The following is a 51,076-nucleotide window of genomic DNA, read 5'->3' on the forward strand; positions in this document are numbered from 1 at the left end:
GAAGCAATGGCTTTATCGTTGATACCCATAAATCTTACTGCCAAACCAGGAGATTGTTCACCTGGTAAACCCGGCTGGTAAAGTCCAACTACACCTTGGCGACTTTCGCCTGTACGTAATAATAAGATTTTTGTTTTACCATTTTCGATTGGCAATTTATCCGAAGGAATCAAAGGAATACCTCTCCAAGTAATAAACTGTGAACCAAACAATGAAACTGTTGGCGGTGGAACACCACGACGAGTACATTCACGACCAAAAGCTGCAATCGCTAAAGGATGTAACAAAAAGAAACCTGGTTCTTTCCAAACTTTAGTCAATAGTTCGTCTAAATCATCTGGTGTTGGTGGACCTACACGAGTTTTGATTTTTTGTTTAGTAGCGATACTACTTAATAAACCGTACTCTTTGTTATTAATTAATTCGCTTTCTTGACGTTCTTTGATACTTTCAATCGTTAAACGTAATTGCTCACTAATTTGGTTGTAAGGCTTGCTATACAAATCTGAAACACGAGTATGAACATCCAAAACCGTGTTTACGGCACTAAGGTTGTATTCACGTGGGTTTTCGACATAATCAATAAAAGTGTGAGGAAGATTTCTTTCATCACGACCTGAGCAGTCAACTTCAGCAATACTTCCCTCTTTTACTTTGTTCAATCGATAAACGCCTGATTCAACAGGAATCCAATTGAGTAAATGCGTCAACCAACGTGGGGTAATTGATTCAAATTGTGGTACTGTACGGGTTGCAATGGCTAACTGTCTTGCAGCCACGTCTCCAAGTGCTGTTTGCTTGTACTTGTTCAATTCTGACATATTATAGGTAATTAAAAATTGATAATCTCAGACAATTATGCTACAGCACGATATTTGATTGAATAAGGAATGTTATGAGCAGCACTAAATACAGCTCCTAACATTTCTGAAGGTGAAAATGGTTTGCTGAAATCCTCATCAATGGCATCATATACAATTCTTCCTTGCTGACTAATTACATAAGTAGCAGGCACTGGCACATCTTCTGAAATTCCAGCAATTCTGTCCCAAACCGCATATTCTTGTGAATACACTCCAAATTGTTTTGCAATTTGATTATTAGGGTCGGCAACTACATTAAATGGAACATCGAAATAAGCCACTAACTCTTTGGTCTCTTCTAATGAAGCTTGAACAACAACTAATAAGTCACCGCCCAATGCTAAAATTTCTTGATAGGAAGCCTTTAAAATATTCAAATGCTTTAAGCCATACTCATTCCAACCACCTGATAAAAAGCTAATCGTCAATGGCTTATTTTGTTGAATTTGTTGGAATACTAATTTTTGTGTATTGGCTTGTTCTGAAAGATTTTGCCATACACCACTCGCTTTAGAGATAGACAATAAAGGTAAACGTGAACCTATTTTTAAAGGTGATAATTTGGCTGTGTTGCCTTTGAATATATTTACGGGAAAAGTAGTATCCCAAATGATTGCGTTTGATTGACCGTTAACTTGCATTGTAATAATATTTTTAATTGATATGTGCCTTAATTAGTTTGATAGAACAAAATTACAACAAAAAATCTTATATCCTATAGACTTAATAGATTATTTGATTAAAAATTTATAAATTCCTGTAAATCTACTTATTACGATAAAGTTTAATAAAGGCTTCCATCTCTTTAATAGAGAAAATGCTTTCAAAATCATCATCTACAAAGCTGTAAATAATAAGAAGATTACCGACGATGATAAAAGTAGCTGGCAATGGTACTTCATTAGAGATTCCTGTAATTCGATGCCAAATGGGATAATCTTTGGAAAAAACGCCTAATTTTTCTGCAATAGCATTTTCTTGATCATGGCAAATATTAAAAGTCAATTTATATTTACTGACCAAAGTGTCTAAATCATCAGGAGCGACATCTGTCAAAACTAAAATATCTGCTCCAATATTTTTCAAACGTTTATGTGCTTTTTGCATTAATTCTAAGTGAATTTCAGCATAATTATTCCATGATGGTGAAAAGAAACTTAATACTAAAGGTCGAAAAAGCATCAATTCACTTAAAGCAAAATTAGGAAGATGTTCAATATTTTTAGGAAGGGTAGTCCAACGTCCATTAGCCTTAATCAGCTTAAAATTGGGTACAAAATTACTTGCCTGAAGTGCTTTCGGACGATTTTGTTCTATACTATTTTGCATGTTGATGAATATATAAATTTATAATGAGGTACTAAAAATCGAATTGATAATTCCTTTGCCTACTTTCCAATCAGCAAGGTTCGAATTAGCGTTGATATGCCCTAAAGCTCCAATATTTACAAATTGGCTTCCCCAACTTTCTGCCCAATGTTTTGCCCTTTCAATGGTGGCGTACTCATCATTTGTACTTGCAATCAGCACCGTTTGATAAGGAAGTAATCCAGTCGGAATGGGCGAAAAACCTAAAATTTCTTTTGGGAAACCTGCACTTTCAGCATCAGCTGGAGCAACCAATATAATACCCGCAATGTTAGTGGAAGTATTTTTTTTTGCCCAATGAACCACCGCCAAACAACCTAAACTATGAGCTATCAATAAAGTTGGCGTACTTAATTGATGAATAGATTCGTTCAATGTTTCAACCCATTTTTCAACTTCTGGTGCATCCCAATCTTCTTGCTCTACTCTATTAAATATTTCAGGATTTTCCTGTTCCCAAATTGTTTGCCAATGCTTGGGTCCTGAACTTCCTAAACCTGGAACTGTTAAAAAATGTGTTATCATGATTTTTTAAAAACGTTAGTAAATATACGTCTGTCAGAATTAAACTCAAACCAAATAGACTATAAAACCGATAGACAAAGATTATTAATCAAGCTTGTATTTGCAAATTTTATTTAAAATTTATCCTCAAAAACAGTCTTTTCTCTTTTAGAGAAAAATCTTATGGGTTTTATTAAAATAACCATTCTGTAAATTTTCATAGAGTGTTTATTATTTTTTCAACAAGGCAAAGAGTATAAAATGAACAAATCGTGTTTTACTTACACAATTTATTACAAAAGATTTAAATAAAATTCCTCCAAGTTTATTTTTATGAAAAGAAGAGATTTAATCAAAACAATGTTGGCGACTGTTCCTGCCTTGCATCTTACCCAAGCAATTGCGCAGAATAATTTAAATGGTTTAGCAGGTGATGGGCTTGAGCCAATGGCAAAAGGTCCTTTTAATCCAGATTGGGAGTCTTTGAAGCAATATCAAACCCCTGATTGGTTCAGAGATGCAAAATTTGGCATTTGGGCACATTGGGGACCACAATGTCAACCTGAATTTGGTGACTGGTATGCCAGAGAAATGTATTATGAAGGAAGTAGAACCTATAAATTCCATGTAGAAAAGTATGGACATCCCTCTAAATTTGGTTTCAAGGACGTCATTAACGAATGGAAAGCGGATAAATTCAATCCAGACCAATTGTTGGAATTATACAAACGTGCTGGTGCAAAGTATTTCATGGCTTTGGCGAATCATCATGACAATTTTGATAATTATAATAGTAAATATCAGCCTTGGAATTCTGTAAATCTTGGTCCTAAAAAAGATTTAATAGGTGCTTGGGCAAAAGCTACCAAAAAACAAGGACTACGTTTTGGGGTTAGCGTTCATGCGGCACACGCTTGGTCTTGGGTAGAAGGAAGTCAACATTCGGATAAAACAGGCGCTTTGGCAGGCGTTCCTTACGATGGAAAAATAACTAAAAAAGATGGTAAAGGAACCTTCTGGGAAGGCTATGACCCGCAAGATTTATATGCCCAAAACCATGCTTTGAGTGAAGGAAGTGAAAACATCAATGGAATTCATAAACAATGGAATTGGGGCAATGGCGTAACACCTCCAAGTGAAAAATACTGCAATACTTTCTATAACCGCACAGTCGATTTAGTGAATAAATACGACCCAGATTTGGTGTATTTTGATGATACCGCTTTGCCTTTATGGCCTGCAAGTAATGTAGGCTTACGTTTTGCTGCGCATTATTACAATAGAAGTATCAAAAAACATGGAAAATTGGAAGCTGTCATCAATGGTAAAATTTTAGATGAAGAGCAACGTAAAACGATGGTTTGGGATATTGAAAGAGGGCAAAGTAACAACATAGAACCACTCCCTTGGCAAACGGATACTTGTATCGGTAGTTGGCATTATGACCGACGCATTTATGAGCAAAAGCGATATAAAAGTGCCAAAACGGTGATTCATACTTTAATTGATGTAGTGAGTAAAAATGGGAATTTGATGTTAAGCGTGCCGCTAAGAGGTGATGGTTCTATTGATTCGGAAGAACAAAAAGTAGTAGAAAGCATTGCAGACTGGATGGCAATTAACAGTGAGTGTATTTTTGCGACAAGACCTTGGAAAGTATTTGGCGAAGGTCCAGCGATGGAAAAGGCTGCTCCACTTTCTGCTCAAGGATTTAATGAAGGGAAAGGATTGCCATTTACAGTAAATGATATTCGCTTTACTACCAAAGGAGATGTATTGTATGCTATTCCGCTTGGAAAACCAACTGAAAATAAGTTATTGATAAAAAGTTTGGCTTCAGGTAATGCTCTTTATCCGAAAGAAATTGCTAAAGTAATTTTGGTAGGAAAAGGAAGCACCTTAAATTTCACCAGAACTTCAGAAGGTTTGTTGGTTGATTTACCAGAAAATGTCAGAGAAGAATTTGCTTTTGCTTTGAAAGTTTTGCCTGCTTAGGTGGAAGCATTTAGGTAAACCTATAAGGATTCATATAATTATCTAATAATAAGAATTTGAACACCAAATCCTTATAGGTTTATATGCTAAATTTATTTATTCCAAATGCTTCATAAAAAGCATAAATTCGGATAATTTGCACGAAATTCATGCAAATTATCCTGGATTTATCAAATTCATTTACAAATCTTTCAAGGCTTCATAAACTTTTGAAAACTTACGGTAGTTTTCTTGATACACTGCTTCATGTTTTGGATTTGGTATAAAAATTTTTTCTTCAATATCAAGACAATTCGTATTAATCCCAAAAGCATCCAAACCAATCATTACTGCTCCCCAACATGAACCTTCGATCGTCTGAGCCACGACGACTTTCATCTGAAAAATATCTGCCGCAATTTGCAACCAAACATCACTTTTCGCAAAGCCCCCACTTGCCATAATGGTAATATTCTTTCTCTCGTTTTTATCAGGCAAAAGAATTTCTGTAATACTTAATAAGCCAAACAAAATGCCTTCAAGCGTAGCTCGAATAAAATGTGCTTTAGTATGATTTATCGTAATGCCCAATAACGTTCCTTGTGCGGAAGCATCCCAAATAGGCGCTCTTTCTCCTAATAAATATGGCACAAAAATTAAACCTCCTGAACCCGCCTCAATACTTCCAGCTTGTTCAAATAAAGATTCGAATGATTCTTCTGTCTCTAAAATCGCTTCTTTCAACCATTGCAGAATTACTGCTCCATTGTTCACTGCGCCTAATACTAGGTACTGATTATCAATTAGATGATAACATTGCGTTCGCATTTTATCATCAATAAATGGCTTATCAATTGGTAGTCTTACTGCGCCACTTGTACCAATCGTTAAAGACATTCTGCCCTTTTGCATCGCACCAGTTCCCAAATTTGCTAAAGCTCCATCGCCACCACCAATCACTAAAGTACGATTTCCAGCCACTGTTTTAGCTTGATGCTTTGGGCTTACAATTTTAGAAAGTTTATTTTCGTCAATAGCTAAATGTGCTAAAATATCTTTGTTCCAAGTAAGCGTTTCAATATCCATCAACCCAGTTCCCGAAGCCATTGAAGAATCTACCACATATTCACCTGTTAAATGATGCCAAACGTATTCTTTGATACTGATGAATTTATAGGTTTTTTCAAAAACCTCAGGTTCATTTTCTCGTAGCCAAAGTATTTTGGTCATCGGACAAAATGTATGAACTGGAATTCCTGTTTTTTGATAAAATTCTTTGCCTGTGGTACTTTCTTTTAGTTTAGTAGCTTCTGCACTTGCACGGTTATCTGCCCAAAGTATTACATCAGTTAGTGGATTTCCTTGTTCATCAACTGCAATAAGGCTTTGCATTGCAGAACTAAAACTGATAAAAAAGGGACTCGTATTTTGGGTGATTTTTTCAATACATTCCAAAACAGCCTCTAAAATTTCAGCAGGTTTCTGGATACTCCAATCAGGTTCAGGATGATACATTTCATATTCTTTAGAATATTGCTGTATCATTTTCCCTTCGTTAGTAAAAACAATTGCTTTGGTGGCAGTTGTTCCGATATCAATTCCTATATAAAAATGGTTCATTATCTTTCAATCGGTGAATTCCGAAAGAATTTCATCGATATTGCTGTGTTGAAATTAACATTTTGAGAATAATCAAATCAATAAGCGCCCGAATGTATTTAATCCAGACGCTCGGCGATTTATTTCTTTTCGACAGCATGACCGCCAAATTCATTTCTCAAGGCAGCTACTACTTTTCCAGAAAAAGTATCTTCCATTTGCGAACGATAACGCATCATTACCGAAAGGGCAATCACAGGCGTTGGTACTCCTAAATCTAAAGCCGTTTCCAAAGTCCATTTTCCTTCTCCTGAAGAGTGCATAATGCCTTTGATACCGTCTAGTTTAGCATCTTTAGAGAAAGCTTTTTCTGTTAATTCCATCAGCCAACCACGCACAACTGAACCATGGTTAAACATTTTTGCCGTTTTTTGGAAATCAATATCAAATTCAGAATGTTCAAATACTTCAAAACCTTCGGCGATGGCTTGCATCATTCCGTACTCAATTCCGTTATGAACCATTTTCGTAAAATGCCCGCTTCCAGCCGCACCAGTATGTAAATATCCATTTTCTACCGAAATATCTTTGAATACTTTTTCTACATAAGCAAATACTTCATCTTCGCCACCAATCATCGTACAAGCGCCATTTAAAGCACCCGAAGTACCACCCGAAGTACCGCAATCTAAGAAATCTATCCCTTTACTTTTTAGATAAGTGTAGCGTTTTTTTGATTCTTTATAGTTTGAATTTCCACCATCAATAACGATGTCTGAAGGATTCAAAAAAGGTAAGAGTTTTTCAATTACTTGGTCAACAATTTCTCCCGCTGGTACCATCAACCAAATTACTTTTCTTCCTGTTAATTTTTGGGTTAAAGCATCAATTGTATTAGCAGGTTCAATTCCTTCCTCGGCAATTTTTTGAACGAATTCAGCATTGACATCATTGGCAATTACTTCATAGCCATTTCGTTGTAAGTTAAGTGCTAGGTTGAAACCCATTTTGCCTAAGCCTATAATTCCGATTTGCATAATGTTAAAGTTTACTGTGTTGGATAAATATTATTAAAATGGTATTTTAAAAAGCTAAAATAGAGAAATTAAGACAATTTGATGAATTATTCTCTCTTGAATCTTTCAAAGATAAAATAAAGACTCCATGAAAACATGGAGTCTATACTGTTATGATATTGGATAATAGTTTGATACGCTGATGAAACTATTTATCCCACCAAACTTTAGTATCTAAGTCATCCGCTCCTTGTCGAGCCACTGCTGCATCTAAATTGGCTTTATTCACCGAAATTTCATCTACAGGATACGACAAACGATTGATAAAATTCCCTTTAATTTCTTTTCCAGGATAAGGATTCGCCGCCAGTGCAGGGAAACCACTTCTACGAAAATTGGCAAATGCTTCAGGATTATTCATAAATGAAGCTACCCAATATTGCGTATTGATTTGTTCTAAAGCCTTTGTTGCATTAAATGGATTTGCCGTAAAATAAGCTTCAATATTAGCATCCGACACATTTGAATTAGCATCATATTCAGTAAATTGTTGAATATGTCCTTTTACGCCTGCTTTGTAATAATCAGCTGTATTTCCGCTAATCCAACCTCTTTGAGCGGCCTCAGCTAACAAAAGTTGGGTTTGTCCGAAAGTAACGAAGAAACAAGGAGCATCAAATTTTCCAATTTTAGTTCTATCTACTTGCGAATACATTTCTATTGCTCCCGGATAATTAGGCGCTTTAGCAATACTACTTTGGTCGTAACCGGCAGGAATTCCAATTTGGGCTGCTGGGTCTTTTGTAAAATTGGTTGCATCCTGTAGTTTAGTATTATATTTCAAAGCGATTATACCTAAACGTGGGTCATTGGTACTTTTTAAGAAATTAACAAAAGCTCCATGCAAATAAAAATTGGCTCTTTCGCTTCCATTCAACTGACTACCAATTTCATTTGTATAAGCTGCCGAATGACGCAAAATACAATTATCAGCATTCGCCTGCATCACACCGCCCGCAAAAGCCTTTTTCACATAATTCTGTGCTGTATTTGCATCTACTTTGGTTAAACGCATCGCTGCACGCAATAATAAAGAATAACCCAAACGCTTCCATTTCGTAACATCACCTGCATAAATAATATCACTTACTTCTTTGGTTTTGTTGACATCTAATGCGGCTGAAGCTTCGTCTAATTCTTTTAAAATATCCGTATAAATCGCTTGCTGAGCATCATATTTCGGGAACATTGTTCCTTGTAAATAACCTAAACCTGCTTCAGTATAAGGAACATCGCCATAGCTATCTGTCAAAATCATAAAAGTATAAGCTTTCCAGATACGAGCCATGTTGTATAAATTACTTCGAGAAGCATCACCTTTGGTTTTAGCAATAACATCTACCAAATGTTTATTTACTTCTCTGTAATATCTTTGCCAGTTTACACCCGTAACCGATGTATTATTTTGATTAACATTCCCTCCTGCATTTACACCCAAATATGGCGAAACGATTTGTTGAACAATAGCAGCTTCGTAAATGACAGATTGCCAAGTGAAAGAAGAGCGTAAAGTAGCATTATTTAATTCATAAACGGGATTAAGTGCCGTTGGATTTACTTTATTGGTATTTAACTCGTCGAAGCCTTTATCGCAACTGCTTAAAAAGCTAGAAGCAATAAGTATGCTGATATATAAAGTTATTTTTTTCATTTTCTTAATATTAACAATTGAGTACTTATGAATTTAATCTGATAGAAGTATAAATGATAGTATTTCAAAAGCCTAAAGCTTATCACCTACCGCTTAAAGCCAAATTAGAATTTCACATTCAAATTAAAGCCAATACTTCTGCTAGTTGGTAAACCTGTTGATTCTAAACCGACAAGGTTATCCGACGAGAAGCCAAATTGTTCTGGATCGAGGTTTGGAACCCATTTCTTAATCATCAATACATTGTTGGCTACTGCATTTAATCTAATTCCTTTGATAAACCAATTTTTAGGTAATTTCTTTGTGAAATCATAGCCAATGGTAATCTGACGTAATTTCCAGAAACCTGAATCATATACAAACTCTTCTGCAATATTGTTGGCACGAATGGTTTCATAGAATGATTGCAAAGGCGTTTTTACTGCATTAGGTTCTCCTTTACTATTTACGCCATCGCCAATTACATAGTTTTGTTCACGACCCACCAAAGTACCTTTGTGCAAACCTTCACGCCAAGCATTGTAATTTGTTCCAGAAATCATTTTTCCACCTAATTTGAAATCAATTAAGAACGATAAAAGGATGTCTTTATAACGGAAATTATTGGTAATACCACCAACCCATTTTGGTAAAGCACTTCCAAAATTCACTAAATCGTTTGTTCTTTCTGGGCGACCGCTTTGGTCATTGAAAATTTTACGTCCTTGTGCATCACGCTTGTAAGCAAAACCATATAATTGACCAAGTGGCAAACCAACAACTTGACGCAAAACACCCGTATAAATACCCGTTCCAACAGTGATATTACTTTGGTTTCCAGCCAATTCTAATACTTGAGAAGTATTGTATGAACCATTAATATTTACGTCCCAAGAGAATTTGTTGCTTTTTACTGGCGAGAAAGTAAGCATGGCTTCAATCCCTTCATTCTGACTTTTTCCGCTGTTCAACAAAGTGGTTTGGTAACCAGAGGCGTCAGATACTTGTGCTGAAAGAATTTGATCTGAAGTAATTTTCTTGTAATATGAAACGTCTAACCCTACTTTATTCTTGAACAATTTCAATTCTAATCCAAATTCAGTTTCTTTCACACGCATCGGGCGAAGGGCTGTATTCGGAACAGTAGTGGTGTTGATTGAACCAATTGGTTGATTTTGTAAAAGGTTACTTCCAACAGTATAAAATAAGTTGTTTGCATAAGGTTGAACGTCGGTATCACTTCCTACTTCCGCATAAGCAGCTCTTAATTTACCGAAAGAAAGCCATTCAGGCGTATTCTCGAAAGCTTGAGTAAATACAAAACTTCCTGTTACTGATGGGTATTGAACTGCACGAGAACCAGCAGCCAAAGTAGAGAACCAGTCGTTACGACTTGTTACGTTTACGAATAAAAAGTTTTTATAGGAAACTTCTGCTGCTCCGTATAATGAATTTACTTGACGCTCGCTCAAGCCATATAATGGGTCTTTCAATTGTCCGTTCATTACGGTATAAAGCCCACGGACTACAAAGTTTTGAACGTAAACACTGTTATAATCACTACGACGATACATTTGGTTTCCACCCAATGTTAAATCGAAACTGAAATCTCCGACAGTCTTTTTAGCGCCAATCAAGAAATCGGCATTGGTTTCACGGAAACGACGAGTTTCTTGTGTGTATTGACCATTCACAAAACCCGCAGGCGCTACGCCTAATGAAGCTTCACCCGTTGGGAAGTTATAATCTTGGTCACGAGAGTAATAATCTTGTCCGATTCTTCCTTGGAAATACAGCCAATCCGTAAGATTATAACGTAAAGTAATATTGCCTAAAATTCTATCACGACGAATGTTCTCAAAACGCTCATAAACAGAGTAATAAGGATTTGTACGATTTCTGAAACGTGACCATACGTATTCATCACCATTGGCATCCAAGCGTTTTGATTCTAATAAATCAAAAGGCATTGAGTTCGACATCGTGTAAAGTACCGTTGGGGTACTTAAATCTTGTTGTCCGATTTGTGGTGGGTTACGGTTGTATTCATTCGAATAATTTACGTTACCCATTAAAATAAGCTTAGAGGTTAAATTATAGTTAAAGCCTAGATTTATTGTCTTTTTATTATAATCTGAATTAGGGACAATACTTGTATTTTTTAAATTAGAAAGTGACAAATTAAAACCTCCTTTTTCTGAACCAGACGAAAGTGAAACCGTATTTGTCCATGACGTTCCTGTGCGATAAAACTTGTTAATTCTATTGTAAACAGGTTCGTAAGGTACTTCTATGCCATCAAACAAAATCTGTTTCATACCCGGCTGAAATTTTTCACCAAAACTCCAAACGCCTGTTTGTGGATTAGGAGTCGTTGGTCGAACACCATTTTCTCCCTGACCATACTCGTACTGAAAGTCCGTGAAATCTAATGGTGTATCGACTGTATAATTGCTGTTGTACTCAATACCAATTCCTTTGCCTGTTCCTTTAGTTTTAGTGGTAATCATCACAACACCGTCTTTTGCACGAGAACCATATAAAGCTGCCGCAGTTGCTCCTTTTAAAACCGTCATCGTTTCGATGTCGTCAGGGTTGATACTTGTCAAACCATCCCCACCATCAGAAGTGTTAAAGCTTCTGTTTGCTAATGACCCATCACTATTTCCATTTGGGTTTGCGCCAAAATTGGTATTATCCATCGGCACACCGTTCACTACAATCAATGGATTGTTTTGTCCGTTGAAAGAAGATTGTCCACGAATACGAATTTTACTTGTTCCTGCCGGGCCAGTTCCTAAAGAAGTAATATTTACACCCGCCATTTTGCCTTGTAAACCATTCATAAAGTTTACTTGGCGGTTGGTTGTAATTTGTTCAGCATTGACACTAGCAGTGGCGTAACCTAATTTTTTGGCTTCTTTCTTAATCCCTAAAGCCGTAACCACAACTTCTTCAAGATTTTTAGTTTCTTCTACCAAGGATACATTAATAATTGTTTTACCACCAACTGCAATTTCTTGCGTTACATAACCGATAGAAGTAAAAATTAAAGTAGCGTTGCTAGGAATTGAAACTTTGTAATTTCCTAAAACATCAGTTGTAGTTCCTTGATTACTCCCTTTAATTTGTACAGAAACACCCGGAACGGCGCCGTTACTTTTGTCGGTAACAGTTCCCTTCACCACTAGATCCTGTGCAATTGAAGTAAGAGAACAAAACATCAAAGTCAAATACAAAATGGCTTTTGTAAAGCTTTGAGGTTCAAAAAGACAGATTCGTCTAAGTTTTTTCATAGTTAAGTACGTTTTTGGATGAGGGTTTGAGTTAAATATAATTGTGTTTTTGATTGTCCTCTGTTTGAGATGATGCAAAATTTCATCCTTATTTCAAGAAAAACTTTCATTTTTTTACAGCGGTGATTTTTGTAATATTTTTATAAATTATTGACCTAATTTTACTGGAAATCCAGCAAGAAAATTTGTTAATCATTCCATAAACCTGATGAGTCAATTTATACTGTACCAAGGAAAGGCGAAGGAATTATCGTATTTCCCGTACATTATTGAGTTTGCCAATTATAAAATCCAGAATATTCAACTCAATTCCCAAGAAATAAAGGCAAGTGAAGGCATTAGAATTTGCCTAATTGTTGATGGGAAATTTGATTGGAATATCGACGGACAGCCTTTTTTACTGTATCCAAATGATGTTTCGCTTACTTGTCCGTGGCAGACAATCGGGAGTAGTAAAGGAGCTTACGACATCGGAGCATTGATGTGGATAACCATAAAACCGCTTCACTTTGAAGCCAATGGAGAATTGGTTTTGGGTGAATGGAGTAGTATTTCTGAAACCGACCAAAGAGTAATTGGTACAATTCTTTCATTGAATAAAAAACCTATTCTTACTCGTTTAAAAGCTTGTCAACAGATTTTCCAAAATCTTGAAGTAGAATTATTCGCCAAAGAATTGGGCTACAAAACCCGTGTGAACCATTTAATTGATGAATTATTGATTACTGCGGTGCGACATTTGAGTAAACAGGATAACCTCAGGCGAGATTTCCCACAAACTTTTTTGAAATTGGAACAAACTCTTCGTGAAAATTTATCGCATCCTTGGTCTGTTGAAGAAATGGCGGGTTTAGTGGGTCTGGGAACAACAGCTTTTAGTGAAAAAGTAAAAGCGTTTTCGGGCTTTTCGCCTTTAAATTATCTTATCAATATCAGGATTTCAGAAGCCATTAAATTATTAGGCAGAAAAGATTTAAGTTTGACGGATATTGCTCTGGAAACAGGTTTTTATTCATCACAACATTTTTCGTCAACCTTTAAAAAACTAACAGGCTACACGCCTCGTGAGTTTAGAAAGAATACTGATTAGCTGTCAGCCTTGAGCTTTTTTATTACTGACGAAAAGCTCATTGCTCAAAGCTAAAAAGCTGAACCCAATTTTATAAACTTAAAAAAGCTCAAAGCTGATAGCTCACGGCTCATAGCTTAAATAATAACTATGGATTGTATCATTACTATCGACATTAATACTTCTGCTGTTAAAATTCATGCTTTTGATATGAATGGGCGAATGCTTTGCTGGAAAAAAGGTTCTTACCCAACCTTTCATCCACAGCCAGATTACAGCGAACAAGACCCAGAACAGATTTTTATTACTACGCTTTATATCCTTAAAAATTTATTGAACGAGTACGTTCATCCTAAAAAATATAAAGTAACCGCCATTTGCTTCAGTTCGTCGATGCACAGTGTTTTGGCGGTTGATAAAAATGGTACTCCTCTTGGAAACGCCATTATTTGGGCTGATAATCGTGGTGTAAAAGAATCAGAAGCCTTAAAAAAACATCCGCAAGGAGAAAGTATTTTCAATACAACGGGTACTCCAATACACCCAATGTCGCCGATTGTGAAAATTACTTGGATAAAAAATCATGATAAAGCTCGCTTTGATCAAACACATAAATTTATCTCCTTAAAAGAGTATATTATTAAACAACTTACTGGCGAATATGTGGTTGACCACAGCATTGCCTCATCGACAGGGCTTTTTGATATACATAATCTTAAGTGGAATCAAGATTCACTAGATTTTGCAGGCATTACTGCCGACCGACTCTCTGAACCACTTTCGGTTTTCAATACTAATTTATTCTTGAAAAAAGAGTATTGTTTTACATTGGGTTTACCTGCTAAAACTACCTTAATTATTGGTGCAAGTGATGGCTGTTTAGCAACATTAGGCGCTGGAATCGTTGGTTCGGGCAGAGCCACCATCACCATTGGCTCAAGTGGTGCTGTTCGTGTGGCTGGCAAAGGAGTATTAAAAGATGAAAAAAATCGCTTTTTTAATTATCTCTTAGCCGAAGGCTATTATGTTTCTGGCGGACCAACCAACAATGGCGGAGTAGTTTTTGAATGGTTTGCACGCCAATTTGGTGATTTTTCAGAAGATTTAGATTTTGAAGATGTCGTTAATGATTTGTTCAAAGAAGCCGCTCAAGTAAAAGCTGGAGCAGATGGTTTATTGTTTTTACCTTATTTACTTGGAGAAAGAGCTCCTCTTTGGAATGCTAATGCCCGTGGAATGTACTTTGGGTTAAACATCAGCCACGAACGGAAACATTTTGTACGTGCTACGCTTGAAGGAATCCTTTTTGAAATGTATAGCATTGGTAAAACGCTTGAAACGCATAGAAATTTTGATAGTATTTATATCAATGGAGCTTATGCGTCTTTGCCTTTGTGGACTCAAATTTTGACTGATATGTATGGAAAAACCATTCACGTCAACGACCACCATGATAGCGTAGCTTTAGGAACAGCTTTATTAGGACTTACTCAATTAGGTGTTTATAGTAATTTGGAAGCGGCGGCTTCTACCGTAAAATCTGTGGAGACTTATCAACCCAATCCTAAAAACCACGAAATTTACATGAAGTATTTCGAAATTTTTGAACGATTAAGCCATAACTTAAAAAATGAATTTGAGCAGATTGTTGCCTTGCAACAAGAGCTTTAAATACTTTCGTACAAGATGTAAGAATTTAAAAAACTTAGTCAAGAGGCTCTTCTTAAAACAGATTAATTGTTTTAAAGAGAGCCTCTTGATTTTTATTCAGCTTTTGTCAGATACTTATTAGAAACCAAGTCTGCTAAAAAAGCACCGTAAGAAAGCGTACTAATTTTTGAACCATTTGACTTAAAATGTCTATTGGCAAAACTAACCATAAACTCCAATGTTGTTTGATTGGCTGGGAATTCTAATCCATTACGAAAGGCAACAATAATATCAGGGAAAGTCTCTCCTTCAAGCACCTCTCCATTTTGCGTTAAATACTTCATCATAGCTAGTTTTAATTATGTTTTAGATATTGTAGGACAAACATAAGCTTCTAAAAGCAAGTTTCAAAGCCAAAAAGGTGCAAGATACTGCTATCCTACACCTTTTATAAAAGATTTTTAAACACTTCTAAACAATACTACTCTAAAATCTTGATTTTAATATCTTTAAAATAAGCTACACTTTTAGGGTCATGTCCCTGTAAAGCAATTGTTCCTGAACTAAGTTTTTTCAAACCACGGTCTGCTGGAAGAGTATCAGGCTCGATATAATCAACTGCTACTTTATCGTTTATTTTAATAACAATTCTTTTGTCTTTCACAATAATGTGATACTCATACCACTCATTATCTTTCGCCAAATTTTCTTTCACGTCGTTGATACCATACAAACTTCCTGTTTTACGCCAGTCGCCGTGTGTTTGGTTTACTTGTACTTCATAACCTTTTTCTGGCCAGCCAGAAGCTTGGTAAGCGGTATGAATAAAAATACCTGAATTTGAGCCGGGTAAGGTTTTCGCTTTTAATTTTAACTCAAAATTTTTGAAGTCGTGTTTCCCAACAGTTCCCTCATAAAATAAATGAGTACGTTCGCCTGCTACTTTTATCGTTCCATCTTCGATAGAAAACGTACTGGGATTTTCTTCATTTACTTTCCAACCAGCAAAGGTTTTTCCATCAAAAAGCGAAAACCAACCTTTTTCTTTTTTCTGAGAAAAAGCAGGACTCATTGATATTAAGAATAACAGTACTAAAGATAGTTTTTTCATGTTTGAATGATTTGAATTCCTTTGGAAGGAATGGGTTGTTTTATTGAATCGCTAAATTACGAATACATTTTGGCTATAAACGTTGAAAATCGCTGTATATGTTTCTGTAGGGTAATTACTTCAGAGAGTATTCGAAAATTCATTTTCTAGTCTCTTCTCAAACCCAATAAGTACTAATAATTATATATTTTCTTGAGTCTGTTAAACTTACTTAGTAGATGATAAAATCTTGCAGAAATAAGGCAAAAAAATACTTAATTTTTTAGGTATTTTAAGGTAGAAATGACGCTCCGTGGCTTACATTTGAGGAATAATTTTATACCCTCAGCTCATGGATAATGTAGAAATACTCTCTCGGATTCAGTTCGCTTTTACCATTGCTTTTCATTATATCTATCCGCCATTAAGTATTGGTCTTGCCTTAGTGATGGTCTGCATGGAAGGTCTCTATTTAAAAACAGGCGACAAAGTTTATGAACAATTAACACGTTTTTGGATTAAGATTTTCGCTCTAATTTTCGGCATTGGTGTCGCCACGGGTATCGTAATGGAATTTGAATTTGGTACAAACTGGGCTTCTTACTCTCGTTATGTTGGTGATATTTTTGGTTCCGCTTTAGCGGCAGAAGGTATTTTCGCTTTCGCCTTAGAATCTGGATTTTTAGGAATTTTGATTTTCGGTTGGAATAGAGTAAGTCCGAAAGTACACTTTTTTGCAACCATTATGGTTACGATTGGTTCAATGTTTTCAGCCGTTTGGATTGTGGTCGCTAACTCTTGGCAACAAACACCAGCGGGTTATCACATCGTTGGCGAAGGCTTAAAAGCAAGAGCTGAAATTACAGATTTCTGGGCAATGGTTTTCAATCCTTCTTCTGTGGACAGATTGTCACACGTTTGGATTGGCTCATTTTTGGCAGGTTCTTTTTTGGTTCTGAGTGTTCACGCTTATTATTTGTATAAAGAACGCCATGTAGCACTTTCTCGCAAAGCTTTTAAAATCGCCTTGACGGTCGCAACAATTTCTTCATTAGCACAATTATTTACGGGGCATCATTCAGCAGATGGGGTAGCCAAAAATCAACCTGCCAAATTAGCGGCTTTTGAAGGACATTATGATAGTTCAGCCGTGGCAGATATGTATTTATTGGGTTTTGTTGATACAAAAAAGGAAGAAGTAACAGGCTTGAAAATTCCGAAAGGCTTAACTTTTTTACTTCACCAAGATTTTACTACTCCAGTAAAAGGACTCAGAGCCTTCCGAAAAGAAGACCGACCAACAGCCGTAAATTTTGTTTTTCAGACTTATCATTTGATGGTGGCAATCGGTATGGCGTTAATTGGGCTTACTTTGTTGGCTTCTTTTTTATGGTACAAAGGGACTTTGTTTAATCAAAAATGGCTGTTTAGAATTTTCTCATTCTCGGTTTTATTGCCGCAATTGGCGAATCAATTAGGTTGGTACTCTGCCGAGGTCGGGCGACAACCGTGGGTAGTTTATGGCTTATTGAGAACTTCAGATGCACTTTCTAAATCTGTAAAGGCAAATCAAGTTTGGTTTTCACTCATCATGTTTACTGTAATTTATGTGTTACTCTTTATTTTGTTTATTTACTTACTCAACAAAAAGATAAAACATGGTCCAAGCGACCACCATGAAAAAGATGAAATTATAGATTCGTCAAAACGGAATAATCCAATTTTAGACTAACCTCTCTTAAACCTTCAACTCATAAACTCAGAAGCTTATGGCTACTTTTTTAGGAATAGATTTGCCCACATGGTGGTTTGCCGTTATCGGAGCGGTTTTTACAGGCTATGCCATTTTAGATGGTTTCGATTTAGGAGCAGGTGCCATTCATTTACTTTTCAAAAAAGAAGAAAGCAGAAGAATCGCCCTCAATGCCATTGGACCGGTTTGGGATGGCAACGAAGTATGGTTGGTAATTGGTGGGGGAGCATTATTTGCGGGTTTTCCAGAAGTATATGCAACGTTACTGTCTGCTTTTTACATTCCCTTTATGTTGTTTTTGATGGTACTGATTTTGCGTGCCATTGCCATAGAATTTAGAAGTAAAGAAACCATGCTTTGGTGGCGACAACTATGGGATATTATTTATTCGATTTCAAGTATGATGATTGCTTTTCTATTGGGCGTTGTATTGGGAAACTTGATTCAAGGCATTCCGATTGATGAGAATTTTGAATATCAAGGAGATTTTGTACAATTGTTAAATCCTTATGCCTTACTGACGGGTTTAACTACTTTAGCATCTTGCACGATGCACGGTTCAATATATTTAGTAATGAAAACCGAAAAAAGACTTTATACCAAATTATCTATTATGGTAAGTGATACCAGTCGCTTTTTTGTGGTTTGTTATATCTTGCAAACAATGGTAACATTGGTATATTTTCCTAGTATGTCAGCTACATTCAAAGCACATCCTACGCTTTTTGCTGTGCCTTTGATTACAGTTTTGATTATCATCAACACCAGAATATTATTAGAAAAAGGGAAATATATGTTGGCGTTTATGTCTTCTGCCTTTACGATGGCATCACTTTTAGTCACGGTAGCGATGAACTTATTTCCAAAAATCATCCATTCAACCATCAATCCTGCTTACTCAATTACCATTTATAATGGAGCTTCTTCTGAAAAATCATTGTCGATTATTTTGCTCTTTGCCGCAATTGGCGTACCGATTGTAGCCACTTATACTTTCTTTGTATTCTGGACATTTAAAGGAAAAGTAAAGTTGGATGAGAGTTCTTATTAGGATTTAGTGAGTTGTGAATTAGTGATTGCGTGAATTTTTTTAAATTAATAAGACAAATAAAGTTTTCAAAGTAGCGGCAAACCCTTGCGGTTGCCATTCCACAGGCAAAATATAATTAGGGAGCTTAATCGCTAAAAGTATAAAGACTTAACACACATAATATGAAAAGGTTTTTGACAATACTAATTCTAATATTTGGGGTTTCTATTTGTAAAGGACAGTCCATCAGTAAGAACGACAGTCTTTTAGTAATGAGATCATTAAATAACGTTTTCAAAAACTTTAAAAACCCAGACTTTGTAGAATTCCAAAAAATATCTACAAAAGTAATCTATTGCATTATATGCGAAGATTCCAAAAACTCAAAACTTGGGATTTATAACCTAAAGAGAAATGATTTTTTCAATAAACATCTAAAAGCTATCAAGAACTCCGAAAGTTGGAAAAGAGCTTCAAAGTCTAAAGAAATAATACTCTATAAACAAAATAGTAGGCGTGCAGACGTAATTGCTTTTTTAACAACATGGAAAGCCAATGAGTTTGCTCCTGGACATGAAGGAGCGCAACTTGGTATTTACTTTATAAAGGAAAATGGGATATTTAAGTTTTCCGGTTTAGAAACTATACCATAAAGAAAACGGCAACCGCAAGAGTTGCCGCTACACGATATTTTAGACGAGGACAACTCCTCACTCCGCATTCAAAACTCAAAACTTCTCTCACTTCGCCATTTCTCGAATTTGTACTTCTAAGGCTTCGGCTTTGCTTTGTGCTTCTTCCAAAGGTAAACCTTTATTCATTTCTGGACGTGAATGTCCGATATTCGTTAGCCAAGCGTCTTTTAAAATATTTTGTCTTTCAGTAATCAGTTTTAAAAAAGCATCGGGTTTTTCAATATTGCCAAGTGTTGCTTGAACCGTTCCTGCCTTGATGATTTCTTTTGCTCCTAAGTACATCAAAATACTTTTTGCCATAATCCAATGCCCTGCTTCGGCTGGGTGAATGCCATCATTTGCCAAAGCAAAAGAAGTTTCAATGCCTAATCTTTGGTCTAATCTACGATGTGCATCCAGTACTCTTTGCATCGGATAATGCACATCTATTACTTCCCATTTCTCTTTTTTGGCTTGTTCTATCAACCAATTTGAATATACATCTAAGACATCGGCATAGCCAATTTTCTTGCCTTTTACTTCATCATAAATGGGTGGCGTCAGGTGGATAATTTTTGCTCCAGAAGCCACTACTTTGTCGTGCAACCATTGAATGCCATCTTTAAATTTCTGAAAACGAACTAAATCTAAAGGCAAATAAATGCCGTCGTTCATGCCATAAGAGGCAAAAACCAAATCGGGTTTTATTTTTGCTAATACTCTTGACAGGCGTTCGTGCAAATCTGGTCGGGGAAATCTTCCTTCGGCATGACCATCTTCCGACAATCCCGAAACGGTTTCACTGGGCAAACCAACATTGATAAATTCAATCTTTTGATTGGGAAAATGTGCGATACAATACGCCTCAATATCATTTACATAATTGCCTGCATAAGTAATGCTATTGCCCAGAAATAATACTTTTTTTACCTCTGGTTTAAACAATGGCTGTGGTGCTACTTGTGCAAATGCGATTGATGCTACTAAAATAAGGAATAGAGAAAAAATACTTTTTTTCATGTTTTGGTTAATTTACTGAATCTCGAACTGATACGTTCCTGCTGATAATGGGTTAATTTTTAATTGTTTATGCGTAATGGAAATACTTTTTTCTACTACCGAATACTGCTTTTGAATATGTTGATGGTTTGTTACGTTCAGCAAAACCGTTGCCGTTGCATTGGCAGGAATGGTGATAATATAGACAATCTTCTCTCCTACCCTTTTCCATGAAGAAATAATTTTACCTTGCGGACTATCATGCGATGCTTCAAAAGCGTTTAAGCTTTCTACAAAATTAGGTTCTAAAATGATATTTTTAAAACCTGCCTGCGAAGCGTCTGGTTTGATACCCCCGATGCCTTTGTACAACCAAGCCCCAATTTCACCAAACATGATATGGTTCATTGAAATATCACTTTTAGCATCAATCGGCCAGTTTTCAAAGAGTGAAGTTGCCCCGTTGGCAATCCACCAGCCCCAAGAAGGAAAGCTTTCTTGCGAAGCTATTTTATAAGCTACATCAGCATAACCATTTTCACTTAAAGCATTCAAAATAGCTTTTGTACCCAATAAACCTACATCTAAATGATTGTTATCAGCTTCTACTCGCTTGGCTAAGTTTTCAGCAACTTTGGCTTTTAGTTCGTCTGGCACTAAACCCCAACACAGCGGAACGCTTAATTCTGTCTGGAATCCGCTTCCGTAAATGCCTGTTGATTTATTGAGGTACTTGTTGTTGAAAGCTGTTTTTATCTTTGTTGCTAAAGCTGAGTAATATTCATAATCGGCGGTTTTGCCAAATAATTTGGCGGTTTTTGCCAAGATGCTGGCATCTACAAAATAGTAAGCTGAAGAAGTTAATTCAACAGGCGATTTTGATTTAACAGGCACCCAATCACCCAAGCCCCAAGTCGTTAATCCGTTTGGACTAATGGATTCTATATGATTGACATAGCGTTTGAGGTTCTCGTAATTGTCTGCCAAAATCTTAGTATCGCCATAAAACAAATAGATATTCCAAGGAATGATGGCGATGGTACTTGTCCAGTCTGGACCATTGCCCCATTCATAACCCCAACCGTCGGTAGGAATAATAGAAGGCAAAACACCATTCGCTTGTTGTTCGTCTCGGTGGTCGGCGAGCCATTTTTCGTAAATCGTAATCCCGTCAAAATTATATAAACCCGTTTCGCTGGCAATATGGGCATCGCCCGTCCAACCGTTTTTCTCTCTTTGCGGACAGTCGGTCGGATAACCAAATAGATTCGACAAGTAAGAAACATTCGTAGCCGCCCAGATTTTATTAATGGTCGGGTTTGAAGTATTCACATTCCCAGCCACAGGTACATCGCTGTGCATAAAATAGCCCGAAAGACTTTCCTTCGTCAATTGAATCGCTTGCGAACTCGTCACTTCTACATATTGAAAGCCCTTATAATTAAAATGTGGTATAAAACTTTCTTCGCCTTTTCCCGAAAGTATAATGATGTCCGTTTGGAAAGGGTCTTTATCATCTGTCGGGCGATAATGTACATCAATATTTGATAAATCCGCTCTTCCGTTCGGGTATAATCTTTCAGCGTGTTTCAAACGTAACACAGTACCAGCTTTGCCCGAAACTTTAATTTTACTTACGCCCGAAATGTTTCTGCCCAAATCAAAAACGAAAGTACTATCATTGATTTTATTCAAACTTTTACTCGGAATTTCTTCTACATTTCTAATCGGATGCAAAGCCTGAGCGACGATATTGTTGGAAGGTGCAGTTCTGAAAATTACTTCTTTCCAATGTTTATCATCAAAATTGGCTTTGTTCCAATCGACTTGCTCCAGTCGGGAATCATAATGTTCTGCCGTATAAATACTGTTAAAAATAATCGGACTCAATGCCGTTTTCCAATCCTTGCCTGTGGCAATTACTTCACTTGTGCCATCGGCATATTTCACCCGAATATCCATGCAAAAAGTGGGACGGCCACGCCAAGGTGCTTCGTGAAAATACCAAACGGCTGTCGATTGATGATTGTACCAACCATTGCCCAAGAGTACACCAATGGCATTTTTGCCGGTTTGTAATTGCTTCGTCACATCGTGCGTCACATACAAAGTACGTCTATCAAAACGAGTGTACATCGGGTCGAGGCGGTGATTACTGATTTTTTCACCATTGATATACAATTCATACAAACCAGCCACAGCAATATAGGCACGTGCCGAAACGATTTTTTTGTTACTCTGAAAACTCTTTCTAAAATAAGGAGCAGGCTTGGTATTTACCTCCCTTGAATCGCTAATCCAAGCACCTTGCCAATTGCTCATGTTCATCATGCCCGTTTCAAAAGTGGCAATGTCAGAAGTCGTCGTTTGTCCATCTTTATCCCAAATCTTTACACGCCAAAAGTATTTAGTAAAAGCCTGCAAAGCCTTACCTTGATAGCTCACTAAGGTCTGACTCGTATTTTTTTGACCCGTATTCCACTCATTCGCTACTCCTTTGCTCAAAGCCAAAGAATCGGTACTGACTAAAACCTGATACGCCTTTTGTTTTGCCCCTTGTCGGGCATCTGCCAACTGCCAAGTAAAGCGTGGCGAAGGTGCATCTATTCCCAAAGGATTGACCAGATACTCACACTGCAAAGCCCTGAGTTGGCAAGGCGTATTGCCCAAAATACCTTGACCAAGCAATAAAAAAGCAGATAAAATACAAAGACGCATTGAAGAAAATGGAAGGTTCATGGTTTTATATGAGTAAATCTAAATATAAGAGCGGGGAAATTACAGCGGAAAATATTAGAAGCTGTTCTCTTTTGTGGGTTAATTCCTTCCTGCAACGTGCAGGAAGGAATTTCAGTACATCATTTTGTTCCTGCAAGTTGCAGGAAGGAATTTCAGTCTATCATTTTGTTGCTCCGAGTTGGAGGAAGGAATTACCGTATAATAAATTCTCAACAGAAAGGCGTTTTTTGATTTTTATGTTTAGGGTTAATGTGATACTTTAGAGAATTATAATAAAGCTACTTTAGCTATATTGAAAAAGATGAGAAACTATTTTGGCTCACAAGAAAGATATAAAAACAATAACAAAGTAATGAATAATTTCGGTTTTGAATTTGACAAAATAATTATAATTGAATCACTCCCTGAGCATGAAAAACAAATTCGTGATGGGATACTGATGTCATCTGGTGAATATTATACACAAACACTCTTTCCCTATTGTAGTAAAATGAGGAATGAATCATTTTCTTATGAACTGGTATCGGTTAGTTCTAGAGATGAACTACTTTATAAATTAGATGAGATTTGTGATGAAATCAAAAAAAGTAATGAATATCCATTGATTCATTTTGAGATACATGGTACTGAAGAACAGAATGGTATTACTGTTAAGAATGGAGATTTTGTAGATTGGACAACATTGTTAGCAAAACTGACAAATATAAATGAATTAACTGTGAATAATTTATTTGTAATTTTTGCTACTTGTTCAGGAGCATTTAATCTGAAGTATATAATGCCTCGTGAAACTGTTTTCCCATACTATGCTGCATTAGCACCAGACGATCCTGATTTCCCAGTGTTCTTAGAAGAAAGATATTCACTATTTTATTTGGATTTGCTAATAGGTGGTGATATCAAAAATGCAATCGAAAAAATTAACAAAGCTGATGGACATTCTAATATTATTTTTTCGACTTGCGAATTTTATCTCCAGCAGGCTTTTAAGCAAGAAATGGCAAAATTAAAAAATGAGGAGAGGATTGAAAGTTTATTTCAATTTCTCAAAAAAGAAAAGGGAGGAGAATATAGTGATGAAAAGTTAAAAGAACTTCTAATTAATAAAATCTCTGAACAAACTTTCGGTCTGAAAATTCTTAAAAAGCTCAAAACAAAGCATTTAATGGCTGACCATCCAAATAATTTAGGTAGGTTTAATTTTTTATCTGATATGAGTGGTTAACTCGCAACCATAGTTTAAGTATTAAGCAAAACATCACTTGTACTTATCTAAAATATTTCTTTTCAAACTAAATGATTGAGGAAACAACAGCAAGAACAATAGTCCCGATAGGGACAATATATCGGTAGAAAACCACAAGACCATTTCCCAAACATAGTTCCGTAGGAACGAAATATACCGTTCCTACGGAGGGTATATTAAACATCCTTTACTTCAATACCATATTTAGGCAGTTCATGCCTTATTTCTTCGTATATTTTTAGCCATTCTTGATAGCCTTCCTCAATCTGCAATTCCGTACAACTTGCAAAGTTGGCGTGCTTACGTGTAAATTCTAACTCTTCTTCGACTTTCATTAATAAAAGCTCTGGTGAGGGAATGAATACAGTATGCAATTGATGATTGTTTTCTTTAAGTTTATTGGATAGATACAACATCTGTTTGATATTTTCACAGGCATAACTTACTAAAACATCAGTTGCTTTATCGTTTAATTCTTCACATAATATATCTAATATTTTTTCTGGTTTTCCTTCAAATAACTCATATCTATGTAAAATATGCTTATTGAAAAAATCTCCCATTATTATTTTTTCAATATTAGGAATATTATCAAAGTAAGGTTCAGTTGTCCTTAAACCTAATGTTATAAATACATTCATAAATAAAAATATTAATTTATTTCTCAATATTGCCTTTTGTTACGCTTTACCAATTGGTGAAATGCCATTGCGTATCCTCCAACTACTAAGTACTCGACTTGGTGTTGATTCAATAGAGATATAAAATCTTCAAAGTCTGGTTCAAGTGTCATTACTTCATTGTTTTTTGAGAAGAAATAGTTTTATCCATTCTTTGAGAGGGTTTTAGATTTTGATTCACCAGAAAGGTAACCACCGCTAAACGTTCTTGAGGAGTCTTGCTTTGCCAAAAGCTAAAATCTTCAAGAGTTTGGTTACTGTTTTTCAAATCAGTTTGGTTAAAAACCATCGCTATTTTTCTTCTCATAATTCATTATATTTGACAAACAAAGGTACAAAATTTACCAAGCTGTTTCAATCCTTACTTACTTTTGGTTTCAAACTCAGCCTACAAGTTATTCTAAACACACATAAACAAGCATCACCATGAAAAAATGCCTCTTAATCCTTTGCCTATTTATTGTCAATTTTACTTTCGGACAAACAAAACAAGCCCTCACTGACGAACAAAGACTCAATAAATGTATCGCTGAAAATACCAATTACTTTACTTTCGACGGACAAAAACCCAATGGAAAAGGATGGACAATCCTTGAAAATCTTTTTGCCGAAAATCAATTTGTTGCTTGGGGAGAGTATCATAATTCGCCAATGCTTTCTCAGTTGACAAGCTTTGCTTTGGAAAGTGCTTCAAAAAATGGTTATAAAACTTGGTGTGTTGAAACAAGTCCATTTGTAGCATCGGAATTAATGAAAATCGCTAAGGAAAGTAATCCTCTGGAAACGATTCTAAGTTTTTCAAAGGAGAATCATATCAGACCTACCTTTCCTTTTTTTGAAAGTAAGGAAGACATCCAAATGCTACAAACTGCCAGCAAATTGAATTATACTATTTGGGGAATCGACCAAGAATTTCAAATGACATTTCCATATTGCATCAACAAATTATACAGCGGCGTTCCCAATTCGTTGAAACAACAATACAAACCCGTTGCCGACAGTCTATTGGCTAAATGGTGGATGCCCAATGGCAAACTCTTAGATAGTTTAACCAAAGTAGTGAAGTCGCCAAGTTTAAAACAATTAGCCAATGAAATTAAAATCTCAAAAGAGATTTATTACGAAGGCGACAATGCCAAAAGAGCAAGCTTGATGAAAAGTAATTTCTATAAATATTATGACGCTTTGAAGACTAAAGATGAAAAAATATTTTTCAAAATGGGGAGTAATCATTTAGCCAAAGGAATGAATTTGGCAACAAAAATATATGACATAGGAAATGCCATTTTTGAAGTAGCAGAACATAACAAAACTAATTTTGCCAATGTTTATTGCATGGTAAGATATACTACTGAAAAAGGCAAAATCATTGATGATTTTGAAAGTAATGACAATGAAAATCCCAAAGTATTTTCAAAATTATACGACAAAGAGAAATGGGTTTTGGTTGATATAAGAAGCCTTAGACGTAGAATTAAATACGATGGCTCTCTGACACTTGATACCTACCGTTTGATTGAAAAGTACGATTTTATATTAGTTTCATCAGAGATTATGCAGTAAAAATACTTTATTTCACAATTTCCTATTATACTTCGACCAATATCCAAAAAATCTCAAATTACTATGAAAAATTTACTTTCGTTGATGCTATTTATCTGTTGCTGTCAGCTAGCAAATGCACAAATTCTATCCGATTCGATGATGATTGAAAACCATTCTCGAAGCTTCTTTTATCTGCCTACGAACAAAGCCAAAGCTTCTTTAGTTTTTGTTTTGCATGGCTCGCAAGGCGACGGAATGCTTATCCGAAAGTATGGGAATTATGAGCCTACCAAAAAGTTTGAAGAATTGGCGGCTAAAGAAAATATACTCTTGGTTTTCCCGAATGGCTACAAACGTTATTGGAACGAATGTAGAAAAACAGCAAATTCAGCCGCAAATCAAGAGAATATCAATGAAGAAGCTTTTTTCGGACAAATGATTAGTTATTTCAAAGAGAAATATCAAATTGATGAGAAGAAAGTATTTGCTGTTGGTACTTCTGGCGGTGGACACATGGCGTATAAATTAGCGCTGACGATGCCCGAAAAGTTTAGAGCCATCACAGCAATCGTTGCTAATTTACCTGATACAAACAATTTTGATTGCGCTGAAAAAAGAATAGCTAAACCCGTGATGATTGTCAATGGTACTTTGGACCCAATTAATCCATATCAAGGTGGAGAAGTAAAACTTGGTCCGACGGTCAATTTAGGATTCGTTCGTTCAACTGACCGCACTTTTGATTATTGGGCAAGTCTTGCAGGTTACAAAGGCGAGCCAAGCTTGGAAAAATTACCTGATAATGACCCGAACGATCATAAAACCATTGAAAAATATACTTTCAAAGAAAAGAAAAAACCAGAAGTAACTTTATTGAAAGTAATCGGCGGAAAACACGATTATCCTAATGACATCGACGTATATTTAGAAGCTTGGGCTTTTTTTAAACGTAATTAAATGGCATTTTACTTCAAAAAGATGCAAATGTGTTGGCTGGTACAATATTTTATCAAAAAGTATGTTTAGCCTAAAAACTCAATTAAGTTAAAACATGACAACAGAAATTCTGATTTCACTCATTACGCTTATCGTTCTCGAAATCGTTTTAGGTATCGACAACATTATTTTTATTTCTATTTTATCCGACAAACTTCCCGCTGAAAAACGCAAAAAAGCTCGTTTAGTTGGTTTAAGTTTGGCTTTAATTACTCGTTTGATTTTACTGGCAGGTATTAGCTGGATTATGAAACTTGACAAAACGCTATTTACGATTTCGGATATAGATTTTTCTGGAAAAGATTTAATTCTGATTGTCGGAGGTTTGTTTTTATTGTACAAGAGTAACAAAGAAATTTTTGAAAAAACAGAAGATGAACATGACGACAAGCCCTTTATTTATACTTCGTTCTCAAAGATTATTGGGCAAATCATTATCTTAGATTTGGTATTTTCAATCGACAGTATCATCACTGCGGTTGGTTTAGTAGATGAACTTTGGGTGATGTACACAGCAGTAATTGTGTCGATTTCAATTATGATGATGGTGGCGGGTGCAATCAGTAATTTTATCAGTAAACATCCATCTTTGAAGATTTTAGCCCTTTGTTTTTTGATGATGATTGGCGTAACGTTGATTGCCGAAGGTTTAGCTTTTCATATTCCAAAACAATATATTTATTTCTCAATGGCATTTTCTTTCTTAGTGAATGTAATTCAGATTAGAAAAAGTGCAAAATAGATACAATATGAGTCATCCTGAATTTTCACTTTAAATAGCGAGTTTTTAAAATTCTTGGATTTGTTCTCGTCCTTACTTTTTGTCTTGATACAAAAAGTAACCGCAGCGGCGGCCGCAAAAAAATCAAGAATTCCTAATCGCAGCGGCGAACCGCCTCGCTCCGCTCAAACAGTAGGAATTCATTACTCATCAATCATAAAAAAGCGGTCGAAATTAGTTTTTCGACCGCTTTTTTATAACTTTAAAATTCAGGATGACTTATATTTCTTACTTTTCTTTACGTTCAATTTCTCTTAAATTCTCTAATTTCTTATTTCTCAAGAAGCCAGTAATGTCTTCAAAATGTTCTTTTACTCGCTTGTTGCCAAATTCAAATACTTTGTTAGCTAATCCGTCTAAGAAATCTCTATCGTGAGAAATCAAGATGATTGTTCCTTCAAAACTCTTCAAAGCATCCTTCAAAATATCTTTGGTTTTTAAATCCAAGTGGTTGGTTGGCTCATCCAGAATCAATAGGTTAACTGGCTCAAGTAACAATTTCACCATTGCCAAACGAGTTTTTTCTCCTCCCGACAATACTCTTACTTTTTTATTGACGCTATCGCCACCAAACATAAATGCTCCCAAAATATCTTTGATTTTGGTTCTTACTTCGCCCACTGCAATGTTATCAATCGTTTGGAAAACGGTTAAATCTTCATCCAATAAAGAAGCTTGATTTTGAGCAAAATAGCCAATCATGGAATTATGACCTAATTTCAAATCTCCTTCAAAAGGAATTTCTCCCATGATGGCTTTCACCATCGTTGATTTACCTTCACCATTTTTACCTACAAAAGCTATTTTTTCACCTCTTTCAATGGTCAATGAAGCATCTTTAAAAACGACATGGTCGTCATAACTTTTACTGACATTATCAACGATAACAGGATAATTACCTGAGCGTGGAGCAGGTGGGAATTTCAAATTCAAAGCAGAAGTATCTATTTCATCTACTTCTACAATCTCAATCTTCTCCAACATTTTTACTCTTGACTGTACCTGCAAAGTTTTTGAGTACGTTCCTTTGAAACGGTCGATAAACTCTTGGGTTTCAGCAATCATTTTTTGCTGGTCATTGAATTGCTTTTGTTGCTGTTCCTGACGCTCTTTTCTGAGTTGTAAATACTGAGAATAATTTACTTTATAATCGTAAATCCGTCCCATCGTCAGTTCAATGGTGCGGTTGGTAATATTATCAACGAAAGCTCTATCGTGAGAAATTACGATAACGGCTTTGGCATTATTAATCAAAAAATCCTCTAACCATTGGATAGACTCAATATCCATGTGGTTGGTTGGCTCATCTAATAAAATCAAGTCTGGGTTTTGAAGAAGGATTTTAGCCAACTCAATTCTCATTCGCCAGCCACCACTAAATTCGCTAGTTTGACGAGTGAAATCTGAACGTAAAAAGCCTAAACCTAAAAGTGTTTTTTCTACTTCTGCATCAAAATTGATTTCTTCAATAGAGTAATACTTCTCGCTCAGTTCTGAAACTTTTTCGATGATGTGCATATACTCGTCTGATTCATAATCAGTTCGAGTTTCAAGCTGAGTATTCAATTCATCAATTTCAGCTTTCATGTTCAATACTGTCGAGAAAGCTTTGGACGTTTCTTCAAAAACAGTACTGTTATCTTCTGTGAGTAAGTGCTGAGGCAAATAGGCAATTACGGCATCGCCTGGAGCTGAAATTTTGCCTCGGGTTGCTTTATCAACGCCTGCTATAATTTTCAAAAGCGTAGATTTTCCCGCTCCGTTTTTTCCCATCAGGGCTACTTTATCTTTGTCGTTGATGTTGAAAGTGACATCACTAAAAAGAGCTCTTCCACCGAACTCTACCGCTACGTTATCTATTGAAATCATTGTATTTTTTTATGAAATGCAAAGATAAGCACTTTTTAAGTGCTGAGTTTCGAGTTTTGAATGTGGAGTTAAAATTTATATTCCTTTATTGCTCACGCTGTGAATAATTTGCACTGTCCTCTAGACAATAAATACTTGTGTTTCCCTACATTACAAATACTTTACTCCACACTCGAAACTCCTAACTCAACACTCAAAATCATTCTTCCATTTTAGGTTTTGAAGCCGATTTAGCTTGATTCAATCGGTAACTTAAAGTCAAATTGATTTGTCTTTGTCTTGGTAAGAAATCTCTATTAGAATAAAAATTTGCCCCTTCAATAATTGTTCTAACTCTTCTACTATTGAAAACATCCAGAATATTTAAAGTAAGTGTACCTTTTCCTTTAAAAACATCCTTATTCATCGCCAAATCGGTATAAAATAAATAGCCTCGTCTTCCTTGTGCCAATTGTTGTGGCGCTTCATAATTCGCACGTACTTGTAAATCCACGCCTTTAGGTAAATTAAATTTGGAGGTTTGTCTGGTAAACCAACTGTAAGTATCACTTTTATAATTGGCTGAAACGTTTGACCCATCAGTAATGGCTCTGAAAAAACTCCAGCTAAAATCTAATTTCCACCATTTGGTTGGTGAATAAGTGGTGGCGAATTCAGCACCGTAAGAATTTTGTCCAAGCAAATTCAAGGGTAAAGTCGTAGAAATTCCAGATGAGTTAACAGAACGAATCGACTCAATTTTACCTGATGTTTGTCGGTAATAAAGCGAAGAAGAAAACGACCCTTTTTCAAAATACTTCAGATGTCCCAACTCAAAAGCATTCGTAAATTCAGGATTCAAATTTGGATTTCCGCTGAAATAATTTCTTTGGTCAGAGAAAGTAACGAAAGGACTCAAATCGTTATAAGTTGGTCTTCTTACTCTTCTTGAATAAGAAATTTGCAGAGCATTTTCATTCGCCAAATTCATTGTAAAATGTGTACTTGGAAATAAATTAGCATACTCTCTTGGATTGACTTCGTTGGTTTGTTTCAAGGTTGTTGTCACATTCGTCAATTCTGCCCGTAAACCTACTTGATACGAGAATTTCTTGGTTTTGTTGCCGATAATTCCGTAAGCTGCTGAGATATTTTCGTTGTAAACAAAATTATTGGTGAGCCCAGCGAGTGGCTCAAAATTACCTGAAGCATTTTGTTGCGTCACACTATAATCGTTGGTCATATCTCTGAAACTGGTTCGCAAGCCAGTTTCAATTTTTCCTTCTTTACCAATTGGCTGAATATAATCTACTTGTAATAAAATCTGCTTTTCAGCTTCATCATTAAGCGATTTTTGTAATTTGGTATTAGCCGAATTAGGTTTTCCATCCGCCCAAAATCCATTTTGTTTAAACGTCTGGTCAGAACGTTCCCAATAATCTAAATAGCGAATATCAGTTACCAATTCCTGACCTTTTTTATCGAAACTTTTCTTATAAGTAATTGAATATTCTGAATTCGGTTCAGTTTCCGTTTCATCTTGTTGACGATAAGTAATCGTGTGTAAAGTTTCCGTTTTATTGTTCGAATCATCGTAACGAAAATCTGTAATTCTTCTTACATCGCTTCTTCGCAATAAATATGAAGCCGTAAAAATGTCTTTATCCGTCAAGAAAAAATCTAATCCACCTTTGATATTATTGTTCAAACCTTTCACGCTTCCGCTATTGGTTTGATTCAAGGTAAAAGTTGTATCGTTCGAAAACACATTTTGAAATAATGTGCCATTTCCTCTTAAATCACGATACGAAATGCCATAATTGACGAAGAAATTGACTTTTCGGTGACGATAATTGACATTTGCCGAAACGCCATAATTAGCAGGATTTCCAGAAATTAATTCAAATGAGCCATTGAAACCTTGTTTTTGCTCTTTTTTCAGAATGATATTAATAATGCCCGACATTCCTTCAGCTTCATAACGAGCAGAAGGATTTGTGATAATTTCTACTTTTTCAATCAAACTTCCTTGTAATTGTTGTAAGCCAGCACCTCCTTTGAAACTGACTAAACCCGACGGTTTTCCATCAATCAAAATCCTGACATTATCACTTCCACGCAATTTTACACCACCTTCGGCATCCACAGAAATGGAAGGAATATTACTGAGAATATCAGAAGCCGAACCGCCAGCATTCGATAAATCTTTACCGACGTTAAAAATCTTTTTATCCAAAGCCAAGACCATTGTACTTTTTTCGGCTTGCACCACCACTTCATCCAAAGTACTGCTTGAAGCAGCCAATTGAATCAATCCTAAATCGATTGTCTTCTTTTCTTTCGATAAAGTAAAAACTGCCGATTTAAAAGATTTATAACCAATAAATTCAACCAAAGCATAATAAGTACCGTAAGGATTTTGAATAGAAAATTCTCCTGCATCATTCGCAATATTGCCCCCAACTAACTTTTGGTCGGCATTATTAAAAATTCTTATGGTTGAAAAACTCAAAGCTGTAGCTGTTTGAGCATCCTTTACTTGTCCTTTTACCGTTCCTTGTGCAAAACCTAAAAAGGGCATAAAAAGCAGAAGTACAAAGGGAAAACATTTACGAAATTGTTGGGAGTATGGCATCTTGTAAATTTAGCGATTCATTTGATAAAAGGATGAGGTATTTTTTACTAAAAAATGGTTCGCAATTTAGAAAAGTAATATAACTTTCGTATTGGGAATTATAGGGAACACTGATAATCCATTACCTAAAATCTATTTGAAAAACTTTTACTTAAAACAAAAGTCGTTTCATCCCTTTTTTTACTGTTACAGCTTTGGTGTTCGTCTTTGTCTTATTATTTTTATCATTATAAACTTTTTTTCTATTTTGTGAGTTTATACATCATACAAATAAAATCATGTTAAATTTACATCTCTAAACAAAATGCTTTTAATATTATCTAACAGCGTTAAATTATTTATTTTATAGAAATGGCAAGTAAGGACAGGATATTAAGGTTAAAGGAAGAAACCCGCAATAATATATTAGATGCAGCATGTAAAATTGTGAAGGAAGAAGGATGGCAGGGCTTGAGTTTACGAAAAATTGCTGATGCCATAGAATATACTGCTCCTATTATTTATGAGTACTTTGCCAATAAAGAAGCAATCCTTCAAGAATTAACCAAACAAGGTTATTTAGTTCTTAATAAAGATTTAATTTCAGCAAAACAAAGTAAAGAGAATCCAACTGAACAATTGGAAGCTATGTGGTTGGCTTACTGGAACTTTGCTTTCGAAAATAAAGAAATGTACCAATTAATGTTTGGCGTTGAAATGACAACCTGCCACATGGTAGCATTTCCAGAAGTACAAACGCCTTATGACTTGTTTACTGAAACAATTATTGAAGTAATGGGTGATAAAAATGCTGATGAAGATACTATTTGTCAGAAATATTATACTTATTACTCTGTGGTTCATGGTCTGATTTCAATCAATTTGGTTGGAAATGGTTTGCCGAACGACATGAATCTTCAAATATTAAAAGATGCCATTATTGGAATTACAAGGTCGTTAAATTAATCTCAAATTTCATTTTTAAAAAATTCGAACAATTGGCTTAATCAATTAAATTTTCTTCATCCATTATTTTTCTTGAAGTATTTCATTTAACACTGTTAAATAATTTATTCTCATTAATGAACTAAAAATATTCAATATTGATTTTATATAATAAGAGACAATATTTTTTTGAATTATTACTTAACACTGTTAAATAATTTATTACACGTAAAAATCAAAGTGAGTTATGATAACACTTTCATAGTTATAGCATTTTTTTGTATAATTACTTAACACCGTTAAATAATTATACAATATTAAATATCTTTAAATTTTAAACTAAATAATCCTTATGAATCAACATCCTAAACACAGTAGTAATGTATTTCAAGGCAAATGCACTGCAAACAATTAAAACAAAGTTTTTAAAAATTCCATTAAGTCAATTCATTTTAACAAATCAAATTAGTCATGAAGAATATATTCTTAGGTGTATTAATCCTTTATACTTTATCTGCTTGTTCAGAAAAGAAACCTATAGTCCAGACCGTTACCGCTCCTTCATTACCTGTTATCAATATTAACAGTACCTCAGCACTAACTATTTCTGAATATCCCGCTTCGATTCAGGGAGCAGTAAATGTTGAAATTCGCCCACAAATAAGTGGAAATTTAGAAAAAGTATTTGTTGACGAAGGCGTATTTGTAAACAAAGGTCAAGCACTTTTCAAAATCAATGATTTACCCTTTCGTGCACAGCTAAATAGCGCTATTGCTAGTTTGCATGCCGCAGAGTCTGCTTCCATCAACGCACAATTAGAAGTAGATAAATTAAGTCCACTGGTACAAAACAAAGTTGTTTCTGAGTATCAACTGAAAACAGCCCAAGCCAATTATAAAACAGCTTTAGCCAATATTGCTCAAGCCAAAGCGATGGTTAGTACTGCAGAAATCAATTTAGGTTATACTTTGATTAAAGCTCCAGTAAGCGGTTTTATCGGAAGGCTTCCTAAAAAACAAGGTAGCTTAGTTTCATCTGCTGATGTTGAGGCTCTAACCCAACTTTCGGATGTTCATGAAGTTCATGTATATTTCTCATTGGGTGAAAGTGATTTTATCGCCTTTAAATCACAATATGAAGGCTTTTCAATCAGTGATAAAATCAAAAATCTTCCGCCAGTTTCGTTAATACTTCCAGATAGTTCTGTGTATTCGGAAAAGGGAAGAATTGATATGATAGATGGACAATTTGATAAAAATACAGGTGCTATTACCTTGCGTGCTACTTTTCCAAATGCAAAAGGATTGCTTCGTTCGGGTAATACAGGCAAAGTAAATCTAAGCGTTCAGCATGAAAATGCCTTGTTGATTCCTCAAGAAGCTACCATCGAAATTCAGGATAAACTATTTGTTTTTACGGTTGATAAAAGCAATAAAGTAACCAAACAGCCCATCACTATTGCTGGAAAAAGTGGCACCAATTATTTAGTGAAAGAGGGCATAAAAGACGGAAATAGAATCGTATTCAAAGGTTTCGAAAATTTGCAAGAAGGTACTATCATTGCGCCTGAAAATACTGATAAAGAAGTTGCAAAAAACTAATTCACAAGTTATTCAATATCCATTATGTTTAAGAAATTTATAGACAGGCCAGTATTGGCAACTGTCATATCCATCCTATTGGTAATCCTAGGTGTTTTAGGCCTTGCCAAATTACCATTACAACAATTTCCTGATATTGCTCCGCCAGCGGTACAGGTAATGGCAATGTATCCAGGGGCAAATGCAGAAACAGTATTGCGTTCGGTTGCTCCTTCACTCGAAGAATCAATCAATGGTGTAGAAAACATGAGTTACATGAGTTCTACTGCCAGTAATGATGGTTCATTAGTCATTACGGTATTCTTTAAATTAGGAACGAATCCCGATCAAGCTGCGGTAAACGTACAAAACCGTGTAGCACAAGCTACTAGTCAGCTACCTGCCGAAGTTGTACAAGCGGGTATCACTACGGCCAAACAACAAAATAGTTTGATGATGGTAGTTGATATGTATTCCGAAGATGAAAAAACGTATGACCAGACATTCTTAGCCAACTATGCTCAGATTAACATCATCCCTGAAATTAAAAGGATTCCAGGGGTAGGACAATCGTTGATTTTTGGAGGGAATAAAGACTATTCAATGCGTGTGTGGCTTAATCCTGCTCAAATGACTAGCTATAACCTAACACCTAAGGAAGTAATGGCAGCTATTCAGGACAAAAACTTAGAGGCTGCCCCCGGTAAATTTGGTGAAAGTAGCAAGGAGTCTTTTGAATATGTAATTAAATACAAGGGGAAACTGAATAAACCTGCTGAATATGAAAACATCGTGATTCGCTCTAATGCAGATGGTTCGGTATTACGCTTAAAAGATGTTGCGAAGATTGAGTTTGGAGCCTATACGTACGGAAATTTTACAAGAGTAAATGGCAAGCAAGGTATTAATATTGCCACCATGCAGTTAGCAGGCTCTAATGCCAATGAAATACAGATTGAGATAGCGAAACTAATGGAGAAGGCATCTAAAGACTTCCCTAAAGGTGTAAAACATCTTATCTTGTACAATACCAAAGATTCTTTAGATCAATCCATAGACCAAGTAATCTCTACGCTAATTGAAGCCTTTATCTTGGTGTTCATTGTAGTATTTCTTTTTTTACAAGATTTTCGTTCAACGCTTATTCCTGCTATTGCAGTGCCAGTGGCTATTTTAGGAACATTCTTTTTTATGTCGCTTTTTGGTTTTTCAATTAACCTACTTACCTTATTTGCTTTGGTATTAGCCATTGGTATTGTGGTGGATGATGCCATTGTGGTAGTAGAAGCTGTTCATGCTAAAATGGAACATCGACTACTTCCTCCGAAAGCGGCTACTACTTCGGCTATGAGTGAAATTACAGGTGCCATTATTTCAATTACACTCGTAATGTCTGCGGTATTTCTACCTGTTGGTTTTATGAGTGGCTCAACAGGGGCTTTCTACCGTCAGTTTGCTTTTACATTGGCAATTGCTATTGTTATTTCGGCCATTAATGCCTTAACATTGAGTCCAGCCTTAGCAGCCTTATTTTTAAAAGCCAACCATTCACACCAAGGTGGTCATGAAAAACCTAGTTTTAAGGAGAAGTTTTTTATTGGCTTTAACAAAGGGTTTGATAAGCTTACTAATAATTATGTAAGAAGTCTATACTTTTTGGTAAGAAACAAATGGCTAAGTATTGGTGGATTAGTAGTAGTTATCGCTGCAACCGTCGTGATGGTAAAAAGAACTCCGACAGGCTTTATCCCTTCTGAAGACCAAGGATTTATAGCCATATCGCTATCAATGCCTGCTGGTGCATCTTTAGAAAGAACCACGAATGTAATTCATCAAGCTGAAACCGTGTTGGGTACTATGGAGTCTAAAAAAACTTTGATGGGTCTATCGGGCTTTAATATCCTTACTCAATCTTCAAGCCCTTCGTCAGGTGTTGCTTTTGTCTTATTGAAACCTGCCAAAGAAAGAGGAGCGGTAACAGACATTAATGCGATTATGAATGAAGTAAGACAAAAGCTTGGTGGTATCAAAGGAGCTAATTTCTTTGTCTTTACTTTCCCTACTGTTCCAGGTTTTAGTAATGTAGATGGGTTAGACTTAGTATTACAAGATAAAACGGGTGGTAGTCTGGTTAAATTTAGTGAGGTCGGCAATAAATTTCTTGGTGAATTGATGAAACGACCAGAAATCGCTTTTGCCTTTACTGCTTTCAAAGCAGACTATCCGCAATACGATATGGAAGTAGATGATGTAAAAGCTGAACAACTAGGTGTAGGTGTAAAAGATATTCTTCAAACAATGCAAGCATATTTTGGTAGTGCTCAGGCATCAGACTTTAATAGATTTGGGAAATACTATAGAGTAATGGTGCAGGCAGAAAAGAATGCTCGTACTGAAATCTCTGCTATGGACGGTATTTTTGTTAAGAATAGATTAGGGAATATGGTACCTATCAATACGCTAGTAAAGTTAAAACGTGTTTATGGACCAGAAACGGCTTCTCGTTATAACCTTTTTAATTCAATTGGGGTAAATGCCATTGCCAAACCTGGTTATAGTTCTGGAGATGCTATCCTTGCTGTAGAAGAAGTAGCGAAGCAACATCTACCAACAGGTTATACTTTTGAATTTTCGGGTATGACCAAAGAAGAACTTTCTTCTGGTGGGCAATCTACCATCATCTTTATGCTTTCATTGTTATTCATCTATTTCTTATTGGCGGCTCAATACGAAAGCTACATCCTACCCTTTGCAGTTATTCTATCAATACCTACAGGGATATTCGGCGTATTTGTAGCAATAGGTTTGAAAGGCATAGAAAACAATATTTATGTGCAAGTAGCCTTAGTGATGTTGATTGGTCTATTGGCTAAAAATGCTATTCTGATTATAGAGTTCGCTTTACAACGCAGAAAAGCAGGTAAGAAACTCGTTGCTGCATCAATAGAAGCTGCTAAGCTCCGTTTAAGACCTATTATTATGACCTCGCTAGCTTTTGTAGTTGGTTTAATTCCGATGATGGATGCCAAAGGTCCTTCGGCTCAAGGTAACCACTCTATTAGTATTGGTGCGGCAGGCGGAATGATTTCTGGAGTAGTCTTAGGCTTATTTATCATTCCAGTGTTATTTGTTATTTTTCAATACTTACACGAAAAAATTTCTAGAAAAAAACCAGAGATTAATTCTATCATTCATGAAGATTTAGTCGCTGCTTATAATTAAGCATATAATGAAAAATCATATAAAAACCTTGTCGATAATGCTATTATTATCGACAAGCATCATTTCTTGTAAAGTTTCAAAAGACGTTAAAATCCCAGAAGATGCTATTCCTGTTACTTTCAGAGATGTAAACATTTCAGATAGTAGTACTAGCGTGGCAGATTTAAACTGGAAAACGTTTTTCACAGAAACTACTTTACAAAAACTAATTGATAGTGCCATTCATCGTAATAATGACTTGTTGGTAGCTCAGAAAAATATAGACATCGCTCAGTTACAATTAAAACAGGCTAAGTTTAATAATATTCCTAATCTGAATCTTCAGATTACTTCAAATTCTACCAATCCTTCAAACAATAGTTTGAATGGAATTAGTTTGAATCAGTTTTTGAAAAAGGAACATATAGAAGACTTTACTACAGCGGCAAGTTTATCTTGGGAAGCAGACATCTGGGGGAAAATTCGTAATCAAACGAAAACAACCCTTGCGCAGTATGCTCAATCTGAAGAAGCTAAAAAAGCTTTGCAAACTACCATTGTAGCATCTGTTTCAAAAGGTTTTTATACTTTACTGATGCTGGATGCCCAAGTAGAAATTGCTCGGAAAAATCTGGAATTAAATGATAAAACCATCTTTATGATTAACCTCCAGTTTGAATCAGGTCAAGTTTCATTATTAGGCAAACAGCAGGCAGAAGCACAAAGGCTAGTGGCAGCTCAATTGATTCCATTGTTGGAACAAAATATCGTTATTCAAGAAAATGCTTTAAGTGTATTAACAGGAGGTTTTCCAAAAGCTGTTGAACGCAAAGTAATGTTGAATACGATTGAATCTAAAAGCCAACTTTCAGTAGGTGTACCGTCTGCTTTAGTTAGCAGAAGACCCGATGTAAAAAATGCAGAATTATTATTGCAAGAAGCAAATGCAAAAGTTGGTATTACCAAAGCAAATCTATATCCCTCATTGACGATTACCGCAACTGGTGGCTTGAATGCCTTTGAAGCAAGTAATTGGTTCTCGCTTCCTACTTCCTTATTCGGAGTAGTTGCTGGGGGAATTACCCAGCCATTGTTAAATGGTAAAAAGTTGAGTACCCAGTATGAAATAGCCAAAGTACAAAGAGAAAAAGCCGTAATTGGTTTTCGTCAATCTGTTTTAATTGCTACAGGAGAAGTTTCTGATGCGTTGATTAAAATACAAAAAATAGAAGAGCAAAACTCGAAGCTTTCATTAAGAGTAACAACATTACAACAAGCTATTAGCAATGCAGATATGTTGTTTAAAAGTGGCATGGCTAATTATTTAGAAGTAATTACTGCTCAAAGTAATTTATTGCAGAGTGAATTAGAATTGGTTTCATTGAAAAAAGCCAGACTAGAAGCAGATGTAGATTTATATCGTTCGCTAGGTGGTGGATGGAAATAACAAGTATATTATGATGTATATTGAACATGAGTCATCCCGAATTTTCCATCCAAAGAAATAAGTTTTAGCTGTTCTCAGAGGTTTAGGATTTGTTCTCGTCCTTACTTTTTGCCTTGATGCAAAAAGTAACCGCAGCGGCGGCCGCAAAAAAATCAAGAATTCCTAAACTCGCTCCGCTCAAACAGTAGGAATTCGATGTTCATCAATTACAAAAAAGCGGTCAAAAAACTAATTTCGACCGCTTTTTGTGATTTTAAAATTCGAGATAACTCATGCTTTTTCTAATATCCCGTATTCTGATACATTTTCTCAGGATTCAATTTGTATTCATCAAATGGAATTGGGAAAAGATAATCTTTCAAACCAAAGTTGGAAACTTTAGCCGTTCCGTAATCTGTTTGTGGTTTGCTTTGAATATAAGTAACCAATTCTGTTGGCGTAAAGAAACGAAGTAAATCAAACCAACGATGATGTTCAAAAGCTAATTCAACTCTGCGTTCGTGAAGAATTGCTAATTTCAAATTTGGATACTTTGTAGCATATTCTGTATTATTTTTCATCACTTCATAAGTAGGTAATTTAGCTCTTTCACGCACTTGGTTCAAGAATTGAATTGCAGTCGTTTCATCGCCCAAATACATATTTACTTCTGCCAACATCAAAATCACATCAGCATATCTGATTAAAGGCCAATCATTTCCGCCATAACCATTTGCACTTGCCAAAGCACTTACATCTCTGAATTTAGTAATGTACCAGTCTTTTACGGTAGCATCATTGGCATATTTTATCGAAAAATCCTTACGCAAATCATTACTTTCGTATTCTTTCACTAAATCTTGTTTTACATTTCCACCTACGCCATTACTTGGTTTTAGTGAATTTGTTGTTTCACCTTTTGCTTGGTTATTCGCAGCGATTGAAGATGAATAGGTGATATCGCCTTGTTTGCTAACAATCTGGAAAATGATTTCTGCATTCGTCGATTTTTTAGTCACATCAAATACATCAGTATATGGAATATCCTTTAAATCTGTAAAGGTTTTCATGTTATAAGCCGCCGTCAAATATGTTTTTGCATTCGCTAAATTACTGGCACGATTGGCTTGGTCTAAAGTAGTTGCCATTGTTAAATACACTTGTCCTAACAAAGCATTAGCTGCCGCTTTTGAAACTCTACCTTTTTCTGTAACAGGTTGATGATTCGGTAAACCACTGGCTACTGCTTCTTTCAAATCAGCAATAATTTGTTCGTAAACTTTCTCTTTTTTCTCACGGAAAGTATTCGCAATTACATCGTCTGTTGAATTTAATTGCTTTGTAACCAATGGCACATCTCCCCATTTTCTCACTAAATGGAAGTAAATCAAGGCACGAACAAATTTCACTTCTGCATTATAAATACTCTTGTTTGCTGGCGTGGTAAAATTTACTTTATCAATGTTTGACGTAACCTGATTGCAACGGGCAATTGTTTGATATAATGAAAGCCAGTGGCTTTTCAGATAAGTATTACTTGGTAAAATAGAGAAATCATTGAATTGGAAAGGTTCTCCAGCATTCGATTGGTTATCATTTCTACCTGCATCATCAGAACGTTCGTCGGTGTAAAGTCCGCTATTTTCACCAATATTATTTCCACCACGAAGCGATTGATACACGCCATTTACCGCTTGAAGGACATCGTTATCTGTACGAAAATAATCTGAAGCGGCTACTGAATTTGGATCTGTTTGTAGCACAAAATCATCGCTACAACTTGCAAGGGCTGTCGCCAAAACAAGTAATGTTATTAATTTCTTTATCATTTTTTTTAATCTTGTTTAATTGAATTTCAGGATTTTAATATTGATTACTTCCTGAAAAATTCATTTAGAATGTCAATTTTGCACCGATGTTGTAGGCTCTCATCAAAGGATATTTTCCGTAATCAACACCCGGAGTAAGGTTTGCTCCATTGTTATAATCAACTTCTGGGTTATAGCCTTTGTACTTTGAAATGGTGAAAGCGTTATCAATGCCTACATAAATTCTAGCATTTGATACTGATTTTTGTTTCCCTAACCATTGCGTTGGTACTGTAAAACCAAGCGTAAGATTAGTGCAACGGAAGAATGAACCATCTTGTAAATAAAAACTTGAAAGACGAGTACTATTACTTTGGGTTCCACCACGAGATGCACGATAAACCGTTCCATCTCCCGGTTCCGTTTCTGAACGATAACGATTTACGACCGAAGCATACTGATTTCCAGAACCTTCCATGTTATAAACATAATAATCTTGTCCGTCTAGTACTTGGTTGCCATAAGAACCATTGAAAGATGAACTCAAATCAAAGTTTTTGTAGCTTGCTGAAAGGGCAAAGCCATAAGTAAACTTAGCGTAAGGCGTACCAATTACAGTTTTGTCTAAATCGTTCACCACGCCATCGCCATTTACGTCTTCAAAATAAAGGTCTCCCGGTTTCAAAGGATTACTTGATGCAGTAGAACGTGCTGGCCCTTTGATTTTATAATCTTTTGGGAAAGATTGCGTCGCTGCATTATATACCAAATTATCTGCCGCTAAATTATCCATATCCGACTGGCGAACCATTCCTTTCACTTTAAAACCATAGAACATACCGATTGGCTGACCTTCTTGCGTAGTGTGTGTGATATAAGAACGTTCAGCACCTGCACTGAAAATGGCATTTGCACCACCAAGGTCTAATACTTTGTTACGGTTGATTGAAACATTACCACTTAAATTTACTTTCAAGTCGCTCGTCTGAACCAAACGAGTATCAATCTGTAAATCCAAACCTTTGTTTTGTACTTTAGAATTTCTAAGGTTTGTTAAAATTGATGATGCTCCAGCAACAGCTGAAACAGGTTGATTAAACAATAAATCTGAAGATTCAGAAACATAATAATTCGCCATTACAAAAACACGGTTGTTGAACAAACCAATGTCTGTTCCAAAGTTGATTTGAGAAGTAGATTCCCAACCTAAACGTTGATCACGAATGTCGTTTGGATATACCGCAGATTGAATTGTTCCATTGCCAAAAACGACTCCTGTGGGGCTAGACATCGTCTGTAAGTAATTATAATTACCGATGTTGTTGTTACCACTTAAACCCCAGCTTGCACGCAATTTGATAGAAGTTTGGTCTCCAAATTTATCAGCATAGAATGGTTCTTGCGAAAGATTCCAACTAGCAGATACAGATGGGAAATTTCCCCAACGATTTAAAGGACCAAAACGAGAAGAAGCGTCACGTCTGAAAGAAGCCGTTAAGAAATATCTTTCTTTATAATTGTACCCCAAACGACCCAAATACGAAAGCAAAGTAGCTGTAGATTTTCCTGTAGCACCATTCAATGTAAATAAAGTTGGGTCAGCACCTTTTCCGGTAATTTCCTCAATTCTATCATTTTGGAAACCTTTTGCTGTTACGCTAATTACATCAATATCTAACTTTTGCGCCGTATAACCCGCCAAAGCACTGATACTGTGTTCGCCAAATTTTTCATTATAATTCAAAGTAAACTCAGCTAATTTATCCATTTCAGTTCTTGTCATCGCTACAGCGTTGGCTGCGGCAATTGACTGTGGAGAACCCGGAGGATTCGCACCATTACTCAATGAAGTTGGCAAATAATACTCGTACTTTTCGTTATAAGTTTGTAAACCAACGTTCACTTTAGCCGATAAACTTGGCAAGATTTGATAGGTAGCATTTCCACTAAAAGTACCACGAACTCCTTTTCTTGAAATATGTGTTTCGGTTGCCAAAGCAACTGGGTTTTCAAGTGTTTGATAAGCATACAAAGATGATTTCGAAGCCGCTTCGTTTTTCTTTAAACTTCCATCTTCGTTATAAGCACTGAAAAATGGCATATAAATCAAAGCGCCAAGAATTGGACCTTGGTTAAAACGTCCTTCTTGTACTTCACGGTTTTCGTTGGTCGTCACGGCTAAGTTTCCTGAAACTCTTAGTTTTTTACTTACTTGACCATCAACATTTGCACGGAAGTTGATACGTTCTTGCTTGGTACTTTTAATAATCCCCGGCTGATTCAAATATCCACCACTGATGGCATAACGAGTAGAAGAATTACCACCAGAGAATGATAAATTATGTCGCTGTGCCAAAGAAGTTTGATACAATTCATCTTGCCAATCGGTATTAATGGTTGGTTTAATCAATGTTTGTGTAGCAAAATTGTAGAATTCTGAAGGAATACTTACAGAAGAAGCATTTCCAACTTTAGCTACTCTGGTCGCATTATCGTCTGAAAACATGGCATCATTCCAAGTTCTTCCAGAATTCACGATTAAATCACGATATGAATTATTATGACCGTCTATTAATAATTGTGCAAATTGCTCTGAATTTAGCAAATCTACTTTTTTACTTAGTTGATTCAACCCATATTGAACATCATACTGAAACTGACCTGTTCCTTCTTTTCCTCTTTTGGTGGTAATTAAAACTACACCACCAGAAGCTCTTGAACCATAAATCGCCGCCGAAGCAGCATCTTTCAAGATGTCGATAGATTCAATATCGTTTGGATTGATAAATAAATCATTACCAACTGGATAGCCATCAACTACATAAAGTGGGTCTGAACTGGCATTGATTGAACCTACACCACGCACACGAATTTTGGTACTTACATAAGGCGCACCACTTACTTGTGATACTTGTACGCCCGCAACTTTTCCAACTAAGGCTTGTCCAACTGTAGGTGTTGTAAGGTTTAATTCTTTTGCTTTTACGCTAGAAATTGCACCCGTTACGTCACTTTTACGTACTGTAGAATAACCGATAGCTACTACTTCTTGTAATTCCTGTGAATTTTCAAAAAGCTTAACATTAATTTGCGAAGATTTTCCCACTAAAACTTCCTTCGATTCATAGCCTACAAAACTGAAAACCAAAGTATTTCCTTCATTAGAAACAATTGAATATTTACCATTCGCATCTGTTACTGTTCCTTTTTTTGCCGTTTTATCAAAAACGTTTACTCCCGGCATTATTTGTCCCGCCTCGTTCGTTACAGTTCCTGTTATTGTCGCCGCCACTTGTTTTTGCTGTGTAAAAGCAGTCGCTTTTACTGTACCGATTGTCTGGGTACCAGCCATTACAATTAACAGCATGGCTCTTAGCCAAAGCTGTTTTTGTACTTGTTTTTGCATTTTTTTGTTGATTATTTATTGGAAATTTGGATTATATTTTCACCATTTTAAACTTGCTAAATGCACGTTTGCCTTACGAGCAGATGTTACTGCAATACCTTTTTGAATATTTTTGGTCAAGGCAAAACCTTCTAATTCATCTGTTTTATCGAGGTCTATTGTTTTTAAAACTACTTCGTGTCCTGTCTCTAAAGATTTTTCAAAATCTAAAAAAGTAAATCGCCATCTGCGTCCTTCAATTTGGTTCTGGATTAATACCAACACCTTTTTTTCAGGAACCCAAAGCAAATTTTGCACGAAAGGACTACAAGTAAATTTCTTATAAAGTACGCCTGCTTCAGAAGTTTTTTTAGCAGTTTTCAAAGCTAACGGATTGTATAAACGTACTTCGTTTTTCTTATTGCCATAATCAGCAGTTGCTACAAACCATTTGTTTTGATATTGTACATACTCTGGACGAGTCCCTTGAATACAAGCATCGTCTTCTATGATGTTCAGTAAATTGCCATCAAGTGTTTTTGTTTTTTGTAAACCATTCCAATCAACATGATAAATAATGGCTTTCCAAAGTGTTCCTTCTGGATTCAAGCGGATACTGTTCCCTATAAAAGTTGGTTGATTTTTATGAAATGCAATGCCCGTTGGATGATTAATCACATCTTTTCCCGCTAAACTCAACTGCATTTCTTTGCCAGTATATATCAGTGAATCATTGTTCAAGACATATTCACGAATCATTCCTACTTCACGGTCGCCATAAATAAAGGCTTTTTCGTTTTGAATACTGATGCCTTGCCCAGCACCAAGAGAATCAATCGAAAACTCTTTTTTTAGCCTAAATTCAAGATCTTTAACAGTAACTTGTTGTGATAAAAAACAAAAACTCAAAATACCTGAGAGGACAAGTCCGCTCATTTCAATGATAGTTTTTTTCATGAGTAAGTTGTGAGTTGTGAATGTCTAATTGTGAATTGCGAATGAGTAAATTGTGAGTTTTTATTTACATTTTTAATTCACAATTCAAAACTCACAACTAACATTTATGGATCAAGTGGTTCAAGTGCGTTGATTTGAAGTGCTTCAATAAGCGGATAAAATTCGGCTTCGGTTTCAGACAAGCGTTTGCCTTTTCGGTAAGGCACATGGTTTAATTCTTTCTCGCAACGTTTATCCAAATTCAATTCTTGGATATACATACTTTGTGATTTGGAAGTAGAAGTAATACAAGCTTTGTCGAAAGGAATTCCATAACGGAAAATCAAACGAGCCGTATTACGCATATTGGTTGTAGTGTGGCGGGCGTGTGGTTCTACAATAATGGCATTGGCTGGTACTTTAAGTTTTTCCACCATGAATTTTTTCATTTCAATGGCTTCATTAAATTTCGTTTTATAAGGATGAACATTTCCGCCCGAAACCACCACAAAAGGGGCAAATCCTTCAAAATAACGTAAAGCAGCCACTCTGCAACGCAACATTCCTCCTGCACTTAAAGCTACTTCTGGCTCTTCTGGACCAGCACCGGGTACAAGAATTACTGAGTATGGAAAGGATTTCCAATTAATTGTTTTGATTCTATCGAATGCTAATTTATTGACCGTTGAAGCCATCGGTTCAAAATCAGCTACTTGTTCACGCTCATTGATTTCTAATGCCAACAAAGCAGCAGTAAGCGATGGCTCAAAAAACAAATTGGCTTTTTTACTTTCTTCCTGAACTGTTTTATGCAAATCCCCAACTAATTGTGGATAGCTTTTATGAGTAACTTTAAAACTGATAGAGTCGATGTTTGGGTAATTTGGTTTTTGTCCAGCTACATAAACCCCAATCGTGAAATTAATTCCACGGGCATCTTGCTCCCAAGCTTTGATTAATTGTTCTTTTGGAGAAAATTTTTGGGCTAAAATATAAGTGCCTGAAGGAATTAAATGTTCTGAAACCAATTTCTCCAAAGTATTATTTTCTGCATAAAGTACTCCTAAACGCTTACCGATTTCCTCTATTTCAGTTTCAGAAAACTGCATACTTTCACTGAGACAACTAACTTTATTTTGACATTGTTTTGAGGTATTATTCAACGCTTCTATTTTCTGAGTTGTGATACTTTTTAACGTAGCATCGTTGCTCAACAAATGTTTAACTGCTGGTAGATTTTGAAATAAAGTAAGGAGATAATAATTTTTAGATTGGACAAAACTTTTGCCTTTAATGAGGGCATAATTGGCTTTCGCATTTTGTGCTTGAGATTGGGAGACAATTCCCGAAATCAGCCAAAAAAGGAATAAAAAGTATATTTTTTTCATCAATTGTATATTTCAACAAACAAGTACTCCTTCCGCAAAAAAGAGGATACTTATTCATTATTGGATAAAAGTTTAGTGAATGAAGGCGTCTATTTTTATTAGACTTGTTTGATTGTATCTTTGAGTTGATTTTCAACTCGGAAGGTGTTCATGAAAAATTAAACTTTGCTGAAGCGTTTTTCTGACACAAAAGTACATTGACTGTTTAACCTGAAAATAATTCTAACAATATCAGTTTGTTAACAAAAAGCTCTGTTTAGAATCATTTTATGATAATTTTGTATTAATTATTGCCAGTATGCTAATTCAGCATATTTGAGTTGAGGGAAGTCTAGGTTTTAATAAAGATTTCTCTGACGAATTGCAATGAAAACCGAGGCGAAGCTGTTAGTATAGAAACAAAACACAAGGCAATAAAATAATATGACTTTCACTTTCCACGCAATTGTACTCTTGCTAAATCTTTGTTTAGCAAAACCAATTCCCACAAAAACGGCTGTTGTACTGGATGAAACGCAGACACTTTATGCCGATTGCCAGTTAAATGGAGTGGTAAGCTATAATGCTTTCAAAGAATCTGTTGATGGTTATCAAACTTTTCATCCATCAAAACCCATCGTTACTATTGTAGATTTTTCTCTACCTTCCAACGTGGAACGCTTTTTTGTGATTGATTTATCAAAAAAGAAATTATTGTTCTCTTCTTTGGTGGCACATGGTAAAAAATCTGGCGAAAATCTGGCTCGTTCTTTTTCAAATAAAATAGATTCACATCAAAGTAGTCTTGGTTTTTATTTGGTTGGGAATAAAATCACGAGTCCGAAACATGGCCTCGCATTACTTTTATATGGTTTACAAAAAGGAATTAACGATAATGCTCGTCGACGAGAAATCATCATTCATGGTGCATCGTATGTTAGTTCAACTTTTATTCAAAAATTTGGTCGTTTAGGCAGAAGTTATGGTTGTCCAGCTTTACCGAACGATTTGATTCCAAAAGTGATTCCAGTATTGGCAAACGGTAGTTTACTTTATATTCATTCTTAAAGTAAGTAAAAAGAAGTTATCAGTTAATAGTATATCTGTTATCTGTAAATTCTCAAAATCAAACAGTTACTTATCAAATATGCTTATAAAGTAATGTTTATTTAATCTTTCTTTATACTTAAGTAATCGTGCAATATAAGTTTAGATTTACAAATTGTCCAATAAGTTGATATTCAGATACTTAAACTCATAATTCAGCATTCGCAATTCAGCACTCATACTTATATACTCCTATGAAAACAATTAAAAAAACATATCCTTTATTTTTGAGCTTATTCTGTGCTTTATTTTTCCTGATAATCATTCAGGGCTGTAATAAAGAGAAAAGGAAAAAGAGAGGTATTTTGCCCGATTCAAGCATTTATCAGTCACAGAACTATAATGATTTAGTATTAGATTCTGCTTCTATTACTGCTTTTCTTAAAACTTTCCCTATATCAGATACCATTCAAGAAGAAATTCATGAATTTTATACAAGACGGAACTACCAATTGGCATGGATTACTAAAAATGGATTAACACATTCTGTTTCTATTTTTTATAATCAATTGCAGGCTTATCAAAAAGATTTTGATGATAACAGCTTTGATAATGCCCAAATGGAAAACTTAATATTAGCTGCTCAGGCTGATGAAAAAAAGTTTCAAACTCAAAAAAGCGAAGTACAACAATTAGAATTATTATTGACTGCCACTTTTTTTAAATATGCCGAAAAAGCATACAATGGCATCACCAAAAATCCATTCGATTTAGAATGGTTTATTCCCCGAAAAAAGAAAAACTATCAAACTTTACTGGATTCACTTGTATCGCTTTCTAAGGGTGAAAAAATACAAGAACCTGTTAATCAATACTATATTCGTTTAAAAAAGAAGCTCCGAGAATATCGTGACATTCAACAAAAAGGCGGTTGGCAACAAATAGTTGCTAACAAAAAAGTAATCGCACTTGGCGATAGCGACTCTTGCATTGTCAATGTAAAAAAACATTTATTGCTCACTGGCGACCTCCAAGAAAATGATGGAAACATTGCTTTTACAGATTCGTTGGCAAAAGCGGTTAAAAGGTTTCAGTTTAGAATGGGTTTATCCAAAAATGGAGAATTAGACCTTGCTACTATCAAAGAATTGAATCAGCCTGTTGAAGCCAGAATCAAACAAATCATGATTAATATGGAACGCCTCAGATGGGTTCCTGTTGAGCTAGAAAAAGATTATTTGTTGATAAACATTCCAGAATTCAGATTACATGTTTTTGAAAATGGCAAACAAGCTTGGGCAATGAATGTGGTCGTTGGAAAAACCGCTACACAAACAAGTATTTTTAAAGGACATTTATCGACCATTGTTTTAAATCCATACTGGGGAATTCCGACGAGTATTGTAAAGAATGAAATATTACAGAAACTCAAACGAAATGCAGATTATTTGTCTGATAATAACATGGAAGTACTTTCAGGCAATACGGTGGTGAATCCGAATAAAATCAATTGGAAAAAATATAAAGACAATGAAAATGTGCCTTTTACTTTCCGACAAAAACCGGGAGACGACAATGCACTAGGCAAAATAAAGTTTTTGTTCCCTAACAATTTCAGTATTTATCTACACGATACACCATCAAAAGGATTGTTCAATGAATCGAAAAGAGCTTTTAGTCATGGTTGTATCAGAGTAGCCGAACCCAACCGATTAGCCCTTTATTTATTAAGAAAAGATTCTACTTGGAATGAGAATCGAGTTAATAAAATTCTAAAAACTGATAAAGAATACGGCATTCGTGTTCGTCCGACTGTACCCGTTTACATCGTTTATTTTACTACTTGGGTTGACAGCGCTGGACAAATCAATTTCAGAAAAGATTTGTACGATTTAGATACGAAGCTTTCTAAAGAGATTTTTGGGAGTATGTAAGCGATGCCTTTATAACAGCATTTTATCTGGATAATTGTTTGCTCGCTTGGAGTTTTGAAAACACAAGTCCAAGTGAGGAAAATCTGAGTAATAGCTCGCTTCGATTGAGTTGCAATACAGAAAATCTGAGTAATAGCTCGCTTCAATTGAGCTCCAATACAGAAAATCTGAATAACAGCTCGCTTCAATTGAGTTACAATACAGAAAATCTGAGTAACTGCTCACTACAATTGAGTTGCAATACAGAAAATCTGAGTAATAGCTCTCTTTGATTGAGTTCTAATACAGAAAATCTAAGTAATAGCTCTATCTAGTAGTAGTTTAAGCGAGTCTGTTCACCGAACTGTGTCAGTTTAAATTTAAGTTTATTTTTTTACTTTTACTCAGACACACTTTATTATGGAGACTCCTGACAATTTTGA

36 protein-coding genes (1 of these 36 cut by a window edge) are annotated in these 51,076 nt (G+C 35.6%); 16 read left to right on the top strand and 20 right to left on the bottom strand.

All coding sequences use genetic code 11. From position 1 onward, the window contains the following. The 4 genes from ABID42_RS04580 to ABID42_RS04595 all read right to left on the bottom strand — a co-directional run. A protein-coding gene (locus tag ABID42_RS04580; protein ID WP_367282648.1) for a family 2A encapsulin nanocompartment shell protein crosses the window boundary here: on the bottom strand, positions 1-821 show its 5' portion. Its footprint begins 103 nt before the window's first position; 821 of the gene's 924 nt are visible here — the first part of the coding sequence; its start codon is at positions 819-821; the stop codon falls past the left edge of the window. A 35-nt stretch (positions 822-856) separates the two neighbouring features. After that, positions 857-1,504, bottom strand: coding sequence for a redoxin domain-containing protein (locus ABID42_RS04585; RefSeq protein WP_367282649.1), 648 nt, complete (start codon positions 1,502-1,504; stop codon positions 857-859). 124 nt (positions 1,505-1,628) lie between these two features. Next, complete coding sequence (locus ABID42_RS04590; RefSeq protein WP_367282650.1) at positions 1,629-2,192, bottom strand: redoxin domain-containing protein; 564 nt, start codon at positions 2,190-2,192, stop codon at positions 1,629-1,631. A gap of 18 nt (positions 2,193-2,210) precedes the next feature. After that, positions 2,211-2,756, bottom strand: coding sequence for an RBBP9/YdeN family alpha/beta hydrolase (locus ABID42_RS04595; RefSeq protein ID WP_367282651.1), 546 nt, complete (start codon positions 2,754-2,756; stop codon positions 2,211-2,213). 312 nt (positions 2,757-3,068) lie between these two features. On the opposite strand from ABID42_RS04595, the gene ABID42_RS04600 reads away from it, so the two are divergent. Further along, positions 3,069-4,730: an alpha-L-fucosidase gene (locus ABID42_RS04600; protein WP_367282652.1), complete on the top strand. Its 1,662-nt coding sequence runs from the start codon at positions 3,069-3,071 to the stop codon at positions 4,728-4,730. 180 nt (positions 4,731-4,910) lie between these two features. Here the strand turns inward: ABID42_RS04600 and ABID42_RS04605 are convergent, their stop codons facing one another. From ABID42_RS04605 to ABID42_RS04620, 4 genes are all read right to left on the bottom strand, one after another. Then, the gene (locus ABID42_RS04605; protein WP_367282653.1) at positions 4,911-6,329 is read right to left on the bottom strand and encodes a gluconokinase; all 1,419 of its coding nucleotides are present in this window, start codon (positions 6,327-6,329) and stop codon (positions 4,911-4,913) included. A 119-nt stretch (positions 6,330-6,448) separates the two neighbouring features. Then, positions 6,449-7,345 (bottom strand): phosphogluconate dehydrogenase (NAD(+)-dependent, decarboxylating), encoded by an 897-nt coding sequence (gene gnd / locus ABID42_RS04610; RefSeq protein ID WP_323257848.1) that lies wholly within the window; start codon positions 7,343-7,345, stop codon positions 6,449-6,451. A gap of 187 nt (positions 7,346-7,532) precedes the next feature. Beyond that, positions 7,533-9,035, bottom strand: coding sequence for a SusD/RagB family nutrient-binding outer membrane lipoprotein (locus ABID42_RS04615; protein WP_367282654.1), 1,503 nt, complete (start codon positions 9,033-9,035; stop codon positions 7,533-7,535). A 104-nt stretch (positions 9,036-9,139) separates the two neighbouring features. Then, a complete protein-coding gene (locus ABID42_RS04620) occupies positions 9,140-12,310 on the bottom strand; it encodes a SusC/RagA family TonB-linked outer membrane protein (RefSeq protein WP_367282655.1) in 3,171 nt (1,056 codons plus the stop codon). 208 nt (positions 12,311-12,518) lie between these two features. On the opposite strand from ABID42_RS04620, the gene ABID42_RS04625 reads away from it, so the two are divergent. After that, entirely contained in the window at positions 12,519-13,400 is an 882-nt protein-coding gene (locus ABID42_RS04625) for a helix-turn-helix domain-containing protein (RefSeq protein ID WP_367282656.1), read from the top strand. A gap of 129 nt (positions 13,401-13,529) precedes the next feature. Then, positions 13,530-15,050, top strand: coding sequence for a gluconokinase (locus ABID42_RS04630; protein ID WP_367282657.1), 1,521 nt, complete (start codon positions 13,530-13,532; stop codon positions 15,048-15,050). A 92-nt stretch (positions 15,051-15,142) separates the two neighbouring features. Here the strand turns inward: ABID42_RS04630 and ABID42_RS04635 are convergent, their stop codons facing one another. Beyond that, positions 15,143-15,376, bottom strand: coding sequence for a hypothetical protein (locus ABID42_RS04635; protein WP_367282658.1), 234 nt, complete (start codon positions 15,374-15,376; stop codon positions 15,143-15,145). A gap of 134 nt (positions 15,377-15,510) precedes the next feature. After that, a complete protein-coding gene (locus ABID42_RS04640) occupies positions 15,511-16,140 on the bottom strand; it encodes a 3-keto-disaccharide hydrolase (protein WP_367282659.1) in 630 nt (209 codons plus the stop codon). 331 nt (positions 16,141-16,471) lie between these two features. Here ABID42_RS04640 and ABID42_RS04645 point away from each other — a divergent pair, with 331 nt between their 5' ends. The 3 genes from ABID42_RS04645 (at position 16,472) to ABID42_RS04655 (ending at position 19,555) form a co-directional block, all read left to right on the top strand. Then, positions 16,472-17,851 (top strand): cytochrome ubiquinol oxidase subunit I, encoded by a 1,380-nt coding sequence (locus ABID42_RS04645; protein WP_323257835.1) that lies wholly within the window; start codon positions 16,472-16,474, stop codon positions 17,849-17,851. Positions 17,852-17,888: 37 nt separating this feature from the next. Next, entirely contained in the window at positions 17,889-18,923 is a 1,035-nt protein-coding gene (gene cydB / locus ABID42_RS04650; protein ID WP_367282660.1) for a cytochrome d ubiquinol oxidase subunit II, read from the top strand. 161 nt (positions 18,924-19,084) lie between these two features. Beyond that, positions 19,085-19,555 carry a hypothetical protein gene (locus ABID42_RS04655; protein ID WP_367282661.1) on the top strand — a complete coding sequence of 157 codons (471 nt, stop codon included), beginning with the start codon at positions 19,085-19,087 and terminating at the stop codon, positions 19,553-19,555. Positions 19,556-19,642: 87 nt separating this feature from the next. Here ABID42_RS04655 and ABID42_RS04660 read toward each other — a convergent pair whose 3' ends face one another. Continuing rightward, positions 19,643-20,596, bottom strand: a complete 954-nt coding sequence (locus ABID42_RS04660; protein WP_367282662.1) for an SGNH/GDSL hydrolase family protein — start codon at positions 20,594-20,596, stop codon at positions 19,643-19,645. 12 nt (positions 20,597-20,608) lie between these two features. Then, a complete protein-coding gene (locus tag ABID42_RS04665) occupies positions 20,609-23,314 on the bottom strand; it encodes an alpha-L-rhamnosidase (RefSeq protein WP_367282663.1) in 2,706 nt (901 codons plus the stop codon). A 301-nt stretch (positions 23,315-23,615) separates the two neighbouring features. On the opposite strand from ABID42_RS04665, the gene ABID42_RS04670 reads away from it, so the two are divergent. Then, positions 23,616-24,539 carry a hypothetical protein gene (locus ABID42_RS04670; RefSeq protein ID WP_367282664.1) on the top strand — a complete coding sequence of 308 codons (924 nt, stop codon included), beginning with the start codon at positions 23,616-23,618 and terminating at the stop codon, positions 24,537-24,539. A 197-nt stretch (positions 24,540-24,736) separates the two neighbouring features. On the opposite strand, the gene ABID42_RS04675 is transcribed toward ABID42_RS04670, so the two are convergent. Further along, a complete protein-coding gene (locus ABID42_RS04675) occupies positions 24,737-25,201 on the bottom strand; it encodes a hypothetical protein (RefSeq protein ID WP_367282665.1) in 465 nt (154 codons plus the stop codon). Positions 25,202-25,352: 151 nt separating this feature from the next. Beyond that, complete coding sequence (locus tag ABID42_RS04680; RefSeq protein ID WP_367282666.1) at positions 25,353-25,547, bottom strand: hypothetical protein; 195 nt, start codon at positions 25,545-25,547, stop codon at positions 25,353-25,355. Between the two features lie 119 nt (positions 25,548-25,666). On the opposite strand from ABID42_RS04680, the gene ABID42_RS04685 reads away from it, so the two are divergent. The 3 genes from ABID42_RS04685 (at position 25,667) to ABID42_RS04695 (ending at position 28,523) form a co-directional block, all read left to right on the top strand. After that, complete coding sequence (locus ABID42_RS04685; RefSeq protein ID WP_367282667.1) at positions 25,667-26,803, top strand: hypothetical protein; 1,137 nt, start codon at positions 25,667-25,669, stop codon at positions 26,801-26,803. A 63-nt stretch (positions 26,804-26,866) separates the two neighbouring features. Next, entirely contained in the window at positions 26,867-27,742 is an 876-nt protein-coding gene (locus ABID42_RS04690) for a CE1 family esterase (protein ID WP_367282668.1), read from the top strand. A gap of 94 nt (positions 27,743-27,836) precedes the next feature. Next, positions 27,837-28,523, top strand: coding sequence for a TerC family protein (locus tag ABID42_RS04695; protein WP_323257812.1), 687 nt, complete (start codon positions 27,837-27,839; stop codon positions 28,521-28,523). A 267-nt stretch (positions 28,524-28,790) separates the two neighbouring features. On the opposite strand, the gene ABID42_RS04700 is transcribed toward ABID42_RS04695, so the two are convergent. Further along, positions 28,791-30,431, bottom strand: a complete 1,641-nt coding sequence (locus ABID42_RS04700) for an ABC-F family ATP-binding cassette domain-containing protein (protein WP_323257810.1) — start codon at positions 30,429-30,431, stop codon at positions 28,791-28,793. Positions 30,432-30,630: 199 nt separating this feature from the next. Next, entirely contained in the window at positions 30,631-32,991 is a 2,361-nt protein-coding gene (locus ABID42_RS04705; protein ID WP_367282669.1) for a TonB-dependent receptor, read from the bottom strand. Positions 32,992-33,396: 405 nt separating this feature from the next. On the opposite strand from ABID42_RS04705, the gene ABID42_RS04710 reads away from it, so the two are divergent. The 4 genes from ABID42_RS04710 (at position 33,397) to ABID42_RS04725 (ending at position 40,198) form a co-directional block, all read left to right on the top strand. Next, positions 33,397-33,990 carry a TetR/AcrR family transcriptional regulator gene (locus tag ABID42_RS04710; protein WP_367282670.1) on the top strand — a complete coding sequence of 198 codons (594 nt, stop codon included), beginning with the start codon at positions 33,397-33,399 and terminating at the stop codon, positions 33,988-33,990. A gap of 450 nt (positions 33,991-34,440) precedes the next feature. Further along, positions 34,441-35,571 (top strand): efflux RND transporter periplasmic adaptor subunit, encoded by a 1,131-nt coding sequence (locus tag ABID42_RS04715; RefSeq protein WP_367282671.1) that lies wholly within the window; start codon positions 34,441-34,443, stop codon positions 35,569-35,571. A gap of 24 nt (positions 35,572-35,595) precedes the next feature. Beyond that, the gene (locus ABID42_RS04720; protein WP_367282672.1) at positions 35,596-38,772 is read left to right on the top strand and encodes an efflux RND transporter permease subunit; all 3,177 of its coding nucleotides are present in this window, start codon (positions 35,596-35,598) and stop codon (positions 38,770-38,772) included. Between the two features lie 7 nt (positions 38,773-38,779). Then, complete coding sequence (locus ABID42_RS04725; protein ID WP_367282673.1) at positions 38,780-40,198, top strand: efflux transporter outer membrane subunit; 1,419 nt, start codon at positions 38,780-38,782, stop codon at positions 40,196-40,198. A gap of 281 nt (positions 40,199-40,479) precedes the next feature. Here the strand turns inward: ABID42_RS04725 and ABID42_RS04730 are convergent, their stop codons facing one another. The 4 genes from ABID42_RS04730 to ABID42_RS04745 all read right to left on the bottom strand — a co-directional run bounded on the left by ABID42_RS04730 (position 40,480) and on the right by ABID42_RS04745 (position 47,694). Beyond that, positions 40,480-42,006, bottom strand: a complete 1,527-nt coding sequence (locus ABID42_RS04730) for a RagB/SusD family nutrient uptake outer membrane protein (RefSeq protein WP_367282674.1) — start codon at positions 42,004-42,006, stop codon at positions 40,480-40,482. A 64-nt stretch (positions 42,007-42,070) separates the two neighbouring features. Next, on the bottom strand, positions 42,071-45,391 hold the full coding sequence (locus ABID42_RS04735) for a SusC/RagA family TonB-linked outer membrane protein (protein ID WP_367282675.1): 3,321 nt from the start codon (positions 45,389-45,391) through the stop codon (positions 42,071-42,073). Positions 45,392-45,430: 39 nt separating this feature from the next. Then, positions 45,431-46,327, bottom strand: a complete 897-nt coding sequence (locus tag ABID42_RS04740; protein WP_367282676.1) for a hypothetical protein — start codon at positions 46,325-46,327, stop codon at positions 45,431-45,433. Between the two features lie 104 nt (positions 46,328-46,431). Beyond that, positions 46,432-47,694 (bottom strand): YdcF family protein, encoded by a 1,263-nt coding sequence (locus ABID42_RS04745; protein ID WP_367282677.1) that lies wholly within the window; start codon positions 47,692-47,694, stop codon positions 46,432-46,434. A 423-nt stretch (positions 47,695-48,117) separates the two neighbouring features. Between ABID42_RS04745 and ABID42_RS04750 the strand changes: the two genes are divergently transcribed. Together ABID42_RS04750 and ABID42_RS04755 are read left to right on the top strand one after the other, a co-directional pair. Next, the gene (locus tag ABID42_RS04750; RefSeq protein WP_323257791.1) at positions 48,118-48,741 is read left to right on the top strand and encodes a murein L,D-transpeptidase catalytic domain family protein; all 624 of its coding nucleotides are present in this window, start codon (positions 48,118-48,120) and stop codon (positions 48,739-48,741) included. 233 nt (positions 48,742-48,974) lie between these two features. Beyond that, the gene (locus ABID42_RS04755; protein WP_367282678.1) at positions 48,975-50,654 is read left to right on the top strand and encodes a L,D-transpeptidase family protein; all 1,680 of its coding nucleotides are present in this window, start codon (positions 48,975-48,977) and stop codon (positions 50,652-50,654) included. The last annotated feature ends 422 nt before the right edge of the window (positions 50,655-51,076 follow it).

The sequence above is a fragment of the Arcicella rosea genome, assembly GCF_040543805.1.
Classification (GTDB): Bacteria; Bacteroidota; Bacteroidia; order Cytophagales; family Spirosomataceae; genus Arcicella; species Arcicella rosea.

Excerpts from the sequence above, each read along its gene's own strand:
- cydB (WP_367282660.1), top strand. The coding sequence starts at position 17,889 with ATGGCTACTTTTTTAGGAATAGATTTGCCCACATGGTGGTTTGCCGTT.
- ABID42_RS04700 (WP_323257810.1), bottom strand. The coding sequence starts at position 30,431 with ATGATTTCAATAGATAACGTAGCGGTAGAGTTCGGTGGAAGAGCTCTT.
- gnd (WP_323257848.1), bottom strand. The coding sequence starts at position 7,345 with ATGCAAATCGGAATTATAGGCTTAGGCAAAATGGGTTTCAACCTAGCA.
- ABID42_RS04710 (WP_367282670.1), top strand. The coding sequence starts at position 33,397 with ATGGCAAGTAAGGACAGGATATTAAGGTTAAAGGAAGAAACCCGCAAT.
- ABID42_RS04660 (WP_367282662.1), bottom strand. The coding sequence starts at position 20,596 with ATGAAAAAAAGTATTTTTTCTCTATTCCTTATTTTAGTAGCATCAATC.
- ABID42_RS04720 (WP_367282672.1), top strand. The coding sequence starts at position 35,596 with ATGTTTAAGAAATTTATAGACAGGCCAGTATTGGCAACTGTCATATCC.
- ABID42_RS04635 (WP_367282658.1), bottom strand. The coding sequence starts at position 15,376 with ATGATGAAGTATTTAACGCAAAATGGAGAGGTGCTTGAAGGAGAGACT.
- ABID42_RS04680 (WP_367282666.1), bottom strand. The coding sequence starts at position 25,547 with ATGAGAAGAAAAATAGCGATGGTTTTTAACCAAACTGATTTGAAAAAC.
- ABID42_RS04615 (WP_367282654.1), bottom strand. The coding sequence starts at position 9,035 with ATGAAAAAAATAACTTTATATATCAGCATACTTATTGCTTCTAGCTTT.
- ABID42_RS04630 (WP_367282657.1), top strand. The coding sequence starts at position 13,530 with ATGGATTGTATCATTACTATCGACATTAATACTTCTGCTGTTAAAATT.
- ABID42_RS04735 (WP_367282675.1), bottom strand. The coding sequence starts at position 45,391 with ATGCAAAAACAAGTACAAAAACAGCTTTGGCTAAGAGCCATGCTGTTA.
- ABID42_RS04695 (WP_323257812.1), top strand. The coding sequence starts at position 27,837 with ATGACAACAGAAATTCTGATTTCACTCATTACGCTTATCGTTCTCGAA.
- ABID42_RS04740 (WP_367282676.1), bottom strand. The coding sequence starts at position 46,327 with ATGAAAAAAACTATCATTGAAATGAGCGGACTTGTCCTCTCAGGTATT.
- ABID42_RS04620 (WP_367282655.1), bottom strand. The coding sequence starts at position 12,310 with ATGAAAAAACTTAGACGAATCTGTCTTTTTGAACCTCAAAGCTTTACA.
- ABID42_RS04715 (WP_367282671.1), top strand. The coding sequence starts at position 34,441 with ATGAAGAATATATTCTTAGGTGTATTAATCCTTTATACTTTATCTGCT.
- ABID42_RS04745 (WP_367282677.1), bottom strand. The coding sequence starts at position 47,694 with ATGAAAAAAATATACTTTTTATTCCTTTTTTGGCTGATTTCGGGAATT.
- ABID42_RS04750 (WP_323257791.1), top strand. The coding sequence starts at position 48,118 with ATGACTTTCACTTTCCACGCAATTGTACTCTTGCTAAATCTTTGTTTA.
- ABID42_RS04730 (WP_367282674.1), bottom strand. The coding sequence starts at position 42,006 with ATGATAAAGAAATTAATAACATTACTTGTTTTGGCGACAGCCCTTGCA.
- ABID42_RS04590 (WP_367282650.1), bottom strand. The coding sequence starts at position 2,192 with ATGCAAAATAGTATAGAACAAAATCGTCCGAAAGCACTTCAGGCAAGT.
- ABID42_RS04685 (WP_367282667.1), top strand. The coding sequence starts at position 25,667 with ATGAAAAAATGCCTCTTAATCCTTTGCCTATTTATTGTCAATTTTACT.
- ABID42_RS04645 (WP_323257835.1), top strand. The coding sequence starts at position 16,472 with ATGGATAATGTAGAAATACTCTCTCGGATTCAGTTCGCTTTTACCATT.
- ABID42_RS04670 (WP_367282664.1), top strand. The coding sequence starts at position 23,616 with ATGAGAAACTATTTTGGCTCACAAGAAAGATATAAAAACAATAACAAA.
- ABID42_RS04605 (WP_367282653.1), bottom strand. The coding sequence starts at position 6,329 with ATGAACCATTTTTATATAGGAATTGATATCGGAACAACTGCCACCAAA.
- ABID42_RS04705 (WP_367282669.1), bottom strand. The coding sequence starts at position 32,991 with ATGCCCTTTTTAGGTTTTGCACAAGGAACGGTAAAAGGACAAGTAAAG.
- ABID42_RS04585 (WP_367282649.1), bottom strand. The coding sequence starts at position 1,504 with ATGCAAGTTAACGGTCAATCAAACGCAATCATTTGGGATACTACTTTT.
- ABID42_RS04625 (WP_367282656.1), top strand. The coding sequence starts at position 12,519 with ATGAGTCAATTTATACTGTACCAAGGAAAGGCGAAGGAATTATCGTAT.
- ABID42_RS04655 (WP_367282661.1), top strand. The coding sequence starts at position 19,085 with ATGAAAAGGTTTTTGACAATACTAATTCTAATATTTGGGGTTTCTATT.
- ABID42_RS04640 (WP_367282659.1), bottom strand. The coding sequence starts at position 16,140 with ATGAAAAAACTATCTTTAGTACTGTTATTCTTAATATCAATGAGTCCT.
- ABID42_RS04665 (WP_367282663.1), bottom strand. The coding sequence starts at position 23,314 with ATGAACCTTCCATTTTCTTCAATGCGTCTTTGTATTTTATCTGCTTTT.
- ABID42_RS04725 (WP_367282673.1), top strand. The coding sequence starts at position 38,780 with ATGAAAAATCATATAAAAACCTTGTCGATAATGCTATTATTATCGACA.
- ABID42_RS04600 (WP_367282652.1), top strand. The coding sequence starts at position 3,069 with ATGAAAAGAAGAGATTTAATCAAAACAATGTTGGCGACTGTTCCTGCC.
- ABID42_RS04690 (WP_367282668.1), top strand. The coding sequence starts at position 26,867 with ATGAAAAATTTACTTTCGTTGATGCTATTTATCTGTTGCTGTCAGCTA.
- ABID42_RS04595 (WP_367282651.1), bottom strand. The coding sequence starts at position 2,756 with ATGATAACACATTTTTTAACAGTTCCAGGTTTAGGAAGTTCAGGACCC.
- ABID42_RS04755 (WP_367282678.1), top strand. The coding sequence starts at position 48,975 with ATGAAAACAATTAAAAAAACATATCCTTTATTTTTGAGCTTATTCTGT.
- ABID42_RS04675 (WP_367282665.1), bottom strand. The coding sequence starts at position 25,201 with ATGAATGTATTTATAACATTAGGTTTAAGGACAACTGAACCTTACTTT.